Source organism: Geobacillus sp. BK01, from assembly GCF_052220245.1.
Lineage (GTDB): Bacteria > Bacillota > Bacilli > Bacillales > Anoxybacillaceae > Geobacillus.
Genome location: NZ_JBQPTH010000006.1, coordinates 171,070 through 221,967 on the forward strand (window position 1 = coordinate 171,070; position 50,898 = coordinate 221,967).

Annotated in this window: 39 protein-coding genes, 2 rRNA genes and 2 pseudogenes (1 of these 43 only partly in view); 9 read left to right on the forward strand and 34 right to left on the reverse strand. The window is 50.3% G+C overall.

Annotated features, from left to right (window positions below; all coding sequences use genetic code 11):
* Together ACTVDO_RS09040 and gltB are read right to left on the reverse strand one after the other, a co-directional pair.
* Nucleotides 1–19 carry the 5' end (the start) of a glutamate synthase subunit beta gene (locus ACTVDO_RS09040; RefSeq protein ID WP_442901363.1) on the reverse strand. Its footprint begins 1,466 nt before the window's first position, so only the first 19 of its 1,485 coding nucleotides appear in the window; it begins with the start codon at nucleotides 17–19; the stop codon falls past the left edge of the window.
* A 145-nt stretch (nucleotides 20–164) separates the two neighbouring features.
* Nucleotides 165–4,727 carry a glutamate synthase large subunit gene (gene gltB, locus ACTVDO_RS09045; RefSeq protein WP_442901364.1) on the reverse strand — a complete coding sequence of 1,521 codons (4,563 nt, stop codon included), beginning with the start codon at nucleotides 4,725–4,727 and terminating at the stop codon, nucleotides 165–167.
* 126 nt (nucleotides 4,728–4,853) lie between these two features.
* Here gltB and ACTVDO_RS09050 point away from each other — a divergent pair, with 126 nt between their 5' ends.
* Nucleotides 4,854–5,762, forward strand: a complete 909-nt coding sequence (locus ACTVDO_RS09050; protein ID WP_020959552.1) for a LysR family transcriptional regulator — start codon at nucleotides 4,854–4,856, stop codon at nucleotides 5,760–5,762.
* 233 nt (nucleotides 5,763–5,995) lie between these two features.
* Here the strand turns inward: ACTVDO_RS09050 and ACTVDO_RS09055 are convergent, their stop codons facing one another.
* Nucleotides 5,996–6,982 carry an NADPH:quinone oxidoreductase family protein gene (locus tag ACTVDO_RS09055; protein WP_020959551.1) on the reverse strand — a complete coding sequence of 329 codons (987 nt, stop codon included), beginning with the start codon at nucleotides 6,980–6,982 and terminating at the stop codon, nucleotides 5,996–5,998.
* Between the two features lie 210 nt (nucleotides 6,983–7,192).
* On the opposite strand from ACTVDO_RS09055, the gene ACTVDO_RS09060 reads away from it, so the two are divergent.
* Complete coding sequence (locus tag ACTVDO_RS09060; RefSeq protein WP_442901387.1) at nucleotides 7,193–7,762, forward strand: Uma2 family endonuclease; 570 nt, start codon at nucleotides 7,193–7,195, stop codon at nucleotides 7,760–7,762.
* 228 nt (nucleotides 7,763–7,990) lie between these two features.
* Here the strand turns inward: ACTVDO_RS09060 and ACTVDO_RS09065 are convergent, their stop codons facing one another.
* Nucleotides 7,991–9,343 carry an aspartate aminotransferase family protein gene (locus tag ACTVDO_RS09065; RefSeq protein ID WP_442901365.1) on the reverse strand — a complete coding sequence of 451 codons (1,353 nt, stop codon included), beginning with the start codon at nucleotides 9,341–9,343 and terminating at the stop codon, nucleotides 7,991–7,993.
* Nucleotides 9,344–9,539: 196 nt separating this feature from the next.
* Entirely contained in the window at nucleotides 9,540–11,168 is a 1,629-nt protein-coding gene (locus ACTVDO_RS09070; RefSeq protein ID WP_442901366.1) for a PucR family transcriptional regulator, read from the reverse strand.
* 354 nt (nucleotides 11,169–11,522) lie between these two features.
* Between ACTVDO_RS09070 and ACTVDO_RS09075 the strand changes: the two are divergent.
* Both ACTVDO_RS09075 and ACTVDO_RS09080 read left to right on the forward strand, forming a co-directional pair.
* A pseudogene (locus ACTVDO_RS09075) lies at nucleotides 11,523–11,854 on the forward strand (GABA permease); the annotation flags it as partial.
* A gap of 186 nt (nucleotides 11,855–12,040) precedes the next feature.
* Nucleotides 12,041–12,352 carry a hypothetical protein gene (locus ACTVDO_RS09080; protein WP_020959547.1) on the forward strand — a complete coding sequence of 104 codons (312 nt, stop codon included), beginning with the start codon at nucleotides 12,041–12,043 and terminating at the stop codon, nucleotides 12,350–12,352.
* A gap of 101 nt (nucleotides 12,353–12,453) precedes the next feature.
* Here ACTVDO_RS09080 and ACTVDO_RS09085 read toward each other — a convergent pair whose 3' ends face one another.
* The 6 genes from ACTVDO_RS09085 to ACTVDO_RS09110 all read right to left on the reverse strand — a co-directional run bounded on the left by ACTVDO_RS09085 (nucleotide 12,454) and on the right by ACTVDO_RS09110 (nucleotide 24,734).
* Entirely contained in the window at nucleotides 12,454–13,887 is a 1,434-nt protein-coding gene (locus tag ACTVDO_RS09085) for a site-specific DNA-methyltransferase (RefSeq protein ID WP_020959546.1), read from the reverse strand.
* A 244-nt stretch (nucleotides 13,888–14,131) separates the two neighbouring features.
* The gene (locus ACTVDO_RS09090; RefSeq protein WP_235183452.1) at nucleotides 14,132–16,711 is read right to left on the reverse strand and encodes a DEAD/DEAH box helicase; all 2,580 of its coding nucleotides are present in this window, start codon (nucleotides 16,709–16,711) and stop codon (nucleotides 14,132–14,134) included.
* Nucleotides 16,701–17,981 carry an EH signature domain-containing protein gene (locus tag ACTVDO_RS09095; protein WP_020959544.1) on the reverse strand — a complete coding sequence of 427 codons (1,281 nt, stop codon included), beginning with the start codon at nucleotides 17,979–17,981 and terminating at the stop codon, nucleotides 16,701–16,703. Before ACTVDO_RS09095 ends, ACTVDO_RS09090 begins: the two co-directional genes overlap by 11 nt.
* Nucleotides 17,981–18,652: an OmpA/MotB family protein gene (locus tag ACTVDO_RS09100; protein ID WP_020959543.1), complete on the reverse strand. Its 672-nt coding sequence runs from the start codon at nucleotides 18,650–18,652 to the stop codon at nucleotides 17,981–17,983. Before ACTVDO_RS09100 ends, ACTVDO_RS09095 begins: the two co-directional genes overlap by 1 nt.
* Complete coding sequence (locus ACTVDO_RS09105; RefSeq protein WP_442901388.1) at nucleotides 18,649–20,448, reverse strand: hypothetical protein; 1,800 nt, start codon at nucleotides 20,446–20,448, stop codon at nucleotides 18,649–18,651. Before ACTVDO_RS09105 ends, ACTVDO_RS09100 begins: the two co-directional genes overlap by 4 nt.
* A gap of 518 nt (nucleotides 20,449–20,966) precedes the next feature.
* Complete coding sequence (locus ACTVDO_RS09110; RefSeq protein ID WP_442901367.1) at nucleotides 20,967–24,734, reverse strand: AAA domain-containing protein; 3,768 nt, start codon at nucleotides 24,732–24,734, stop codon at nucleotides 20,967–20,969.
* Nucleotides 24,735–24,881: 147 nt separating this feature from the next.
* On the opposite strand from ACTVDO_RS09110, the gene ACTVDO_RS09115 reads away from it, so the two are divergent.
* Nucleotides 24,882–25,442: a hypothetical protein gene (locus ACTVDO_RS09115; protein WP_442901368.1), complete on the forward strand. Its 561-nt coding sequence runs from the start codon at nucleotides 24,882–24,884 to the stop codon at nucleotides 25,440–25,442.
* Nucleotides 25,443–25,474: 32 nt separating this feature from the next.
* On the opposite strand, the gene ACTVDO_RS09120 is transcribed toward ACTVDO_RS09115, so the two are convergent.
* The 8 genes and pseudogenes from ACTVDO_RS09120 to ACTVDO_RS09155 all read right to left on the reverse strand — a co-directional run bounded on the left by ACTVDO_RS09120 (nucleotide 25,475) and on the right by ACTVDO_RS09155 (nucleotide 34,451).
* Nucleotides 25,475–26,440, reverse strand: a complete 966-nt coding sequence (locus ACTVDO_RS09120) for a siderophore ABC transporter substrate-binding protein (protein WP_063166157.1) — start codon at nucleotides 26,438–26,440, stop codon at nucleotides 25,475–25,477.
* A gap of 385 nt (nucleotides 26,441–26,825) precedes the next feature.
* Nucleotides 26,826–27,581 (reverse strand): iron ABC transporter ATP-binding protein, encoded by a 756-nt coding sequence (locus ACTVDO_RS09125; protein WP_063166158.1) that lies wholly within the window; start codon nucleotides 27,579–27,581, stop codon nucleotides 26,826–26,828.
* Nucleotides 27,575–28,525 carry an iron chelate uptake ABC transporter family permease subunit gene (locus ACTVDO_RS09130; RefSeq protein WP_063166159.1) on the reverse strand — a complete coding sequence of 317 codons (951 nt, stop codon included), beginning with the start codon at nucleotides 28,523–28,525 and terminating at the stop codon, nucleotides 27,575–27,577. The genes ACTVDO_RS09125 and ACTVDO_RS09130 overlap by 7 nt, the downstream gene beginning before the upstream one ends.
* The gene (locus ACTVDO_RS09135; RefSeq protein ID WP_063166160.1) at nucleotides 28,518–29,465 is read right to left on the reverse strand and encodes an ABC transporter permease; all 948 of its coding nucleotides are present in this window, start codon (nucleotides 29,463–29,465) and stop codon (nucleotides 28,518–28,520) included. The genes ACTVDO_RS09130 and ACTVDO_RS09135 overlap by 8 nt, the downstream gene beginning before the upstream one ends.
* 436 nt (nucleotides 29,466–29,901) lie before the next feature.
* The gene (locus ACTVDO_RS09140) at nucleotides 29,902–30,153 is read right to left on the reverse strand and encodes an AtuA-related protein (protein ID WP_244956350.1); all 252 of its coding nucleotides are present in this window, start codon (nucleotides 30,151–30,153) and stop codon (nucleotides 29,902–29,904) included.
* 64 nt (nucleotides 30,154–30,217) lie between these two features.
* Nucleotides 30,218–30,773 (reverse strand): annotated as a pseudogene (locus ACTVDO_RS09145) (aldehyde dehydrogenase family protein); the annotation flags it as partial.
* Nucleotides 30,774–30,873: 100 nt separating this feature from the next.
* Complete coding sequence (cysI, locus tag ACTVDO_RS09150; RefSeq protein ID WP_442901369.1) at nucleotides 30,874–32,595, reverse strand: assimilatory sulfite reductase (NADPH) hemoprotein subunit; 1,722 nt, start codon at nucleotides 32,593–32,595, stop codon at nucleotides 30,874–30,876.
* A gap of 26 nt (nucleotides 32,596–32,621) precedes the next feature.
* Nucleotides 32,622–34,451, reverse strand: coding sequence for an assimilatory sulfite reductase (NADPH) flavoprotein subunit (locus ACTVDO_RS09155; protein WP_442901370.1), 1,830 nt, complete (start codon nucleotides 34,449–34,451; stop codon nucleotides 32,622–32,624).
* 240 nt (nucleotides 34,452–34,691) lie between these two features.
* Between ACTVDO_RS09155 and ACTVDO_RS09160 the strand changes: the two genes are divergently transcribed.
* Nucleotides 34,692–35,588 (forward strand): LysR family transcriptional regulator, encoded by an 897-nt coding sequence (locus tag ACTVDO_RS09160; RefSeq protein WP_442901371.1) that lies wholly within the window; start codon nucleotides 34,692–34,694, stop codon nucleotides 35,586–35,588.
* Nucleotides 35,589–35,618: 30 nt separating this feature from the next.
* Here the strand turns inward: ACTVDO_RS09160 and ACTVDO_RS09165 are convergent, their stop codons facing one another.
* The 5 genes from ACTVDO_RS09165 to ACTVDO_RS09185 form a co-directional block, all read right to left on the reverse strand.
* Entirely contained in the window at nucleotides 35,619–36,533 is a 915-nt protein-coding gene (locus ACTVDO_RS09165; protein ID WP_442901372.1) for a cation diffusion facilitator family transporter, read from the reverse strand.
* Between the two features lie 14 nt (nucleotides 36,534–36,547).
* Complete coding sequence (locus ACTVDO_RS09170) at nucleotides 36,548–36,856, reverse strand: ArsR/SmtB family transcription factor (RefSeq protein WP_413229275.1); 309 nt, start codon at nucleotides 36,854–36,856, stop codon at nucleotides 36,548–36,550.
* A gap of 185 nt (nucleotides 36,857–37,041) precedes the next feature.
* Complete coding sequence (locus ACTVDO_RS09175; RefSeq protein ID WP_442901373.1) at nucleotides 37,042–37,356, reverse strand: YbjQ family protein; 315 nt, start codon at nucleotides 37,354–37,356, stop codon at nucleotides 37,042–37,044.
* A 56-nt stretch (nucleotides 37,357–37,412) separates the two neighbouring features.
* Nucleotides 37,413–37,895: a DUF2935 domain-containing protein gene (locus ACTVDO_RS09180; protein WP_442901374.1), complete on the reverse strand. Its 483-nt coding sequence runs from the start codon at nucleotides 37,893–37,895 to the stop codon at nucleotides 37,413–37,415.
* A 114-nt stretch (nucleotides 37,896–38,009) separates the two neighbouring features.
* Entirely contained in the window at nucleotides 38,010–38,348 is a 339-nt protein-coding gene (locus tag ACTVDO_RS09185) for a YmaF family protein (protein WP_063857377.1), read from the reverse strand.
* A 444-nt stretch (nucleotides 38,349–38,792) separates the two neighbouring features.
* Between ACTVDO_RS09185 and ACTVDO_RS09190 the strand changes: the two genes are divergently transcribed.
* The 3 genes from ACTVDO_RS09190 (at nucleotide 38,793) to ACTVDO_RS09200 (ending at nucleotide 41,957) form a co-directional block, all read left to right on the forward strand.
* Nucleotides 38,793–39,632, forward strand: coding sequence for an MBL fold metallo-hydrolase (locus ACTVDO_RS09190; RefSeq protein WP_442901375.1), 840 nt, complete (start codon nucleotides 38,793–38,795; stop codon nucleotides 39,630–39,632).
* A gap of 290 nt (nucleotides 39,633–39,922) precedes the next feature.
* Nucleotides 39,923–40,717 (forward strand): adenosylmethionine decarboxylase, encoded by a 795-nt coding sequence (gene speD, locus ACTVDO_RS09195; RefSeq protein ID WP_442901376.1) that lies wholly within the window; start codon nucleotides 39,923–39,925, stop codon nucleotides 40,715–40,717.
* 115 nt (nucleotides 40,718–40,832) lie between these two features.
* Nucleotides 40,833–41,957, forward strand: coding sequence for an NAD(P)/FAD-dependent oxidoreductase (locus tag ACTVDO_RS09200; RefSeq protein ID WP_442901377.1), 1,125 nt, complete (start codon nucleotides 40,833–40,835; stop codon nucleotides 41,955–41,957).
* 104 nt (nucleotides 41,958–42,061) lie between these two features.
* Here ACTVDO_RS09200 and ACTVDO_RS09205 read toward each other — a convergent pair whose 3' ends face one another.
* The 10 genes from ACTVDO_RS09205 to ACTVDO_RS09250 all read right to left on the reverse strand — a co-directional run.
* The gene (locus ACTVDO_RS09205) at nucleotides 42,062–42,613 is read right to left on the reverse strand and encodes a YpiB family protein (protein ID WP_020959518.1); all 552 of its coding nucleotides are present in this window, start codon (nucleotides 42,611–42,613) and stop codon (nucleotides 42,062–42,064) included.
* 310 nt (nucleotides 42,614–42,923) lie between these two features.
* On the reverse strand, nucleotides 42,924–44,429 hold the full coding sequence (locus ACTVDO_RS09210; RefSeq protein WP_442901378.1) for a malate:quinone oxidoreductase: 1,506 nt from the start codon (nucleotides 44,427–44,429) through the stop codon (nucleotides 42,924–42,926).
* 318 nt (nucleotides 44,430–44,747) lie between these two features.
* Nucleotides 44,748–44,927 carry a hypothetical protein gene (locus ACTVDO_RS09215; RefSeq protein ID WP_442901379.1) on the reverse strand — a complete coding sequence of 60 codons (180 nt, stop codon included), beginning with the start codon at nucleotides 44,925–44,927 and terminating at the stop codon, nucleotides 44,748–44,750.
* Between the two features lie 354 nt (nucleotides 44,928–45,281).
* Nucleotides 45,282–46,118, reverse strand: a complete 837-nt coding sequence (locus tag ACTVDO_RS09220) for a DUF4352 domain-containing protein (RefSeq protein WP_442901380.1) — start codon at nucleotides 46,116–46,118, stop codon at nucleotides 45,282–45,284.
* A gap of 181 nt (nucleotides 46,119–46,299) precedes the next feature.
* Nucleotides 46,300–47,667, reverse strand: coding sequence for a hypothetical protein (locus ACTVDO_RS09225; protein WP_442901381.1), 1,368 nt, complete (start codon nucleotides 47,665–47,667; stop codon nucleotides 46,300–46,302).
* 19 nt (nucleotides 47,668–47,686) lie between these two features.
* The gene (locus tag ACTVDO_RS09230) at nucleotides 47,687–48,700 is read right to left on the reverse strand and encodes a hypothetical protein (RefSeq protein WP_442901382.1); all 1,014 of its coding nucleotides are present in this window, start codon (nucleotides 48,698–48,700) and stop codon (nucleotides 47,687–47,689) included.
* 80 nt (nucleotides 48,701–48,780) lie between these two features.
* Nucleotides 48,781–49,131 carry a hypothetical protein gene (locus tag ACTVDO_RS09235; RefSeq protein WP_442901383.1) on the reverse strand — a complete coding sequence of 117 codons (351 nt, stop codon included), beginning with the start codon at nucleotides 49,129–49,131 and terminating at the stop codon, nucleotides 48,781–48,783.
* Nucleotides 49,132–49,225: 94 nt separating this feature from the next.
* Nucleotides 49,226–50,200 (reverse strand): helix-turn-helix transcriptional regulator, encoded by a 975-nt coding sequence (locus ACTVDO_RS09240; protein ID WP_442901384.1) that lies wholly within the window; start codon nucleotides 50,198–50,200, stop codon nucleotides 49,226–49,228.
* A 372-nt stretch (nucleotides 50,201–50,572) separates the two neighbouring features.
* A 5S ribosomal RNA gene (gene rrf / locus ACTVDO_RS09245) occupies nucleotides 50,573–50,689 on the reverse strand.
* Between the two features lie 99 nt (nucleotides 50,690–50,788).
* Nucleotides 50,789–50,898: ribosomal RNA gene (locus ACTVDO_RS09250) — 23S ribosomal RNA — on the reverse strand; the annotation flags it as partial.

Consider the following 50,898-nt stretch of genomic DNA (forward strand, 5'->3'; position numbering starts at 1 on the left):
ACCCAGTTGTTTTTCCCACGATGATTCCCCCTCCTTCTTTCCGTACACGTCCTCTCTTCTCTCATGCGTCCTTCCCGCCTGTTTGGGCGATCAAAAAGCGAGCCCCGCGAGGCCGCGGGGCTAAAGCGGCGCCGTTGCTTGGCAGCCGCCCGCAGACTACGGCGTTACTTCGCTACCGCTTGCAGCTGATGGGCGCCGCCGACAGCCGCCGCTTTTTTCTGTTTCGCCACCGTTTCAAACGCCACCATGACGGCTTCCTCATACGAAAGTCCGGACTGTTCAAGCGTTTCAATCGTTTCGACCATCAGTCTATAGTTTCGCGGAATGACTTTGACGAACCGGCGGACGTAAGCATCCCACTCATCAAGCACCAACGCGGCCCGCGGGCTTCCTGTGTAGCGGTAATGGTTTTCGATCATCCGGCGCACTTCCAAAATCTCGGCTTCATCTGCGAGCGGCTCAAACGAAACGAGCTCGCCGTTGGCCGTTTCTTTCCAGCTGTCATCGTCCGCCAACACGTAAGCGATCCCTCCAGACATACCAGCAGCGAAGTTTTTGCCGACCGAACCGAGAATGACGACACGGCCGCCGGTCATATATTCACAGCCATGATCGCCGACGCCTTCAACAACAGCATGGACGCCGCTGTTGCGGACACAGAATCGCTCGCCGGCACGGCCGCGAATGTATGCCTCCCCGCTTGTAGCCCCGTAAAACGCCACGTTGCCGATAATGACGTTGTCTGCGGCGGCAAACGGCGCTTCATGCGGCGGACGGACGATCACTTTTCCGCCGGAAAGCCCTTTGCCGACGTAATCGTTCGCATCACCGACAAGCTCGAGCGTCATCCCTTTTGGCACAAACGCCGCAAAACTCTGCCCGGCCGACCCGGTGAAATAGAGGCGGATCGTATCTTCCGGCAGCCCTTCCTCGCCGTAGCGCTTCGAAATTTCGCTGCCCGTCATCGCTCCAACCGTACGGTGAACGTTGCGGATCGCAAGCTCGAGTTCAACGGGTTCCTGCCGCTCAAGCGCTGGTTGCACCGCAGGCAAAATTTCCGTATAGTCGAGCGTCTCTTCCATTCGATGGTTTTGTCCTTTGCTGCAAGTGCGCGGGCCATCGACTTGGTACAAGAGACGGGACAAGTCAAGATGTTTCGCTTTCCAGTGCGTTTTTGCCCGCTCGCTCACTTTCAAGACGTCAACGCGGCCGACCATCTCATCGATCGTACGGAAGCCAAGTTCCGCCATAATTTCCCGCACTTCTTGAGCAATAAAGTACATAAAGTTGACAACATACTCTGGCTTCCCAGTGAATTTTTTGCGCAGCTCCGGATTTTGCGTCGCCACACCGACCGGACACGTATCCAAATGGCAGACGCGCATCATAACGCAGCCTAAGACGACAAGCGGAGCTGTCGCAAACCCGAATTCTTCAGCGCCAAATAGAGCGGCCATTACGACATCGCGGCCGGTCAAGAGCTTGCCATCGGTCTCCAAAATAACGCGGTCACGCAAGCTGTTGAGCATTAATGTTTGATGCGTCTCCGCTAAGCCAAGTTCCCATGGCAGACCGGCATGTTTAATGCTCGTTTTCGGCGAAGCACCCGTACCGCCGTCATACCCGCTGATGACGATGACATCGGCGTTCCCTTTCGCTACGCCAGCGGCGATCGTGCCGACGCCTGCTTTGGCGACAAGCTTGACGCTAATGCGCGCGTCTTTGTTGGCGTTTTTCAAATCGTAAATCAACTGGGCCAAGTCTTCGATCGAATAAATATCGTGATGCGGCGGCGGGGAAATGAGCTCGACTCCCGGCGTCGAACCGCGCACTTTCCCGACCCACGGGTACACTTTGTTGGCCGGAAGCTGACCGCCTTCGCCCGGTTTTGCCCCTTGCGCCATTTTGATCTGCAATTCATCGGCATTAACTAAATAATGGCTTTTCACGCCAAATCGCCCGGATGCGACTTGTTTAATCGCGCTGCGGCGCCAGTCGCCGTTTTCATCTTTCACATAGCGGGCTGGATCTTCGCCGCCCTCGCCGCTATTGCTTTTTCCACCGATCCGGTTCATGGCGATGGCTAACGTCTCATGCGCCTCTTGGCTGATCGAGCCGAACGACATCGCCCCGGTTTTAAAGCGGCGAACGATCGACTCAACCGGTTCGACTTCGTCAATCGGCACCGGCTTCCGGTTCGAGTTAAAGTCAAACAAGTTGCGCAAGAACGTCAAACGCTCTTCATTCGCTAGTTTTGAATATTGTTTATACAAATTGTAGTCGTTTTTCCGGCACGCCCATTGCAGCAAATGAATCGTCTGCGGATTGAACGCATGGTGCTCGCCGTTGCGCCGCCATTGCAACTCGCTGCCGGTATCGAGCACATCGTCTTCATGCCGCGCGCCGAATGCGGCTTCATGGCGCATTTTCGCCTCTTTCGCAATCTCTTCAAGCCCGATGCCGCTAATTTGCGACGCCGTACCAGTGAAATACTGATCGATGACATCTGTTCCAATGCCGACCGCTTCAAAAATTTGGGCACCGCGGTAGCTTTGTACCGTTGAAATGCCCATTTTCGACATCACTTTCACAACGCCGTCAACAGCGGCTTTCATATACGTTTTCACCGCTTCACGATAAGACAAGGCGATCGTGCCGTTTTCTGACGCTTGGCGGATCGTCTCAAGCGCCAAATACGGGTTGATGGCGTCAGCTCCGTAGCCGATGAGCGCCGCAAAATGGTGCACTTCCCGCGCTTCGCCGCTTTCGACCAGCAGGCTGACGTTCGTGCGCGTCCCGTTGCGGACAAGATGCTGGTGAAGCCCGCTTGTCGCCAACAAAACCGGAATGGCGACATGTGTTTCATCAACGCCGCGGTCGGACAGCACAAGAAGCGCCGCGCCGTTTTCGATCGCTTCATCCGCTTTGGCAAACAGCTCATCAAGCGCCGTTTTCAAATCGTCGGTAAATAACGTCGGCAGCACCGCGCACGCAAATTCCGGGTGTGGATTCGCTTTTAACGCCGCCAGTTCTTCGTTCGTCAACAGCGGCGTCTCAAGGCGAATGCGCCGCGCCGCTTTGGCGTCCGGATGCAAAATATTCCCTTCTTTGCCGAGCAGCGTCATCGTTGAGGTGACGACGTATTCACGGATGGCATCAATCGGCGGGTTGGTGACCTGGGCAAACAACTGCTTAAAGTAGTTGAACAAGCTTTGTGGCCGCTCGGACAGCACCGCCAACGGCGCATCCATGCCCATCGCGCCCGTTGGGTCTTTCCCTTCCGTCGCCATCGGCAAAATCATTTTTTCCACATCTTCAAACGTGTAGCCGAACGCCTTTTGCAATTTTATGAGCTGCTTCGGCGCTTCGACATCCTCCGGAACGTCCAGGTTGTCAAGCGTGATCATCTGCTCATTGATCCATTGACGATACGGCTGTTCTTGGGCCATTTCCTCCTTAATTTCTTGATCGGAAATGATCCGCCCTTGCTCGAGGTCAACCAAAAGCATTTTCCCCGGGCTCAGCCGCTCTTTATATAAAATGTTGTTCGCATCGACATCAATCACGCCGACTTCGGACGAGAAAATAATGTAGTCGTCTTTCGTCACATAATAGCGAGCCGGACGCAAACCGTTCCGGTCCAAAATGGCGCCGATTTGCTTGCCGTCGGTGAACGAAATCGCCGTCGGTCCGTCCCACGGCTCCATGAGACAGCTGTGGTACTCGTAAAACGCCTTTTTCGCCCCGTCCATCTGCTCATCCCAAAACCACGGTTCCGGAATGAGCATCATCGCGACATGGGCCGGCTTCCGGCCAGCGAGAACGAAAAATTCAAACGCATTGTCCAAAATGGACGAGTCGCTGCCGTTTGTATCTAAAATCGGCGTCACTTTTTCCAAGTCATCGCCGAACGCTTCCGAAACAAACTGTTTCTCACGCGCTGCCATCCAGTTAACATTGCCGCGCAGCGTGTTGATTTCACCGTTATGGATCAAATAGCGGTTCGGATGGGCCCGCTCCCAACTCGGGAACGTGTTCGTGCTGAAGCGCGAATGCACGAGGGCAAACGCCGAACGGAACCGTTCATCTTGCAAATCCAAATAAAAGGCGTCCATTTGTTCCGGCGTCAGCAACCCTTTATAGACGATCGTCCGACTCGAGAAGCTCGCTACGTAGCACTCGTTGTTGTCCACGCATTTTTCAAACTGTTTGCGAATGACGTACAATTTCCGTTCAAATGCCAATTCATCGACAACATCATCACTAGGGGCGACAAACACTTGGCGGATGAACGGCTTGCTTTGCCGCGCCAGTTTGCCGAGTTTGTCGTTGTCAACCGGCACGGTCCGCCAGCCGAGCAGGCGCTGCCCTTCCTTGGCGATCAGTTCGTTTACCTTCTCTTCATAGTACGCCCGCTTTTCCTCATCTTCCGGCAAAAAGAACATTCCGACCCCGTAGCGACCCGTTTCCGGCAAGTTCATTTCGCCGCACACCGCTTGAAAGTATTCGTGCGGAATTTGCGTCATAATGCCCGCGCCATCGCCCGTTTCCGGATCGCTTCCTTGCCCGCCGCGATGCTCGAGCTGACAAAGCATATGGAGCGCTTTTTCGATAATATCGTGTGACGGTTTTCCTTTCAAATGCGCATAAAACCCGATCCCGCATGCATCATGTTCAAATTCCGGCCGATATAGCCCTTGTGCTTTCGGTAATCCGTAGTGTTTCATGCTGCCTTCCCCTCCCGTTCCGAATTGTCTGTAATATTTATTGTAGTTTTCAAGATTAATATAAACAATATATAATTTAGATGAAATCAATCTCATTTTTCGATAAAAGGGAAAGGGGTGGAAAAAATGGAATTAAGACAGCTGCAATACTTCGTCGAAGTAGCCAAACGCGAGCACGTCTCCGAAGCGGCCGATGCGCTCCATGTCGCCCAGTCGGCGATCAGCCGGCAAATTGCCAACCTCGAAGCCGAGCTCGGCGTCCAGCTGTTTGAACGGGAAGGGCGAAACGTCAAGCTCACCCCGATCGGCCGCCACTTTTTGCCGCACGCGGAAGCGGTGCTGAAGGCGGTCGAGGATGCGAAGCAACAAATCGAAGAATATTTGGACCCGGAGCGCGGGACGATTAAAATCGGCTTCCCGACAAGCCTCGCCAGCCATATGATGCCGATGGTCATTTCCGCCTTTAAAGCGGAGCACCCGAACGTCTCGTTCCATCTTCGCCAAGGGTCGTATCATTATTTAATCGAAGCAGTGAAAAAACGGGAGATCGACCTCGCCTTTCTCGGGCCGATTCCGGCGCGTGAAATCGGCATTAAAGGAGAGATTTTGTTTTCCGAACCGTTTGCCGCCCTTCTGCCGAGCAGCCATCCGCTCGCCCGCCGCGACCGGATCGTATTGAACGAACTGCGCCATGATCCATTTGTGACGTTTCCAAAAGGATACATTTTGCATCAAATTTTGATCGACGCCTGCCATCAGGCCGGTTTTTCCCCAAACATCTCATCGGAAGGCGAGGACCTTGACGCGATTAAGGGATTGGTCTCGGCCGGCATCGGCGTCACTCTCCTGCCGGAAAGCGCCTTGTCGGAAAGCCTTCTTCGCTACGCCGCCAAAGTGCCGATCGAAATGCCGCAAGTAAAACGCAACGTCGGCATTATCATTTCCGACCACCACGAGCTTGCCCCGTCCGTGAAAGTGTTTTACCGATTTGTGAAAGACTTTTTCGCGGAGCTGGAGCGGTATCAGCTTGGATAACCGGCTCCAAAAGCAAAAAGGGAGACAGAGGCTATGTTCGCCCCTTCTCCCTTTTCTGCTTCTCCAAACAGCTATTTCCGGTTGGTCCGTTCAGGCCGGCTGTCGCTTCACCGAATGGGGCCGTCGGTTCCGCTCGTCAGTTTCCCGCTTGTCGGCGAACGCCGGCACATGTTTGCCATACAGCAGTCTTAAGACCGTGCCATCTCGGGCAAGAGAAAATTCGTTCTTTTCGGCTAAATAAGCCGCACGACCGCCCGGCCGCACAGCTCGCCGCGCAAAATGCGTTCGAGCGCCTGCGGCAGTTCGTGAAGCGCAATTTCGTGGGCAATTCGCTCCAAATCCGGCTTTAAGTCGCCGGCCAACCGCTCCCAAATGCGGAGGCGCAGCTCCATCGGGCAATAGACGGAGTCGATGCCAAGCAAGCTGACGCCGCGCAAAATGAACGGATGAACCGTTGTCGGCACGTCCACGCCGCCAGTCAACCCGCTCACCGCCACCGCCCCGCCGTAGCGGATGCGGCTTAACACCGTCGCCAGCGTCCGGCCGCCGACCGGATCGACCGCCGCCGCCCAGCGTTGCTTATCGAGCGGGCGGATGCGCTCGGCCGTGACGTCTTCCCGCGCCAACACTTCCTTGGCGCCAAGGGCGCGCAAATAATCATGCTCCGCCGCTTTGCCTGTGCTTGCTTCCACCGTATAGCCGCGCCTAGCGAGCATCGACACGGCCAAGCTGCCGACGCCGCCCGTCGCCCCCGTGACAAGCACCGGCCCGCGCTCCGGCGTCAGCCCGTGCTCCTCAAGCCGGTGGATGGACAACGCCGCCGTGAACCCAGCCGTCCCGATCGCCATGGCTTCTTTCAACGTCAACCCTTTCGGCAGCGGCACGAGCCAATCGCCATGCAGCCGGGCGTACTCGCTGTAGCCGCCAAAATGAGTGACGCCAATTTCATAGCCGGTCGCAATCACCTCATCCCCTTCACGAAACCGCGCATCGTTTGAGGAAACGACGGTCCCGGCCAAATCAATCCCGGGCACAAACGGATACGTTTTCACAATTTTGCCGTCCGGAATCGATGCCAATCCGTCTTTGTAGTTGACGCTCGAATAACGGACGCGGACAACGACGTCCCCTTCCGGCAAATCATCCATGGAAATCGTCTGCACGCCGGCAGTAAACTCTGTTTCGGTTTTGTTGACGACAAACGCTTGAAATGCGGACATCAGTTTTCTCCCTTTCCCTATACATTCTTCACCCATGTCATTCGACAAACAAACGCCACATTCCTTTCTGAACCAAAAAGACCTTCACTTCCACTTATGAGCGTAAGCGGGCGATGAATAAACGTCTAAAGAAAGTCCTCCCTACACTTCCTTGATTTCTTTTGCTAAACTGTAAACAAGCGTACCTTTAAAATGAAAGAGGGTGGAACAATGGGCAATATCCCTGATTCGAACAAAATTTACACGTATGCTGACTGGGAAACGTGGGAAGGCCGCTGGGAACTTATAAATGGAAAAGCGTATAATATGACGCCTGCTCCATCTTCGGAACATCAATTTGCAGTCGGAGAATTGTATTTTGCTTTGCGCCATTTTTTCCAAAACAAACATTGTTATGTCTTTATGGCGCCGTTTGATGTATTCCTTAGCAAAAAGGAAACATATGAAACCCCTGATGACATTGTCCAACCTGATCTTGCCGTCATTTGCAATAAAAAACAAATTGTCAAAAAAGGGTGTTACGGAGCGCCTGCACTGGTTGTTGAAGTCTTATCACCTTCAACCGCTTTAAAAGATTACAACGAAAAATTTTACATTTACCAATACTATGGCATTGCGGAATATTGGATCGTTGATACGGCCAATAAAATGATTCATGTGTACTATTTGCACGAAGGTGCATATCAACGACATGCCACATACGGACAACAAGACACATTGCATTCCGCACAATTTCAAGACTTAGCGATTCCATTAGCGCATGTATTGGAATGGGGGTAAAACAACCCTTGTTCAGCATGACATACTCATCATCAGTCTTGCGTCAAACACACAGAAATCGATGATCGGGCAGACGCTCCTAAGAATCCCCCATCCCGAAGCACCATCGCACAGGCGAAAGAACGTTCAGCCCTCGCAATAACCACCTGCTTCGATGTGTTTCCGAATGGCCGCGCAAAAGCAAACAAAACGCCAGCCTGTCGATCCGGCTGACGTTTGTCGTTCTTCTTATTGAATGGCCGCTAGCGCCTCGGTCAAGACGCGGACCACAAACGAAAGTTCATCATCCGTGATACAAAGCGGCGGCGATAAGGTGAGCACGTTGTTGTATCCCGCGACCGTCGTTCCGTTTTTGCCGATAATGAGGCCGTTCTCCTTGCATCGATGGATCACTTGATTGACAAGCGACATATCGAGCGGCTCTTTCGTCGCTTTGTCAGCGACAAGCTCAATGCCGACAAGCAGCCCTTTGCCGCGCACATCACCGACGTATGGATGGCCGGCCAGCTTCGTTTTCAGCTCATCAAGCAGCCATTCGCCGGCCTCGCGCGAGCGGTCAAACAGCCGCTCCGTCTCCATGATCTCGATGTTTTTCAGCGCTACAGCGCACGAAGCCGGATGGCCGCCAAATGTATTGACATGGCGGAAATAGTCGTATTCCCCTGTTCCTTTGAACGCTTCATAAATCTCCTTCCGCACCGCCGTTGCCGCCAGCGGCAAATACGCACTGGTAATCCCTTTCGCCATCGTGATGATATCCGGCTTGACGCCGTAGTTTTGAAATCCGAACGCTGTTCCCGTCCGGCCGAAACCGCAAATGACTTCATCGACAATAAGCAAGGCGCCGTGCTTTTCACATACTTCTTGGACCGCTTTCATATACCCGTCCGGAGGAATGAGCACGCCGCCGCCGGTGATGATCGGCTCCATAATGACCGCCGCGACCGTTTCGCTCAATTCCCACGTCATGGCGTCGTCAATGGCTTTCACCGCCCGCAGCTGGCGCGGATTTTCGGCTGAATCGGGGTCGCGGTACACATCCGGCGGCGGCACATGGATAAAGCCCGGCGCGAGCGGTTCGTATTTGTATTTCCGCTGCGCCTGCCCGGTCGCCGAGAGCGCCCCCATCGAGTTGCCGTGGTACGCCCGGTAGCGGGAAATGATTTTGTACCGGTGATGCTCCCCGCGCTGCTGATGGTATTGGCGGGCGATTTTAAACGCCGTTTCGTTTGCTTCCGATCCGCTGTTGGAAAAGAAAATCACATACTCATCGCCCAACAGTTCGTTGAGCTTTTCCCCGAGCTCGATGGCCGGCAGGTGGCTTTGCGTCAACGGGAAATATGCCAGCGTCTTCAACTGCTCATGCGCCGCTTCGGCAAGCTCCTCGCGCCCGTAGCCGACGTTGACGCACCAAAGTCCCGCCATCGCATCCAAATATTTGTTCCCGGCCGCATCGGTCACCCAGCACCCTTTCGCCTCAGCTGCTACGAGCGTGGCGTTCGGGTTGTACGGTTTCATCGAATGCCAAATGTATCGGTCATCTTTGTCGAGCCACAGTTGGTGGGTTTGTTCCGTTTTCATCGCCGCTTGGCTCCCTTCCACTAGAAATCGTTCTATGTTACAGCCATTATCGCTCATCCCGCCGCACAGTTCATTAGACAAACTGTAAAAATCACGGTCACACCCGTTCTACAGTTTGACTATCACTGTCGAGCCAAACCGTCGTCGGCAAATTGCCGCCAAGGCTCCAGAGCGAATTTCTCACGTCCATCCGCGTTCAGCAGCCTTTACTCAGCTTCAAGAAAGGCCCTTCACCACCCATGCCCCCCCCACCACCATCCATTAAGTAGTCGTACGCCTTAAGCATCAACTCAAGAGCCAACCGCTTGTCCGCTTCCATAAAGTCGGCGCCAAGGAAGCTTTCTAGCTTTTCAATGCGATGGTACAACGTCTGCCGGACGATAAACAGCCTCTTAGCCGTTTCTTGTTTTGAGCCGTTGCACTGCAAATATACTTTGAGCGTTTCAAGCAGTTTTCCGTTATGTTTCCGGTCATGCTCGACAATCGGGCCTAAACAGCGGTCCACCATTTCACGAAGATTGCTATATTTATCGAGCACCGTGATCATTCGGTACAAGTGAAGATCATCGTAAAACAGACTGACCGGTTCCTTCTTCACCCGGCTGCGAATTTTCAGCGCCTCGAGCGCAGCCGCATAACTTTTTTTCATCGCCGAAAGGGATGGGACAAACGTTCCGACGCCGACCTGCAAGTTCGAAAGCTTTGCCTGGACAAACTCCGACGTCATAAGACACTCGATTCCTTCCTCCATCCGGCTTTTCCACGTCACCTCATCCCGCTGGTTGATCGTGATAAACGCCAAATGCCGCCCCATATCGGCTGAAAGGAGAAAAAAGCCGCGCTGCTCAAACACCGACCGGCATAACAGTTTAAAGTACGTCGAATCGAAGCTTCCTTTTTGGCCAGCCGCGTCCGCTTTGCACACCCACACGGCGCCCCCGTTGATTTGAAGAGACGGGAAGTGATCGAACAAATAAGACGAAACCTCTTCGTCCGTATACTCCCCTGCCATCCATCCCTTCACCCATTCATTTTCTTCCGTCCGCCGCCTTTCTTCCACGTAAAGATTCCGCAACAAGTGCTGCGCCAAAGCAGTGGCCGTGCGGTCCAAAATCAGCAAATCAAACTCATTGATATCTCGGCCGGCGGGAAGAAGAGCCAGTTCCGCATATTCCGCGCCAAACAAAGAAATCGGTTTCGAAACGGCACCCGGCGGCAGGCTGGCCCCAGGCTGAACACCAGTTTCGTCTCCCCTCTTCGTCCGGCCGGGAACATACTCGGCTTCCGCGCCGTTCATTTTGAACACGACATAATGGCCTAGACAATGGTGAAGAACTTTCAAAATGTCGCGATGGTGGTGGATGTTCAGCAGCTTTTTATTCAGCTCTTGGGAATAAGATTCAAGCTGGGAAATCATCTTGTACTGCTGGTTGATCAAATATGTATGAATATCGTGGGTGATCTCCACAAACGGGACTTCCTCAAGAAAGAGAATAAGCGGAAAGTGGTGCCGATCGGCCAGTTCAAGTGCCTCTTTCGGAATCGACGAGGCATATGTCCCAAGCTCGATGCACAATCCTGAGGCGTCGCACTCAATAAGCTGGCGAAGCAAAGACAAAAAGAGTGAATCGTCCTCCTGCCACCCAACACCAGTAGACAAAATCAACTCCTTGCCGCGCAACAAATTGCTAATTTTCGTCACCTCGACAACATACACCCATTTGACTATTCTTGACAGTCCGTCTTTTCCAGCGGCAACAACCGCTTTTTCAAAATGTTTTCTTCGCAAAACATCGGCAACCGTAAGAGGAAAGCTGTACGCCATCTTCTCCTCTCCCCTCTTTCCTTAGTAAGGAAAAACATTCGAAACATTGTCGTTCAATTCCTTCTATAGTGAAAAGATCTATGGACAAATTGTCCAATCGCCATCCCAGTTTTACTGGCACTTTGTCCAATGCGCATGATAGCGTTTCCATATACACTAAAACCAACATAATAGTCATACTATTCAACAAATTTCAACTCTTTTGGGAGGGGGAGTGGGGATGAATCATTCCGGTCTGCAAAAAGGATTGAAAGAGCGCCATATGGCCATGATCGCCATCGCCGGGGTGATCGGCGCCGGACTGTTTGTCGGAAGCGGGGCGGTCATTCACTCAACGGGACCAGGAGCCATTCGGACAAAGTGTTTCTCTTTCTCGTCAACTCTTCCGGAGCGATCGCCCTGCTCGTCTATTTGGCCATCGCCGTCTCGCAGCTCCGCCTGCGGAAAAAACTCGAACGCGAAAACAGCGATTCATTAAAATGTGGCTGTTTCCACACTTGACTTATTTTACGATTCTTGTATTGCTCGTGATTCTCGCCTCAATGCTGTTTATCGATTCAATGGTGTCGCAGTTGCTGTTGACTTTGCTCATCACCGCCGTCGTCATCGTTTGCTACTTCGCCTTTGCAAGGCGCCGTCTCGACCCAACCTATGAGCCGGCGGCATCCACAATAGCGAAAGATTGATCTCCATCACATGAACGGGCGTCCGTCGGCACGGGCGCCCGTTTTGTACGTTCCGCCCTTCCCGTCCAACCGGCATCGCATAGAAAAGTGACAACTTTTCAAACTTCCGTCGCCGCCTATTACCTTCGCCGCCATTTCGTTGTATACTGACATTGAGAATAATTTCACAAACTAGGAGGACTAAATATGATCGTCCATGAACTGATGGACATGGAACAGTTATTTGCCGGTCAAGTAGTGGAAGGATACTACGTCATTCACGAAACATACCAAAACGTGCTCGTTGAACCGGAAGGCCACGACGCCGTCCGGCAGGTGGACGCCGGAACAGAAGAAGTTGTCACCATCGTGTTTGACCCCGGCGACGAGTATTCGCTCATTCGCCTTGACACATACACCTTCACCGACGGCATTCCGTCCTTGGCGGAGCTCAAAGAAACGATTGCTGCCGAATACGACGTCTTTATCGACGACCGCTGGGCTGCAGCGTCGTTGTAAAAAGCGCCTGAAACGACGGACATCAAGGGTTCGGAACATAGACGCAACGCCTGCTTTATAAAACGCTTTTCATCAGCCTCATCGAGAAACAGCCCGTTCGCCTAGCGAGCGGGCTGTTTTGATTTCTTTTCGAGCCGAAATACGCGAAAGCCAATATCAAGCTTCGTGTTCCCGCTTTCACGGACGATTTTTTCCCCTGCGCGGCGAATGCGCTCGCGGCCGATGTCGCAAATCGTCCGAAATCCGGCTTCATGTGCCGCTGACGTTTCCGCAAGCGGCTCGGGAAGCTGCACCATGAGAAACGACCGCCGACCGCCGTCTTCAGCGTTTTGCTGCATTACCGCATGGGCCGTTGTCGCCGAGCCGGAAAAAAAGTCGAGGATGAGGTCGTCATCTCTCGTGGTCAGCGCCACCATGCGCTGAATGAGCTTCACCGGCTTCGGGTAATCCATCACCGCCAGCCCGCCGAACAGCTCCTTTACCTCTTTTTTCGCCTCCTGCGAATGGGACACCTCATCATGCGTCCAAATCGTAAGCGGTGTCACCGTCGGCTTCACTTCGCTTAAAAACCGCTTCAGGCGCGGCACCCCGTTGCCGTCTTTGCCAAACCAAATGCGGTTGTCTTCCATCAGTTCGGCGAAGCGTTCTTTCGTCACCCGCCAACAATACCCATGGGGCGGCGAAACAATCCGGCCGCCTGGGGTCACGATGTCATAAATTTTTTCCGGAATCGGCGGACCGACCGACAAATCGCCTGACGTCCACGGCCCGCGCGGATCGTTGTCCGGATTGGCATACCGCCCGTCCGCTTCCGGATGGCGCGGCAAGCCGTACCAAGCCAGGCGGTCGATATTTTTCGCGTAACAGAGGATGAAGTCATGGTTGCGCGAAGCGAACTTGTTCATGTTCACAGGCGAAAACGCCCGCTGCCAAATGAACGTGGCGACAAAATTCCGCTCGCCAAACAGTTCATCGCACATTTTTTTCAAATTCGCCTGTTCTGTATCATCAATGGAAATAAACATCGCCCCTGTCTCTGCCAACAGCTCCCGCGCCACCAAAAGGCGCGGATACATCATGTTTAGCCATCCGGCATGAACGCGCGCTTCGTCCGCTCCCTGCCCCCGGGCCGGGGCGTTTTTCTTTTGGCGCCAATGGTCTTTATACGTCAGCACTTTCCCGGTGTTGTACGGCGGGTCGATGTAAATCATTTGAATGGCCCCTGCATGCGACGTCCGCAGCAGCTTTAATACTTCTAAATTGTCCCCTTCAATATACCAATTGTTCGTCGTCTCCCACTGTTTGCTCGCTTCCCGGTCGGGCCGCAGCACCCCGGACGCAGGCGTTTCGGCGAGCCGCCTCGCCTCCGCCTTCCCCGGCCATATAAACTCATACGTTTCCTCTCCCCTATCGCCAAGCTCTTCCCACAGCAGCTTCCAATCGAGGCCCCCCTCTACCACCGCTTTAGGAAAAAGCTTTTTGATCGCCTCCAATCTAGCATCCGACACCGGTCTTCTCCCGCCGGCATTTGCCATGGCACGCCCCCTCTCTTCCCGCGCATTCCCAGCGCAGTGCTTCTTATCGACGAATCTTATTGCCATTATTTCGCCATGGCGCGCCGGTTTCCTTCTTTTTGCCATGAAAACACCCCCGCCCCCGTTTTTTGACCGTTTTCAGACCGTGCACGGTTGCGCGCAGCACGGAACACAAGGCGAGCCAATGAGCGGGAGAAGGCGGCATGGCGGATGGGCGATTCCAAAGACGGGAGAGAAGCTGTCCCTAGACGAGTTGACGTTGTTCCATCATTCTCTCGGCAATGGCTTGCTGGATCTCACGCATGTCAAAAGGGATGATGACATTTTCGGCCAAATGGCGTTTGCTTTCCAGCAGTTCGTGCATCAATTCTTCTACTGTTCCCTGCGGGAAATGGGAACGATCCGTAGTGATAATATGGTAAACATATACATCTTTCCGCTGACCGATGCGATACGCCCGGTCGGTCGCTTGGTTTTCAACGGCTGGATTCCACCAGCGTGTATAATGAATGACATGGTTGGCACTTGTGATCGTCAAGCCGACACCGGCCGCTTTCGGAGATAAAATCATAATGCCGAAACCTTTTGTTTCGTTAAAACGCTGTATGACCGATTGACGATTTTTCGTATCCCCATCAATTACCGGAACGGAAATTCCGTATTTTTCCATGAATGTTCGCTTCAAAAGAAAGTGCAGCTTGCGAAACTCTGTAAAGATAAGCACTTTCTCCCCCTTTTGTCGAATCGTTTCAACGATGCGCAACGTCTCCTTCAACTTCGGCACCTCTGCAGCCGGGAGATTTTCATAGTCGGTGATGACTGCTCCCGGATGGCCGTACAGCTGCCGCAGCCTTGTGATCATATTCAAAATGGCGACTTGTCCACTTTCTTTTGTGGCCAACATCGACCGGACAATCTTTTTCTGCACTGACGACGCCTCGACGTAAATCGGCGGAACAAGGTGTTTTTTAGGCAGGCGGTCATCGAGAATTTGCTGCTTCGTCCGCCGCAAATAGTATGGTTGAATGGCTTTAAGCAGCGAGTTATAATCCGATGTCTCTGCATAGCGGAACCGAAACTCTTTTAACGAACCTAACACACCGGGCTGGACGAAATCCATAATTGCCCAAAGCTCATCTAAGCTATTTTCAACCGGCGTGCCGGTCATCGCCAGACGAAAATGCCCTTGCATGGCGCGGATGGCGCGCGACCGTTGGCTGGCGTGCGATTTGATGTTTTGCGCTTCGTCGCAAATAATCGCTTGGAATTCAATCTTCCCCAACAAAAGCTGGTCAATTTTCAGTGTATCGTAACTGGTCAAAACGAGATCAAACTGTGAAATAATCTGCGACGAAGCCAGCCGCCCGCCCCCTTTATGGATATACAAACCCTCGAGCAGACTTGGAGCAAACTTTTCGATTTCCGCTACCCAGTTCTCGATAAGGGCGATTGGCAGGACGATCAACGTCGGCCTCAGCTGCCCACGAGCCTTTTGATGCAACAAAAACGCTATGACTTGAATGGTTTTGCCAAGCCCCATATCATCGGCCAGCAAGCCGCCTCTTCCTTGCTCCGCCAAGTGGCAAAGCCATTCGAACCCTTCAATTTGATGCGGAAAAAGTTCCGCCTGCAGCTCGGAAGGGAGCGGATAACGACGGAACGGCGCCGCTTGGGCGCTGTCCATTTTGTATTCAAGCTCTTCCTCATTATCTTTAATATCAAGAATATACCGCCGTTTCAACGCTTCGTCGGCATCTTTCGGCAGCTGCAGCAGCTTTCGTCGCAATAAAGGATCTAAGTAAATCCATTTGCCGTTATACTCAACGTATTGTTGGTCTGGATAATTTTCCATCAGTTCGCGCAAAAACGACTCATCGTATGGAACCACAAAACCGCTTTCCTCATCGAACCATTTCATTCCTGCCCCTTCATGAAAAACAGGGCGCACTCGTTCAATCGGGATGAGGCCGCGAACGCGTTCTGAAAACTGATCCAAATCAAGTAAGTAATCGTGCTCAGGCAAAACAGCGGCTGGATTTTCCAAAAACAGCGGTACTTCTTCCCCCATAATATGCCGCTTTTGCTGTAAATGGACAATATCGGCATGGACTCGTGCGGTGCTGATAAACCGGCTTCGGGCATGGCCTTTCTTTACACTGCTGATCTTCTCCAACTGTTGAAGGTGGCGCGTCTCCTCCTCTGTTCTTCCTTTTACAACGAGCTCGATATGGTCAGGTCGGTGCACGGCGATGTCGAGATCATATGTATCAACAATATGGTACGTCTCCGTTTGCAAAAAGTTTTCAAGCTGAATGCCCGCCTCCTTAGCCAGCTGTTGACAAATGCCGATTTTTTCATACCCCGATTCATACGGTTCCAAAAGCGCACGTTTCAGACGGTACACCTGCTCCGGAAGCAGTAGGAAACGATCGGGCAACCCATACATCGCTCCCGCCGACTTCCCAATCCGGTCTAGGTTGCGCCCGCTGGCATCGAATAGCTGCAGAACTAAATCGGCTTCATTAGGCAGCGAACGAAGCAAGAGTTTTCCGCTTACCTTCTCCTCAACAACAGGAAGCCCCAAACATTGGAGCACCTCTTTGGCGCCTTCGTCTTCCAACAATCTATAATACTCATGATACGGCAAGATCGAATCGGCAAGGACGCCGGAGTCGTACAGCTCCTCCCAAGCGACATACTGCTGAAATCCTTGCACTTTATAATATTTTTCGATATCCTCTCTGGCCATAGGCAGCTTCAGCTCAGTGACAGTTTTGCCGTCGTGCAGTTGAAACGAAAAATGAACCCCATCTTCAGTCGGCATCAAAACAGCCTTCATCATTTTCTGTTTCTTTTTGAAGAAGAACATCCCTTTTTACCTCCCAGCCGAGTTCGCGGCGAAGCCATTCGTCAAACTTCCATTGCCATCCGCCATTATGGCGCAGCCAGCCGCCTGGAATTGTCAAATTTCTATCCATCAGCTCGGTCCGCCTTACTTCCCGCGCTTTTAGCCATGCCTTGTTGGCAAACCGCTCCCGTTCGGCGAGCATCCGGTCAATTTTCGGTTGAAAATGGCGTTGAAAAACGTCGGCACGATAGATGTACACCGCCCCAGTGCCAAGCACTTCTATAATGACAACGTCACGGAAATACATAATCAGCGTCGTGCGCTCATCGGTCACGACGACATCTTCAAGCTGCGGGATAAACTTCTCCCAATATTGAAACCGTTCATGGTTTTTATTGACGCCGCCAAAAAAGTCTTTCAGCTCCAGTTTCATAATCCACTGGGCAAACCGACTTTTTTCCTCCTCCCCGACATATCTCCAGAGCATCGGCTTTCTCCGGTACGTTTGCAGCTTTTCAAAAATCAGTTTTCCAAGCGGCTTGACGCGGTTCAGCTTGCACTTTTTAATTAGAGCGTGCGCCATCTTTTGCTGTTGTTCATTTGTTGCCGAAACAAAGATGTCCTGGTATAAATTTTGTTCCTTGAGAAAAAATGATTCGTCAGCCAGCTGGAAAATTTCCATAAGCACGAGTTTAAACAACGGGAAGTTTTTTGTTAGATAAAACGTCTCTAGCTCGTCTAAAATCCCTTTTTCACTTTGATACGCCTCTGTCGCCAAATATACAATCGGATCTCGGCTTAACAAATAACGCCGCCATTTTTCACTTTTTTCTTTTTCCATCCGCTTTTCGATCTTCTCTATGTGGGCAGCATAGGCGTAACGCAAAAGCTTCCAAATTTCGTCCAAATCACACGTTTCATACATCACATCAACCAACACGCGGAACAGGCGGCGCTCATGCTGGATATGGCGCTGAATGGACTCGATCATCGCTTTTTTGATTTCGTCGGGAAGCTCCTTTTTGTACAAGTTTGGGAGAAGAAGCTTCTCGCGCCGCGACAGCTGTTGTACCCACTCTTGAAACGCCGAAACCGGCGCATTGGCTATTTGCGTGAACTGCTCGGACAACCGTTCAAGCACACCTTGATATTTCTCAGCGCTATATTCAACCGTTTGTTTCAAAAGAGGTGGGCGCGCTTCCCGCAGCCATCGTTTCAGCAACACCGGTTCGTACTCATACTTCATTATTCGTTCACCAACTTTTCGATGGCTTTAATGGCTTCATCGTCCTTAAGGCGGAATAAAAACTCGACCCGCCGCGAACGGTCAGGGTCATATTTACCTGTCGCATCTGTCAACGGGCTGCTGAAGCTTCGGCCATTTGCCGTGATGTATTTTTTCGACAACTCCCGTTCTTTAAAGTTCGGAAACTCTTTGCTATAAATATACTCTAAAACGGCATACGCCCGACGCTGCGATAAAGACATATTGTACATGTACGTTCCATTCCGGTCGGTATGCCCCTCAATAATGATGCTTGAAATCTCATTTTGAAAACGATCCTGCAATAAAATCCCCATATACTTAGGAATAAATTGCTGCAAAAACGCCTTCCCCTCCGGGGAGATTTCCGCCGAATCGGATTCAAACAAAATGCTCCCGGGAAAGCGGATGGCCCCTGTTTGCTGGTCAATTTCAATCGCCATATTCGATTGCTTAAACGCTTCGGTCAAAGCCCGGATGATCTCCGTTTTGACGCTGACAACCTCTTCGATTTGCTTTTCTTTTTCTTCGAGCAGTTCACGGTAATCCAGGATGACAAACGTCAACAACAAAGCAAACACCATCAACATGGCGCTCATTAAGTCTGCATAGGACATCCAATAATTGACTTCCGTCCGTTTCCGATATTTCATGTTGAAGCCCCTGCTTTCCATTTATCAAAATGGTCCACCAAGTCTTCCAAATTCTCAATAAAATCCGCCTGCACTTCACTGAATTGATAAACGAGCCCGCTCACTTCCTGCACCGCCTTAGTCAATGTCTCATCAAAATGTTGATACGTTTTGCTTAAACCATTGTCAATATTTTCAGCGAAATCCTTCATCGACAAGTGAAGGGCATCGGTGATTCTTGACAATTGTTCTTTTGTTGTCGCCCAGTTTTGTTGCAGTGCCTCGATTTGCTCCGTCATTTCATGCATATACCCTTTTGTCGTCTGCAGCGCTTCCTCAACCGTTTCCTTTGTTTGCGTCCGGAGCTGCACAAGTTCTGGCAGAAGCTCTTTTTGTGCCTCTTGCATATCAAGCAGCTGCTCCTTTAGCTCGCGGACGCGGTCGAACGTTTCACGCAGCTCGGGAACAAGCGGCGACAGCGCCGCCACAGCCGACTGGACATCGCCAAGCAGCTGCTGCGAATCACGCAACGATTCTTTTTGGACGCGAAGCGACTCGTCAAACCTGTTCGCCATCGTTTGAAACGAGGCGGAAAGTGAGGACGATGCATGGACAAGCTGTTCGAGCAGCTGGCTATACTGCGCTTCAACTTGTGCATTAAAGCGGGTGAACTGATCGGCCAAATCATCATACTTCTGGGCCAACAGCTGGTTGCTTCGCATCACTTCCTGTTGAACCGGAAGCTGGTCTTTCGTCAGCTGCTGCAGTTGGTGGAATGTTTCGCCTAACCCGTTCATCATGCCTGCCGTTTGCTGATAGCTGTCTTTCATTAATTCAAGTTCTGCCGCCATTTTCTCAAATTGCGCAAACATTTTTTCCGTTCGCTCGAGTGTCATCGTCTGCCGTTCTTCTGTATGGGCAAAACGGCTCGTGAACGCTTCAATTGTCTTCATCATTTCCGCTTGCAGCACTTGCGACTGTTGGACGAACTCGCTAAACCGCCCGATCGATTGTTGTGTTCCACCTGTAATCTCATCAACAAGTCGGCTCGTTACATCAGCGCTTGTATTTTTTGTCAACTCAATTTGCGACTCAAGCAACCTCGCCTGTGTTTCCATTCCTTCACGCAGTTGGGCAAACTGGTCATGAAGCTGGCCAAACGCCCGCTGCAAGCTGCCGTGTGACTGTTGAAGCGACAGGGCGATCGGCTGCATCGCCTTCTCAAGCGCATCGGTTAACAGCGTTTTCAAATGGTCGGCTTGACTGCGCGATAACTTTTCCAAACGGTTAAGAAATAGTTCCTCATCGTCCGTGCTAAGCAAAAAGTCAAGCCGCTCGGAATGCCAATCGATATTGCGCTCAAGCGTACCGCTAATCCACCGGTCAAACATCGTCCACGTCAATGAAAGCAGCACGCCCCATACAGAGGTGTAAAAAGCCACTTTCATCCCGTCTAGCAAACTACTAATCCCTGACCGCAGCGCTTCTGTATCGCCAATATGCAGCTCAGCCAATCCGACCGAAAGACCGACGAAGGTGCCAAGAACACCGAGGCTGACATGGATGCCCGCCCCCATATCCATCAACGTTCGATAACCCATATGATGATACATTACATCAACCCCAAAAAATGGTTCTACATTGATGCGCTCGTCCTCATTTTTTTGCGAAACACGATTGTAATATCGTTCCCACAACTCTTTATACTTGGACCTTTTCGTTTGGGCAAAAAGATCATTAATGGTTCGATCGATTTCGTAGGCGCTTCCATCTAAGGAGCGGTTTAACTCGAGCAGCTTCGGCTTCAGTTGGTTCATCACCGCGATTTCCCTTTGAATTCGTATCAACTGCCAGGCAGCCATCACCAAAAACAAACCAAGCTGAAAATAAAGAAATAAATCAGTAAACCCTTTATTTCCAATCTTATTGATTGAGGAAAACAGAGCCTCAAAAACTGTGTACAATGTCACTCACCTTCACTTTCTGTTATGCAAGCAGTCACCCGTTGCCAAACAAAGGTATTCCAATTTGTCCTTCCATTTCCGCCGTCCATCTAGTGCTTCACACGAATGGCAAGAAGCGCTGCTTTCTTCGTTTCTTACAAAAATCATTTTACAGGCGTTAAGACCTATCGGCAATATGTAACAAAATAACAATTATATAGATGATTTGGTCGTCCAAAAGAAACCGCCATGCACACCTCCCCCGTTTTTTGACTGTTTTCGGACCGTGCACGGTTGCGCGCAGCACGGAACACAAGGCGAGCCAATGAGCGAGAGAAGGCGGCATGGCGGATCAAGCAGCCAGTAGCATTGCCGCTATTCACTTTTCTATCTTAACGATCGCGGGAAGCCGCGTGATCGAACACATGGCCGCCGACTCGGTACATTCGCAGCGCGACACCGTCGACCGTAAACGTTTGCGTTTCCCCGTGCCGTGAAGCGTAGTGCTCGAGCCCGAGCATAAAATTCACCCCTTCACGGTATTCCTCGTTGCCGATCACCTGAAGCGGCGGCGACATCAGTTGGCGCGAGAGGAAGAGAATCGCCTTTTTCCGCGCCCGTGTGAGCGAAACGTTGAGGCGGTTCAAACTGTAGATGAACTCCCCTTCCATCACAGCCAGTTCCGGATCGGCGACGCCGTAGCTGATGATCGCCGCATCCGCTTCTTGCCCTTGCATTTTATCAACCGTATCGACGAAAAACGGTGGGCGCAATCGTTGGTGTTCAAGGGCACGGCGGATGGCGCGGATCTGCGCCCGATGCGGCGAGATGATAAACAGCCCGCGGCGCCAAAACGCTTGGTCGCCTTCTGATGAGTCATCGTACCGTTTCCCCTCGCTGTCGAGAAGCCGTTCCCGCAACACCTTCGCGATGCCCGCCACCCAGCGCGCCTCCGCCTCGTTTTCTTGGGCACCGTATACACCGTCATACGTGCAGACGACAAGCGGATAGTCAGGGTCGATCGCCGCTTCGATCCACCCATCGGCCCGGGGCGCAGGGGCGAGCGTCAACGTTTGTTCGGCAATCTGGCGGGTGAACGCGGTATACTGGGAGCTGTAAATCCGCTCGGCCGGGTAGCGGCAAAGCGCCTCGTTCATGCGGAAATTGTCCGTCAGTTGGCGGGTATACCGCTTCTCCACATCCGCGTCAAGCAGCAGGCGGAAAATCGAGTCGAACAGGTGCGGCTCCCCTTCCGCGGCCGCATACGCCCCTTGAATGATTGGCGGCAGCTGGAAATGGTCGCCGACGATAAGCAGCCTGCCTGCTTTTTTGACTTGGCGCTGCGCCAACAGTGAATCGGCCACGCGGATTTGCGACGCCTCATCCAGAATGACGACGTCAAACTCTTCTAGACAGTCTTTTTCATACGCCCTTTGAATGCCGTACAGCGTGGCGCCAAGCACCCGATGCCCGCCGTTGCCCAGCCATCGGGGAAGGTCACGGTCCGCCACCTCGGCGATTCCTTTGGCGTTTTCCGTCTGAATCTCACCAAGTTTCGCGATATGGACGCTGCGCCGCGGCATAAGCTCCTGAACTTTGCGCAGGACGTTTTCGATCGCTGCATGGGTGAAGCCGGAAATAAGAATGGAGAGCTTCCGTCCCCGCTTTTCGTAAATCGCCATAAGCAGCCGAAGAGCGGCGGCGATAAAGTGGGTTTTCCCGGTGCCAGGCGGCCCCCAGACGAGCGTCAACGTATGGCGGAGAAAGTGGAGAAACGCCTGACGCTGGCTTTTTGTCAACCCGCTTCGGCGGAGAAGCGCCTTGACTTCCTCTGCATCCCAGTTGGGACGAAACGTTTTCCGATAGCGAATCGGATCGCGAATCAAGTCCAAGATGCGATGATGTTCCTGATCCAACTGTTGCAACGCCTGCAAGACGCGCGGGGTGGTAAAATCCGCATGCCGAAGCGACAGCCAATACTCCTCTCCTTCCACAAGCGGGAACCGATCGAGCCATTTGGGCAACTCGAGCTTGAGTTCAGCTGTCTTGCCATTATCTTCGATGGCGCGAATGCGGACAAAATAGACATTGGCCCATTGGGGCGGCTTCCATTCACTGGCGTACTTATGATCAGGAAACGTCTGTTGCGCCTTTTCCCCTTCCTCATTGCACTCCGTCAAAATCCAGCTCGCCTTTAGATCGATCGTTTCAAGCGCCTGGCGGTTGTTCAATCGGAACCGATCGCCGCCAAGGTACGTGACATGAAGCGTCACTCCGTTCTCAAGCCGCTCCGAAAGCGGGAGCAGGCGCTTTTGGCGAATATCCAAGTAGTTTAATAGCGCCTCGTAGCGCGCCATAAACGCCAGCTTGGACACAAGCGGATCGCGGTAATCAGCCGAATGAGGAAACGCAAATTTTTCCGGCCAGACCATAAGTGGCGAAGGATCGACGCTCTCGGCCCACGCACGGATTCCTTGAATGATGCTGTGAGCGGCCCAAAGGCGGCGGCTCAGCTCCTTCTCGACCGCTTGCCGTGTTTCCGTGTCCCCTGTTTGCCAGGCATCATGCAGCACATCCAGTTTCATGGCGTTTGTCAAGCGGAACGAAAAGCGCTCGCTCGCCGAGTACAGAAACGGCGAATCATGGTAGGCCGCAATATACCGCGACAAGTCTTCAAGACGGTACGCAACATGCGTCGGCAAGGCGAACAGCTGACTCACAGCCGTTGTCAGCACAACGACAGGAAGCGGAACGATTTCATCTGGATGATCGTTGGCACTTGCTAGTGAGCTGCTATGAAAATACGACAGCAGCCGAACAGCTTTTTCGTTATAGTCTGGATCGAACAAAAGCGCTTGAAGCAGCTGCTGCACATTGTCCCATTCATAGTTGTCGGTGACATACGCCTGCACCGATTTTTGCGACCGCCACTCTCGATCCCGGTTGTAATCGTGCACCGTCTGAAGCAGGCGGTCCAGCGCATCGGCAAACGTTCGGCCAACCGCGTCGCATTCTTCCAGAGAACCAGCAATAACATGATGCATTTCTGATCCCGTTCCAAACACATCTGTTCCACCAACACGGTACAACGATGCCGCCGCAATCTTCCCCGTCAACGGATCGCGTTGCGCGGTGAGAATCAGACGGATGTCTTCCCATATCGGCATATGCGTCACCGCCTGGTCATACGGAACGACCTTTTCCTCCGCAATCGCCTCAAGCTGCGCTTCAAGCCGCCCAAGTTGACGCGCCAATCCAGCGTTTTGTTTTAGGACGTGTCTCGTTTCTTGACGCTCAAGAAGTTGGCGAAACTCTCCGATCGTCTCCGGAAGCTGCCGCTCGCGGATAAAGCGGGACGCATGGCTCGATAAGTACGGAACGAGGGAAATATGCGACTGTTTCCGCGCTTTGTCGAAACAGTAATCATAGAACGGGCACCATTCACAGCGATAATCCAAATGCCAAAACAGCTCATCAAGTTGCTTCCCAGCCAGCGCCGTCAATTCGCCAGCCAAAAACTGCTCAAGAAACGGAAGCAGCTGTCCGATATCTGTCAGCTGCGGCTGCTCGGTTTTGTACGTCCATATCCCGGCTTCGCGCAAATCGACGCTGCCCTTAACACCGTGCTCCTCTAACACCGAGGACAACATCAACGCGTACAGCGCCGTTTGCACGCGGTGGGAAATCTTTAACACATCTGATGATTTGATGTCGATGATGCGGAACACAAAGCCGTTTTGCCCCGGAATGCACTCAATCAAATCCGGACGGCACGCCGCAAATCGGATCACTTTCAGATCCAACCCGTACCGTTCGTAAAAGCGCGGCGGCGCGATCAATGTCGGCTGGTATAAATAGCGCTTGCTCGGCTGCTTCAGCTCGCGGATCGTCTCCTCTTCATCCAAATAGCAGTGGGAAATCGGCGTGCCAGGCTCTCGCTTCCCCATCTTCACCTGGCCGGCCAAATAGGTCGTAATCACTTCCTCTTCCCACTCAACCCCTCGGCGCAGCACACCCTCATGAACCGCGGGCCGCTCAAACAGCTCCTTGGGCACATCGAGCTCGCCGCGCCGCTCTTTCGCCAACGACTGAAAGTAAAAATTCCGCTCGCATTCATGATAAAAATAGCTTGCGATTTTGGCAGGAGAAACGTACAGCATATCCCGATTCCTTTCTTTGAGATTTGGGCCGCTTGATCTATTCATTGTATCATATGTTTGACCGCCTTCCTATATACACCATTCCTGCTTGTTCGACAAGAACATACGTGCTATAATGAAGGAAATTAAGATGAAAGAGGGGCCAACATGAGCGAAGAGATCCTCTTACAACTGTTTGACCGCCTCGGCCATATCGAAGACACGCTGCGTCTCCTCGTCGACAGCCACAAGCGCTTGGAAGCGGAACAACAAGAGATTCGGAAAGAGCAACAAGAGATCCGAAAAGAACAACAAGCAATACGGAAAGAACAGCAGGAAATCCGAAAAGAACAACAAGAAATGCGAAAAGAGCAAGAAGAATTTCGGCGGATCCAGCAAGCTCTCCTTCAAGGCCAAAAGCGGTTAGAAGAAGAACAAGCCCATATCAAAGCCGGCCAAAAAGAACTGTATGACCTAATGTCTGCTCTTCTTCACCGCCAGGATGAAACCGACGCTGCACTGGAAGCCCTCGCCATGGACGTGCATAAACTTCACGGTGAAGTCTCTTCCATCCATCAAAGGCTCGACTCCTTAGAGAAAAAGGTTGACGCCCATGTCCAATCATTCACCGACGAGCTGAACAACGCAAAGCTTGATATCGCCTTCCTCTCAAACAAAGTCATCGAACACGAACGGGACATCTATAAAATAAAACAGGTCATTTTATGAATACAGGCGGGCCGTCTAAGCCCGCCTGTTCCTCATTTCAATCCTTCTTCTACTTGTTTGATCATTTCTGATACCGATGTCAGACCGCCCCCCGACAAATACCAATAATTCGGGTCCAAGTACACAATATGGCCGTTTTGATATGCCTTCGTCTTTTTCACGAGCGCGTTTTCAATCGTTTGTTTCGCTGTCGGTTTTCCTTCGACAACGGCGTCACGGTCAATGACAAACAAGTAATCCGGATTTTGCTCGGCAATGTATTCAAACGACACGTTTTGCCCGTGCGGTGTATCCGCTTTTAAATTCGGGTCAACGGCCTGGACGCCAAGCACATCATGGATAATCCCAAAGCGTGACCCTTTTCCATATGCACTCACTTTCCCACCGGTCGTTAAAATGATCAACGCTTTTTTGTCGCCTGCTTTCGCTTTTACGGAGTCAATTTGTTTTTGGATATTCTCCAATTCTGCAGCGACTTCGTCTTTCTTATCAAAGATTTGCCCCAATAATCTCATGTTACTGGAAAAAGAATCAAGATAGTTTTTCGTATCAACAGCCATGTACACCGTCGGTGCAATTTCGCTCAACTTATCATACAGCTTGGCTTGACGTCCGGAAATAAAGATGACATCCGGCTGAATTTCACTTAATTTTTCAAAGTCCGGTTCCTGTAAACTCCCGACGTTTTCATAGCCACCGCTTTTATATTTTTCCAAATACGATGGCACGTTCATTTGCGGCAAGCCCGTCACGTTTACCCCTAAGCGATCAAGTGTATCGAGCACGCCAAAATCAAACACAACGACTTTTTCTGGATTTTTCTTCACTTTCACCTCGCCAAGTTCATGACTGACAGTGATCTCTTCGACTTGAACTGTTTTTTCCTCGTTGTTGTTATTGCTCGTATTGCCGCTTGCCTTTTCACTGTTGCCGTTTCCGCAAGCCGCTAATACAACAAGAAGCAAGGCAACAACAACCGATAACCACCGCTTTTTCATCAGCTTTTCCCCCCATTTGTATGATGATCGACATAATCAATATGTTGACAGCTTTTTCTCCTGCTTAGCCAGGGGCGCCCAATCTTGCCTAAGCAAATGCAAAAGCTGAATCAACCATAAGAATCTAGAAGGCCGGTGATGAAAGGAGCAAGTCGCTTTACTGCCTTGTTTCTCAAATGGAGAAACTTTGCGGCATCGGCTTCTCATTTCACGCGATCTAACGTCAGCTAGGAGTGATCGTTGTTTTTCACCAGCCTTGTTGAAAACCATGCACGTCATGCCGACAATGAAACGGGCGCACAGTCCGCCACGTTATGGATCACACAAGCTACATCTCGTCTGAATAAGTCTTCTAGCCATATTCGCGCCATTGCAATGACTGGTCTTAAAAATATACACAAATGCGTCTGTTCTCAATCGTTTGGATATGAACATCCATATCGTAAATGCCACGCAGTACTTGGCTGCGCATCATGGTGGATACATCGCCTTCGGAAACGACTTTTCCATCCTTTAAGGCAACGATGTAATCGGAATAACAGGAAGCGAAATTGATATCATGCATGACGATAACAATCGTCTTATCCAGCTGATCCACTAAGTTGCGCAACACTTTCATCATTTGCACCGAATGTTTCATATCTAAATTGTTTAGCGGCTCATCTAAAAAGATGTAATCCGTATCTTGCGCAAGCACCATGGCAATATACGCCCGCTGCCGCTGTCCGCCGCTCAATTCGTCGAGATAGCGGTGCTGTAGGTCATTAAGCTCCATGTAGTGAATGGCTTCGCGCACATATTCGTTATCTTGGCGCGTCAGTCGGCCGCGCGAGTACGGAAATCGGCCGAATGAAACGAGTTCCTTCACTGTCAGACGAGCGGCAATATGGTTTGACTGCTTTAAAATCGAAATCTTTTTCGCTAGTTCCTCTGTCCGATAATGGCTGATTTCTTTTCCATCGATCCATACTTCACCGCTATCTTTTGGAATGAGGCGGCTCATGATGGAAAGCAATGTGCTTTTTCCCGCTCCATTCGGACCAATCAGCGATGTCAATTGACGCCGGGGAATCGAAAGCGACACTTGATCAACGACTTTTTTTCCGCCGTATCGTTTCGATACTTCTTTTACTTCTACCATGCTTTTCGCTCCTTTAACAACAGATATAGGAAATATGCTCCACCTACCATATTGATAATGACGGACAATGTCGTCGAAAACGTGAACACCCGCTCAACTACCCATTGACCACTGACAAGAGCGATAACACCAAACAACGCCGCCCCTACGAACAAATACCGATGTTCATACGTTTGAAAAAACGCGTAAGCGACGTTCGCAACAATCAACCCGAAAAACATGACTGGTCCAACAAGCGCCGTCGATACGGAAACGAGCACGGCGATAATCATCAACATCCGCTTGACAACCGTCTCATAGGAGACGCCTAAGTTAATCGCGTGATCTTTTCCGAGTGACAATACGTCGAGCTCGGGAAGATGCCGGTATGTGTACCATATAGCAATCACAATGACAATGCCAGCCGGCCAAAGCAACTCGGTTTTCATATTGTTGAAACTAGCAAACATTCGGTCTTGGATAATCGAAAATTCATTCGGGTCAATCAAATATTGCATAAACGATGTCACACTTTGAAAAAACGTCCCCAGAATCATCCCGGCAAGCAGGATGAAATACACCGTCTGCCCTTCCCGCCGAAAGAGGAAAGAATAGAGAAGAATCGAAAAGCCAATCATGCTCCCAGCGGAAAGGAGAAAATGCACCGTATCGTTCATCATCGTCAATGTCGTCGACCCGAACAAAAACACAATCGCTGTCTGAATTAACATGTACACAGAATCAAGTCCAATAATGCTTGGCGTTAAAATCCGGTTGTTCGTTATCGTTTGAAACAAAACGGTTGAAATCGCTCCCGCCCAGCCAACGAGCACCATCGCCGTCACTTTTTCACCGCGGGAGCGTAAAATATATTCAATGTTGCCGCGCAGCTCAGTAAGCAAGAACAACGCAATAAAAGCTAAGGCCAGTACAACGAGCACTGCTGTTTTCATCCGGTTAGACATATTGCTTCGTTCTCCTTATAAGCAAATATAAAAAGATGCCGCTCCCGATCACCCCTACTGTTAAGCCGATCGGAATCTCATATGGATAAATGACAATCCGACCGAGCAAATCGCAAACAAGTACGAACAACGCCCCAGCAAGCGCAGTTACCGGTAATACTTTGCGTAAATGATCGCCATAATACATTGACACAATATTCGGAATGATCAACCCTAAAAACGGCAGAGAGCCGACCGTCAACACTTCAATCGATGAAATGATCGCAACAATGATCAGTCCTGTATACACAATCGATCGGTAACGAAGCCCTAAATTCGTGGCCATCTCTTCTCCCATGCCTGCGATGGTAAACCGATTGGCATACGCGTAAGCGACCACCATAAGCGGGACGCTAATGTATAACATCTCATAGCGTCCTTGCATCATAACCGAAAAATCGCCTTGTAGCCAAGCGGACAGCGATTGGATCAAATCATATTTATACGCCAAAAACGTTGTCACCGAGCCGACGATATTCCCAAACATGAGACCGACAAGCGGAATAAACACCGAATCTTTATATTTGACACGATCTAACACCGTCATGAACAACAGTGTTCCAACAAATGCAAACAAAACAGCAACAGCGGCCTTGACGATGGGCGCAGCCGAAGCGAACAAAATCATGGACACTAATAGCCCAAGCCGAGCCCAGTCCATCGTTCCTGCCGTCGTCGGCGACACGAACTTGTTTTGGCTAAGCTGTTGCATAATTAAGCCGCAAATGCTGACGCTCGCCCCAGCGATGATGATGCTGACGAGCCGCGGCAGCCGGCTGATCAAGAAAATTTCCCACGCATCACGATCCCTCTCCCACAGCTCACGGGGCGATAAATCATGTACCCCGACAAATAAGGAAAGAAGCGATAATCCAAAAAGCAACAACACCCATTTTTTCATCGTCCTCATCCTACCGTTTGTCTTCTTTTATCTGCGCTCATCCCATCCGTCCAACCGTTCCATAAAAACTAAATGAGGCGACAACCGAGCGCGATTTGACTATGTATCCTTTTTCTTTCTGTTGTCCAACCTCTCGCCGAAGCATTCAACCACGCTTGGCTTCTTAGCTCCCATTTTTCTACCTCTCAACTAAGCATGTAGAAACCAATACGTCGACAAATTATTTTGAAATAGATAATCATTATCACTAACACAGATTTATTCTAATTGATAAAAATTATCGTTGTCAATATATTTGATGGTTTTTTTTTCATTTTCTCATTTTTTTCTCATTTCGAATGCTCCTCACCACGAAAACAGGCAGGCCCACCTCGGCCTGCCTGATCGCTCACAGAGCATGATATAGGATTGAGATAGAGAATGACATTCCCCCTTGCTATATGCCATTGGCCAGATCGATCTGCATCGTCAGCAGAGCATAGCTTAACGTTTTGCCGTGCGGATCAAGGGCCAGCGAAGTGGTGACACCACCATCGAGTGCGTTGTGGCAAACAAACTGCAGCGCTGCAATGTTAGGAAGCTCGTAGCGAACGATCTCTCCTTTCACAATGTCGCACAAATGATCCTTCACTTTTCTGTAAAGCAAAAAACAGCTGTTCTGAAAGGCTGCTTTCTTCAAGAGAAACAAAGCATTCTCCTCCTGCCTATATAAAAAAGGGCCCCGCTGCATGGAGACCCCTTTGGCTGCTTTCTTACCCTTTGACAAAGACGGTTTTGATGGCAGTGAAAAATTCAATGGCCGCCCGTCCTTGTTCCCGCGAATGGGAGCTCGATTGCTTCATGCCGCCAAATGGCGCCTGAAGCTCGACGCCAGCGCTTTCTTCGTTAATCCGCACGAGCCCGGCTTCAATATCTTGGATAAACGTTAACATTTTTTCCAATATTTCGGGTGAAAATCGAGGCGCTGAGGTCAAACGGCGTGTCATTGGCTAAAGCTATCGCTTCTTCAAACGTGTCCACTTTGATTAAGGCGAGCACCGGCCCGAAAATTTCCTCGCGGGCGATCGTCATGTCTGGGGATACATTTTCAAACACCGTCGGCTCCACATAAAATCCGTTGGCCAACTCCCCATCGTCCAAGCGGCGGCCGCCACAAAGCAATGTCGCTCCCTCTTCGATCCCTTTTTCGATATAAGAAAGAACCGTCTCTAATTGCTTTTGGCTGGCACATGGCCCCATCCACACGTCTTCTTCCAGTCCGTTGCCGATTTTCAGCTGTTTGATCTTCGCTAACACTTGTTTTTTAAATTCAGATTCATTCAATGGCATTTACCATCTTGACAGAGAAGCGACAAAAAACCGGCCTCCCCAATACAAGGGAGACCGGTCAGGATGAATCCGCATCAGTTTAATCGTGAAAATTCGTCCCATCCGTCACTTCTTTAACGATGCCGGCGCGGATGACGAAGTCGCCGAAATGTTCGCCGTCAAGCCGCTCTTTCGCATAGCGGGACAAAAGGACGCGCAGTTCGCGCAAAATGTCTTCTTCGCCGATGTTTTCGCGGTACAGTTTGCCAAGGCGCGTGCCGTTGAACGCGGCTCCAAGGTACATGTTGTATTTGCCGACCGCTTTGCCGACGAAGGCGATTTCCGCGAGCACGTGGCGGGCGCAACCGTTCGGACAGCCCGTCATGCGGATCGTGATTTCTTCGTCGCGCAAACCGTTTTCATCGATAATTTCCTCGATTTTATCGAGCAGTTTCGGCAAGTACCGCTCCGCTTCCGCCATCGCCAAACCGCACGTCGGCAAGGCGACACAGGCGAGCGCGTTGCGGCGCAAGGCGGTGTACCGGCGGCCGTCGGTCAAGCCGTATTTGGCGATGAGCGCCTCGATTTCCGCCTTTTTCTCGCTCGTGACATTGGCGATGATCAAGTTTTGGTTTGGCGTCAACCGGAAATCGCCGGTATGGACTTTCGCGATTTCGCGCAGGCCAGTCATCAGCTTGTAATCGTCGTAGTCTTTGACGCGGCCGCCTTCGACAAAGAGCGTGAAATGCCATGTCCCATTGACGCCTTCGACCCAGCCGTAGCGGTCGCCGCTATGCTCGAAATGGTACGGGCGCGCTTCGCCGAGCCTCCAGCCGAGGCGGCGCTCAATTTCTTCTTTCACCGCTTCCAGCCCAAGCCGATCGATCGTGTATTTGAAGCGGGCGTGTTTGCGCGATGAGCGGTTGCCGTAGTCGCGCTGAACGGTCATAATTTTCTCCGCCACCTCAACGGCTTGATCCGGCTTGCAGAAGCCGATCACTTTCGCCAGTTGCGGATACGTCGTTTTGTCCCCATGGGTCATTCCCATGCCCCCGCCGATGGCGACATTAAACCCGGCAAGCTTGCCGTCTTCGACAATGGCGATGAACCCGATGTCTTGCGAGAACACATCGACGTCGTTCGACGGCGGAACGGCGATGCCGATTTTAAACTTCCGCGGCAAATACGTCGGTCCGTAAATCGGCTCTTCTTCGCCGTCAACCGCCGGCGTCCCCGCCACTTTCTCGTCGTCCAGCCAAATTTCGTAATACGCCCGCGTCCGCGGCAACAAATGGTCGCTGATCAGCTTTGCCCACTCATATACTTCCGCATGCACTTCCGACTGGTACGGATTCGGGTTGCACATGACGTTTCGGTTGACGTCGCCACACGCCGCAAGCGTCGTCATCAGCGCGTTGTTAATGGCTTGCATCGTTTTTTTCACGTTCCATTTCAGGACGCCGTGCAATTGGAACGCTTGGCGCGTCGTTAATTTTAACGTGCCGTTCGCGTACTTGCGGGCGATTTCGTCCATGACAAGCCACTGCTCCGGCGTCGCCACCCCGCCCGGTGTGCGGACGCGAATCATGAACTGGTACGCCGGCTCCAATTTTTGTTTTTGCCGCTCGGTGCGGACATCACGGTCGTCTTGCAAGTAGCTGCCGTGAAACTTCATCAGCCGGTTGTCATCATCTGGGATGCCCGCGCTGAGCGGGTCTTCCATCGTTTCGGCAAGCGTGCCGCGCAAGTAACGGCTTTCCTGTTTAATGCGCTCGACATCGCTTGGCGGTCCGTCCGGCGCTTTTAACACGACTTTCGCCATTTCCGATTCCACTCCTTCTTTAGAGATTAATAGACGTCGCGTTGGTACCGTTTTTGCTTTTGCATTTCCGTCAAATACGCTTCCGCCTGTTCGCGGCTCATGCCGCCCTCTTTTTCGATAATCTCGATCAACGTCTGATGAACGTCGCGCGCCATGTGTTGCTTGTCGCCGCAAACGTAGACGACAGCACCTTCCTCAAGCCAACCGAACAGCTCTTTGCTTCGTTCAAGCATCCGGTGCTGGACGTATACCTTTTTCTCCGTATCGCGCGAGAAGGCGACATCCATTCTTGTCAGCACACCGCTTTTCAGCCATGCTTGCCATTCGGTTTGATACAGGAAGTCAGTCACAAAATGCTGGTCGCCAAAGAAAAGCCATGATTTTCCGTTCGCTCCTGTCGCCTCGCGCTCTTGCATAAAGGCGCGGAACGGCGCCACCCCCGTGCCCGGTCCGACCATAATGATCGGCGTCGACGGATCTTTCGGCAGCTTGAAGTTCGGATTCGGTTGAATAAAGACCGGGAGCGTATCACCGATGTGAATGCGCTCGGCACAGAACGTCGAGCACACCCCTTTGCGCAGGCGGCCGTAAGACTCATAACGAACCGCACCGATCGTCAAATGCACCTCGTCCGGATACGCAGCTAAGCTGCTCGCGATCGAATACAGACGCGGCGGCATTTTTCGCAAAATGGAAATGACTTGTTGCGGCGCAGCGTCCCACGGGCCAAAATCGCGCAGGGCATCGAGCAAGTCGCGGCCTTTGGCGTATTCTTTTAATTTCGCCTCATTGCCCGGAGCAACAAGCTCTTGAAGCGCGCTGTTTTTCGATAACGGCGCCAGTTTTTGCAGCAGTGCTTTCGTCAAAACGGTGATTTCAAAATGGGACGTGAGCGCTTCTTTCAGCGACCGCACTTCTCCGTCCTTGTCAATCGTCACTGTTTCTTCCGGGTTCCATTTCATTTCTTGGATGACAAGGTCAACAAGCTCTGGATCGTTTTTCGGGAAAATGCCAAGCGCATCGCCCGGCTCATATTTCAAACCCGATCCTTCGAGCGACAATTCGAGATGGCGCGTTTCTTTATTCGATCCGCGGCCGTTTAAGTTAATGTTTTCCAACACCTCAGCTAGGAACGGGTTTTTCCGCGAATAGACGACGGCAGGCTCAGCTTTCGGCGCCGCAGCCACCGCCGACAAGAGCGGAGTTGTTCCACCGTTGGCATTGGCTTGTTTGCTCAACTCGCCAAGCACGCCATCGAGCCATTTCGCCGCTGCTTCCTCGTAATCGACATCGCAATCGACGCGTGCATAAAACCGCGTTCCGCCAAGCTCCTCCAACCGCTTATCGAAATCTTTCCCCGTCTGGCAAAAATGCTCGTACGACGTATCGCCGAGCGCGAGGACGGAGAAACGGAGATGATCCAGTTTTGGCGCCCGCTTGCTGTGAAGAAATTCGTAAAACGACACAGCGTTGTCCGGCGGATCGCCTTCCCCATGCGTGCTCACAACAATGAGCAGCGTCTCCACTTTCTTTAATTCGTTCGGCTTAAAATCAAGCATCGACGACACTTTCGCCTCAAAGCCTCGCTCCTTGAGCGCCTTGCCGGCTTTTTCAGCCAACTTTTGCGCGTTGCCGGTTTGTGAACCGTAAAGAACAGTCACTTCTTTCGAAACCGGCTTGCCACCCCCGGCAAACAGCGTCGGCGCCTCGGCATCGAGAACGCTCACCGCGGTCTCGGCTGCGGCCAAATACCCGCTCAGCCACAGCTTTTGCGACGGCGTCAACGTCGGCAACAAACGGTTCAGGAGCTCGATCTGCTCCTGACTAAACGGACTGTTAGTGACTTGCAGCTGCAACGTGTCCACCCCTCAATATAAAATAGAATGATGGCGGAATTTCTTTCTGAACTTTTATCGGTGTGGCCGCCAAACATCCATTATTCCTATAAAACAAGTAGGCTTTAAATGTTATATCATATTTACACTTTACCGCAAAACAAAACATTAGTAAAATAAATATAAATTATTAAAACTATTAATATTTCTAATCAATATCTACGCTTGGATGAAGCCATCACGGGCAGGGGGGGAATGAGTATGTATTATGACGAATTAAAAACGTTTATTACGTTGGCAGAAGTGAAAAATTTCACAAAAACAGCTGAAATCCTCCACCTCTCCCAGCCGAGTGTCAGTTTGCACATTAAAAATTTAGAAAAGGAGTTTCAAACCAAACTGTTCATCCGTTCCCCGAAACGGCTGCGCATGACGCCAACCGGTGAACTTCTGTATGACCGCGCCAAACAAATGATGGCGCTTTATGAACAGACGAAACAAGACATTTTAGAGCATCACCACTCGGTGAAAGGCGAATTAAAAATCGGCGCCAGCTTTACGATTGGGGAGTATATTTTGCCGCCGCTTTTGCCCGATTTCCAAAAGCGCTATCCAGAATTGGAGCTTGAGGTGATGATCGGCAACACAAAAGAAATTGTCGAACTCGTCAAATCGTATCAAGTCGACATCGGCTTGATCGAAGGGCAAACGAACGAAAAGGAACTGTCCGTTCACCCGTTCATGCAGGACGAACTTGTCATCGTTGCTTCAAACTGCCACGAATTGGCACAAAAAGAGGAAGTGACGATCACCGATTTGCAAAATGAAGCATGGGTAGCACGCGAAATCGGTTCCGGCACACGCGAATACTTCAACCACTTCATCCGCTCAAACGGATTAAAGGTGAAATCGCTCATGATCATCAGCAGCAACCAAGGCATTAAAGAAATGTTAATCAACGGCAACGCCTTGTCCTTGTTGTCGCGCAGCGTCGTCGCCCGCGACATCGAGCACGGCCACCTGTCCATCGTTCGCCTGAAGCACCCGCCGTTTTACCGGATGCTTTCTTATATTTATTCGCCGGTTATGGAAAACAAACAAAGCGTCCGCATTTTCCTTGAAACGTTGCAAACCAACTGGACGGGCGCCAACAAATAACAGAAGGGCGCGGTCATCGATGACCCGCCCTTACACTTCCATCTCCCCATGGCGGATGTGCGGCATTTCGATTTGAATGGTCGCATGGTGAATGTGAAAGCGGGTTTCCACTAAATCAATCGCCTGCTGCAAAATCGCCTGGGCATCGCGGCCGTCTTCAATGAGCAGATGGCAGCTTAACGAATCGAGCCCTGAAGTGATCGTCCAAATATGCAAATCGTGGACATCCAACACCCCCTCAATGCCCAAAAGCGCCGTTTTCACTTCCGTCTGGTCAATGGAAGCAGGCGCTCCTTCCATTAAGATGTGCACCGTCTGCCAAACGACAGCGAACGCGCCTCTTAAGATCAAAACAGCCACAAACATGGAAATGAGCGGATCGGCCATATACCAGCCAAACAGCCACATGATCAGCCCCGCCACGATCGCGCCGACCGAACCTAACGCATCGCCGAGTACATGCAAATACGCGCTGCGGACATTGACATTCTCCTTGACATCCCCTTTGCGCATCAGCACCCAAGCGCTCACAAGATTCGCCAACAATCCAACGGCAGCCACCGCCATCATCGGTCCGCTCGCTACGTCGGGAGGATTCACCAATCTCCCTGCCGCTTCCCAAATAATCCAAGCGGCAATCACCACCAATGTTACGCCGTTGGCAAGCGCTGCTAAAATCTCGAACCGATACAATCCGTACGTTTTCTTTGGAGAGGCAGGCTTCGCCGCCAGCCACACTGCCACTAAACTCAGCAGAAGCGAAGCGGCATCACTCAGCATATGCCCCGAATCCGAAAGAAGGGCAAGGCTGTTCGTTACAAGTCCGCCGACAAATTCTAGAACCATAATGCCCGTCGTTATGCCAAGAGCGATCGCTAACCCTTTTCGATTTCCTTCCCTGCCATGGTGATGATGGCCGCAATGGCCATGCGCATGGTGATGCATAACCCGACTTCCCTTCACCGGTGTTGTGCATGGTCAATCGCCTGTTTTAGCAATGAAATCACATGGTCATCATCGCAAGAATATACCAATGTCTTCCCTTCGCGGCGGTATTTGACGAGCCGCAACGTCCGAAGCAACGCCAGCTGGTGGGAAACGGCCGACTGCGACATGCCGAGCACTTCCGCGATATGGCCGACATGGCATTCTTCCTGCGACAACAAATGCAACATTTTAATCCGAGTGGGATCCGCTAATGCTTTAAATAGACGCGACACTTCATCGACTGTTTCCGCTTCTAAAAACAGATGATCTTCCGTTTTCACTGCCATTCCCTCGCCTTTATATTAATTAACATATGAGCATATGTTCATATATATGCATTATATGCTCATCTTGTGATCGTTGTCAATCATTGGCCATGAAAAAAAGCGGGGAGCATCGTCCACCGCTGATCATTGCGATGTTTATTTTTTTGTATGCGGCTATTGCCTCGGAATCCGCTACGCCGCTATTTCACCTTCACAGCCGTCCCAGTCGCAATGCACATCATCATGCCATCACGCAATGTTTCAAAATCAAGATCAATGCCAATGACCGCGTTTGCCCCGAGCTTCGCCGCTTTATTCACCATTTCGCGAATGGCTAATTCTCTTCCCTCAGCAAGCTTACTTTCATACGTCCCACTCCGCCCGCCGATCATATCGGTAATGCTGGCGAGAAAATCGCGAACGACATTGGCGCCTAGAATAACTTCCCCTGCCACAATGCCTAAATACGCTTCAATTTCTTTTCCTTCAATCGTATGGGTGGTCGTGACAATCACAACGATGCCCCCCTTGCCTTTCGTCATAAATAGATAAAGCGCGTGATTCTATTATACTACTTTTCGCCGTCAGGCGTCGCCTGCGAATTTGTCCGCGGCGCAGCCGGCGCCGTTTGGGTTCCGTACAACAACAGCTGGGCGATGCCGATAAAATACTCCGATTCGCGAATAATATGGTCTAACACGACTTTCGCCGTCGGATTTTGGGCGACGACCGCACTTTTCGTTTTCACTTGCCGGCACAATTCGATGAATTGAAGACTTTGTTGCAAGCAGAATGAAACGAAATGGAGCACTTGCTGATGCAGTTGTTCAGGAACATAATAACCGGCCCGGATCACCGATTCGATATAGCGGACGGCTTGCTGGTGCGTAACGGACAAGGCCTCTTCCCACTTCTTCAACGCATCCACATAGGGTGCTTCCAATCCGGACACAAGTTCGCGAATCACTACCGTGTGCTCCTCCTCTTGATGCTTCCAAAATTCAATCTCATCCAAAATGCGCAGCGGCATATGTGGGCCATAGTAAAATTGCATGCTCTCTCCCTCCTGACTTTGTCCCCCCTCCTTTCATAATCTATGGGCAAAAAGGACGGTCCATGCCATAAAAATAGCAAAGCAACCTGTCAAACGGTTGCTTCGCCTGAATGTTCACCGCGTCCCGGGCGCCGGTTTGTCAACTCCTGTGACGCGATGGCGGTGTCCAGCGTCTTCAGATGTGTAAAAATCATAATAGTGGACGTGCATTCCGTTTCCGACCGGAATGGCCGGCCCCGAATATGCACGGTAGTAATGGGTATGGCCGTCTTCGTACAATACATACCCTTCAACATAGTGAATATGGTTCCCGTCTTCCGTAACAATCGGCGGCGACGTAACATCCAAACATTGATGGACATGCCCACCTTCGATGGAGGTATAATCGACCGAACCATGGTTGTGATGTGGAACAAAACCGGAGACAAAATCGTCCTTTCCTACCCGCTTCATAACAATCCCCCGTTTAAATAAAGAGTTGCGCTAAGCCCTTTCATTTCCGCCGCAGCAGAACAACGGCCGCCCGCCGCTATCCAGCCCAAGCAGGGAAAACTCTTGAGACGAAGACGTCTGCCCTCGATCCTTCTTATTCCAGAAAGTTAGCAGATGGAGTTATCGCTCGTCTATCCTTTAGCGAAATTACAAGAGACCTGCCCCTGCAAAACATTCATATGAAGAAAGAGAAAAAGTATGATGCAATAAGCAAAAGTTGTGGAGACTTTTATCCTGCGGCCCTTCTTCTTGCACTCTACTACCTGTTGAGTGTTCTGCCTATTCTTCGGCACTACCGGCTCATTTTTATCATCCCGAATCACTTGTAATACAAAATTGAATGAACATTCATTCTTTGTGGTATAATGGTGCCAGCATCTGCACACAAAGGGAGGAACGCTCGCCATGTGGATCCATAAAATCATCAAAAAACGATTTGAAACCGAAATGGTCAACAACGTGCACATCGCCAAAGCGACCGCTTCGTTTCAAGGCGTTCGGCTTACGGTCCGTTGCTTCGTCGTTGACGGCGTCTTGATTGACACTGGCGCCAAATCGATGGAAAACGAATTCACCTCGTTTTTTCAACAGCAAGACATCGACCAAGTTGTGATCACTCATTTCCATGAAGACCATACCGGTTGTGCAGCGTTTTTGCAGCGAACGATGGGATTGCCCATCTATATGAATGAACCGATGATCGACTACTGCCGGCAAAAGGCGGACTATCCGTTGTATCGGAAAATCTTTTGGGGAAAGCGTGACCCGTTTGCCGCCAAACCCATCGGCGCCACGTTTTCTTCTCGAAACGCCACATGGGAGGTGATTCCGACACCTGGCCATGCGATCGATCATGTCGTCTTTTTGAACCGCGAAACGGGGCAGCTGTTTAGCGGCGACTTGTACTGTCAAGAGAAAACGAAAGTCATCTTGCGCGAGGAGGACATTCCGGCGATCATCGCCTCCTTGCAGCATGTATTGACGTACGACTTCGGTGACGTCTTCTGCGCCCACGCGGGCTACCTCCCAAACGGACGCGAGGCGCTTCGGCGGAAGCTTGACTATTTGCTCGAACTGCAAGATACCATTATTGACTTATACGAAAATGGAATGCCGCCAAAACAAATTCAAGCGCTCTTGTTTCCAAAAAAATACCCGATCGTCTTTTTTTCCGGCGGAGAGTGGGATTCACTGCATATCATCCGTTCGGTGATTCGAGACTATGAGGCGAAACAAGCCAGTTGAAGCGGGACGTCCCCAAACGGCCATGCCACGGCTGAACGGGCGTCCTTTTTTGATCCGTTTGTCCATCGGGCGCTTACGATGTTCACACCGTTTTCGATGACGTCCTTTTTCGATATCATTGCCGTTTGTCCGCCCTCTTGGCATCCTGATCCTAAAGGCAGAGCTTTTCCGGAACAGTCAAACCCGTCTAGCGGCGGGAAGTTGGAACTCATTTCTTTCTGCACAAAATGTTCACTACATTTGCCGCAAATCGGACAAATTAAGAAAAAACGAAAGGAATGACTGAAGCCATGAACGACACGCCGCGCGTGAAGCTGCACGGATTTAACAATTTGACCAAATCGCTCAGCTTCAATATGTACGACATTTGCTATACGAAAGCACCCGAGGAGCGGGAAGCGTACATTTCCTACATCGACGACGTATACAACGCCGAACGGCTGACCAGCATTTTGAAACACGTCGCCGAGATCATTGGCGCCCATGTGCTAAACATCGCCAAACAAGATTACGTTCCGCAAGGCGCGAGTGTGACGATGCTCGTTTCCGAGGGGCCGGTGGTGGAAGTTCCGCAAGCCGAGGCGCCGCTGCCTGAAGCGGTCGTACTTTCGCTTGATAAAAGCCATATTACCGTCCATACATACCCAGAATACCATCCAAGTGATGGAATCAGTACGTTTCGCGCTGATATTGACGTCGTCACTTGTGGAGAAATTTCGCCGTTAAAAGCGCTCGATTATTTGATTCAGTCGTTTGACGCCGACATTATGATCATCGATTACCGCGTGCGCGGGTTTACGCGCGACATTCATGGATCCAAATGGTTTATTGACCATGACATTACATCGATTCAAAATTATATTCCGGAAACCATTCGCGAGAAGTACGACATGATTGATGTGAACATTTATCAAGAGAACATTTTCCATACAAAATGCAAACTGCGGCAATTTGATTTAGACAACTATCTCTTCGGGTATACGAAAGACGCCTTACCGAAACAAGAAGTAGAAGAAACAGCTGCCAAACTGAGAAGGGAAATGGACGAAATTTTTTATGGAAAAAATATGCCAAGCAGCTTTTAAGAAGGGAGAGCTTTTCGGCACTCGTGATCACCGATCAGCCGTTCAAGCTCCCCCTGCAGCTTCTCCGTTTGCACTACATATGGTATGCTAGTAGAAAAAAGGAAAAGGTGTGAATATGGGATCGTACATTGTTGTCGGGGCTGGCATTTTAGGTGCGGCGGTGGCTTACCACTTAGCGAAAGAAGGGGCTGCCGTAACAATCATCGACCGCAAGGACAAAGGGCAGGCGACCGATGCAGCGGCGGGGATCGTTTGCCCTTGGCTGTCGCAGCGCCGCAACAAAAAATGGTATCGGCTGGCAAAAAACGGAGCGAAGTTTTACCCTTCCCTCATTGAGGAGCTGCTATCACACGGGGAAACGGAAACCGGCTATGCACGCGTCGGCGCGCTCTGCCTGCATACAGATGAACAAAAGCTTGAACAGATGGAAGAGCGTGCGCGCAAACGGCGGGAGGAAGCACCGGAAATCGGAGACATCGTGCGGCTTGGACCGAAGGAAGCAAAAGAGCTGTTTCCGCCGCTATCTGAAGGGTATCACGCCGTTTATGTGAGCGGAGCGGCCCGCGTCAACGGCCGGGCGCTGCGCACCGCCCTTCTCAACGCCGCCCAAAAGCTTGGCGCTGTCTACATGCGCGGGAACGCCCAGCTGCGTCACCGAGATTCACGCATTATCGGCGTCGAAATCGACGGGGCAAACTACGAAGCGGACGCCGTCATCGTGACCGCCGGCGCATGGGCTGGCGAACTGCTTGGGCCGCTGGGCGTGAAATTTGCCGTCACGCCGCAAAAAGGGCAAATCGTTCATCTCGAATGGTTGACAAGCGAGACTGACCGATGGTCGGTCGTCATGCCGCCGAACAATCAATATATGCTCGCCTTCCCTGGCGGCCGAATCGTGGTCGGGACGACTCACGAAGATGAGGCGGGCATGGATGTCCGCGCGACCGCAGGCGGCATCCACGAAATATTGGATAAAGCGCTCGCCGTTGCGCCGGGGCTGTCGGCGTGCACCTACGTGGAAACACGAGTCGGGTTTCGCCCGCGCACTCCTGGATTTCTCCCTGTCTTCGGGGCGCTTCCCGGTTTTGCCGGCCTTTACGCAGCCAACGGTCTCGGCTCTTCCGGACTCACCGCCGGGCCATATTTAGGCGCAGAGCTTGCCAAGCTCGTGCTCGGCCGCCCGACCGAACTCGATCCGCTCGACTACAACATCGCCGAGGCTCTCATCGCGCTTTCCTGACGGTGCCGCACGGTGAAACACCAGCAACCTGACGCCCATCCGCCGCGTTCAGCGGTCGGCGCCAACCCGGCTGCGGCTCTTGCCCCATGCAAGCCCGCAGCCGCTTAGCCGTTTTGTCCTTCATATTTTTTCAACTGTTCCGTCAGCTGTTGAAACAATGCCATATCTTTTCGGTCAAGCGCCTGGTCAATTTGCATTTTCAACACCGACAGTTCATGGCGCTTGAGCGCCTCATCCAACACTTGCTCAGCCGCCTTCGCCATTTTCTCATGGCGCTCGTGCCGCCTGACGTTTTCAAACGCCCGCTGATCAACGAGCCGAAGATAAGCAAAATGTCTCGCCTTCCCTGGAAAATGGAGCGTCAAATAAAGCGGCTCGTTCGGATGCAGCGCCAAATCACCCATAATGGTAGCCAAGCTCGTGCTTTTTTGGCCATGCCGATAAAACACGAGCCCTTCTTCCTCCGCCATCACCGCAGAAATGGCGAGCCACCGCGCCTGCTTTCGTTCATGTTCCGTAAAATGAACGTGTTCCAACAGGTGGGGATGCTGAAGCAAATAGTTCAATACAAACCGGGCGTCCGGATGCTTTAAACGGTACTGCTGCAAAAAAGACGTTAAAAAATTGCGTTTTTCCAAATATGACACCCACCGCACCGCGCCACCCCCTTCGCGTCACTGATTCATCGCCCCGGGCGGCTCCAAAGCCGCCGAGCCTGCTCTTTCTTCCACTTTAACATGATGCTAGGCGAAACATTTTGTCCGTTCCCCTTCAGTATAGTCGATTTTCCTTCACCGTGCAGCGGCGGGCGTGCCTAACAAAAAGGCCGGGAAATAGATGCGGCAAAAAGGGGCCCCCATCTAACAGCGCGGACTTACGCGGTGATGACAAAAAAGCTGCCCTCTGTTGTGGGCAGCTGCCACTCATCGTCCGTCTGAGCCGCCTAAACGGCAAAACCGCCTTGGTTTAGGCAAGCTGCAAAACCAACCCTTCTCTTAAACCGAGCGCCTCTGCCGTCGAACGTTGGATGTCGTGCAAAAGCGACTCGTTTTTCATAAGCGATGCGCCGTAGGAAGGGATCATGTCTTTCACTTTCGGCTCCCACCCTTTCATCCGCTCCGGGAAGCACTTCGCAATCACTTCGAGCATGACGTGAACCGCCGTCGACGCACCTGGTGAAGCGCCGAGCAACGCCGCAACCGAGCCGTCGGCCGCATGGACGACTTCCGTGCCAAATTGCAACGTTCCTTTTCCGCCCGCCTCCGTATCTTTGATCACTTGCACACGCTGGCCGGCAACGATAACATCCCATTCCTCGCTTTTCGCCGTCGGAACAAACTCACGCAGCTCTTCCATGCGCTGTTCTTTCGATAACATCACTTGCTGAATCAAGTAATTGGTGAGCGCCATATTTTTCGCGCCTGCCGCCAACATCGTCAAAAGGTTGTGCGGTTTGATCGATGTAAACAAATCGAGCATGGACCCATTTTTCAAAAACTTCGGCGAAAAACCGGCAAACGGCCCAAACAGCAACATTTTTTGATTGTTGATAAACCGCGTGTCCAAATGCGGAACCGACATCGGCGGCGCCCCGACTTTCGCTTTGCCGTACACTTTCGCATGGTGTTGCTCGACGACCTCGGGGTTGTTGCACACCATAAACAACCCGCTGACCGGGAATCCACCGATCCCCTTCCCTTCTGGGATGCCGGATTTTTGCAACAAGTGCAGGCTTCCCCCTCCAGCGCCGATGAAGACGAACTGAGCCGCATGACGCTCCACAGCCCCCGTGTCCAAATTCCGCACTTTCAGCTCCCACGCGCCATCGCTTGTGCGCTTCATATCTTCGACGTGGTGGCGGTAGTGGATTTCCACATTCTTCCGTTTTAAATGTGCAAACAGTTGGCGCGTTAATTCCCCAAAATTGACGTCCGTCCCCGATTCGATTCGGGTGGCCGCGATCGGCTCGTCCACAACCCGCCCTTCCATGATGAGCGGCACCCATTCAGCCAGCTTTCTCGGGTTGTCGGAGAATTCCATCCCTTTGAACAATGGGTTGTCGGCCATCGTTTCATACCGCTTTTTCAAAAACGCCACATTCGCTTCCCCTTGCACAAAGCTCATATGCGGCAACGGGCGGATGAAGTCTTTTGGATCCTTGAGCACTCCGCTGTTCACTAAATGAGCCCAAAACTGCAAGGAGACGTAAAACTGTTCATTAATTTTGATCGCCTTGCTGATATCGATCGACCCATCCGGCTTTTCCACTGTGTAGTTCAATTCACAAAGTGCCGCATGCCCAGTCCCGGCGTTGTTCCACTCATTGGAGCTCTCAGCCCCGGCCTCCCCGAGCCTTTCAAATACGGTAATGTCCCACTCCGGCGCCAACTCCTTCAAAAGCGTTCCCAACGTCGCACTCATCATGCCGGCGCCGATTAAGATGACATCCGTTTTAGTTTGTCTGTTGCCCATGTTTACCATCCCTATCCTCTAATATTTGTAAAAACGGTGAGCGACCGCTCGAAACGATTTCAACACTCCCCTTCTCCACTTGGGGGAGATGACAAGAATTATTATAACACATTTCACTTATAGTATATCACTTTTATTTGCACCGTAAAAAATATACTCATATAATAAAGTATTTTGCTCCACAATTATGGTATCAATAGTGGAAACCCACGCTCACCTACATAATTTAATTTTACAAAATAGTTGAATATTTCGCCACCATCTGTGGAGAAAAAATGAAGAAATTTTGAACTTTAGGGATGGGCATGCACCGCCTTCTCATAAGATGTCATCAAACTTGGAAGCGGATTTGGCTTTTGGCTGAACGAGCCCTTCCAATAGCGGCGACGGTTCGTGTTGATAAAATATTTTCAACTCATGCTGGGCGCGGGTGACCAGAACATAAAGGAGACGGGCATGCAAATTTTGCTGTTCTTGCTGAAACTCCCTCTGATCCATACTTTGCTCCTCCAAAATATAGTTCATTATCCACGCAATTATTCAACAGTCTGTGCTAATCTAATCATACTAGGATGAGATTCATATTTTTGTCGAACATTGTCAAAATAATGATAGATTTCTTTATTATCAACCGGCCAGTCATGTTCAAAAAATGAAGCTGAAAAATCGTCCGTCCCGTCGGCCAAGCCTACTTCCCATCCCTGCAGCCATGAGAAACCGCCGAGCATAATGAACAATCGCGCCGAAAGACGGGCAAAATCTGTAAACGAGACGGAAGGAGCGGCGCAATGTGCAGCGCCGCTCCCCTTTTTTCTCTTTATTTATTACACTAACACGTTCCAAAAGTGCATTTTAGTTCAAATTAACTTCAAATTGAAACGGTTCGATAGTAATGTCATAGTTTTCTGAACTTCCCTCAAAATAAAGTTTAATCGTCTTTTCATTCTGATCAATTGCAGGAAAAGGAATAATCGCATCAACTGTTGCTTTCGGCAAAATGTCTGAAGGAATTTCCGGGTACCCCGCCTCAAAGTTGTCTGCCTTCTCATGTTGCGTATTTCCCACTAACAGCTTCGCATTATAATCCCAAAAGTTGATTTTAGCATTGCTTTGGTTGGAAATGGTCACATAAGCCCTTGTTTCATTCTCGGCAATCTCAACCTTATTTAGTTTGACAATATAGCCGTGCTGGTTGATTTCTTTATTGACCTCAATCGCTTTCAACGGTTTGGAAAATGCCGTGACATAATCCGTTTTTTCCACCTTCTCGGCTTCGATCACGGGAGCTGTGACTTTTCCCCCTAAAGCATTTTCTCCTTCAAATGATTCTCTCACTGTCCCAACAACATGAATAATATCCTCATTTTTCACATCCGTTTTCGGATCCGCCACCACAATCACATTCTGCTCACTATTTTTTGGATCGGCGAACGCCTGAATGTAAACGCCGTCATCACTCCTTTCCGGTTCAACAAAAATTTTCGCATAGAAGTCTACTTTCGAGCCTTTGTATTGATCTGGATCGGAAATCATTTTTGCAAACTCTTCCTTCGATAGCGGTGCCTTCGTTTCTTGCTTTTGGCTTTCTTTTTTGTCACCGGAAGATGGAGACGATGATCCCGATGAACAACCTGCCGCCGCGGAGAACAACAATGCTAGTGCCAAAAAGAATGATAAGCGTTTTTTCATACTTTATCTTCTCCCCTTCCCAATAACTGATCTTTATTCGAGATTTATCGGTGGTTCTAGTTCTAATCCTCTTAGCGCACGAAAAAAGCTCATAGGCAACGTGTTGTCGCTGTCTGTATGAAAGTCAATGCACAAGGCGTTTACATTGTTATAGAAAAATCATTTGCCTACATCGTTTCACCTACAAGACTAGTGGCTCATCCCCTAGCATGAATTCGTCAAACGTATCCTTTGTACTGTATTTAATAAAAACCCCCATCTTTGTCGCTAGTTGAGTGATGGCATAAGCTGTTTGGGAATCATCATAAATCGCTTTGTTTACAAGCTGAATCAAATCTTCCACTACTTCACCTGACTGACGATAAAAAGAAACAATTAGCTTTTCTTCCTCTTGGATTTGTTTGGTTAATAATGCACTTAAATGCTCTGCCCTTTGCCGTTCCTCTTTAGTCAGACGAAGGTCTTTTTGTGCGGATAAAAACGATTGGTATAATTGCTTCATACCAACTATACCCACTGTTGCAGCGGCTGCAGCGCCAAGCGGCCCAAGCAAAAGTCCCCCTGCTGCACTTAATAAAATCCCTGAAAAAGTAGATACAGCGTTCTCGCCAATTTGTTCCAGGTAATCTTCGATCTTTATATTCCCCTTCACAAACTTATAAGTCAACTCTGTCAATGTGACGGCGGAAGAAGCTAATGCCACTGCAGCATTCCCTCGTATAAGAACAAAATTTTTACTAATAAATTTAATTCCATGGGCGACCCCGCTAGTGACAGCTGCTCGACAAGCGGATTGAATAGTTGTCTTCCCAACTCCTTTCGCCGCTGAGGCAATATCCTTTTCTCCTCGAATAACTTGAACGCTTCCGTGCAGCATACCACTACCCAGCCCGACAACAGCCCCTGCCAGTGCGCCATTGACCATAGCCGAATACATATTAGAAACAAAATGCTGAACCTTTTGTTCAAGTGCATAGCTGTTTGGATTTTTGGCAGCGCATAGCGCCTCTTCGTAACTAGTTCCTCCGCTACTAATTTGGCCATAACGCAATTCGGATGTAATGTGAGAAAAGGCCTGCTCATAGTCTTGAGCATAAATGCTTTTCGAATCAGCCCGTTTTTTCACTAATTGAGCGACACGTTCTGCCTTATCCGTATTAACAAGCCGATCCATCTCCCCATACTTTGGATTAGCCACCATACGGGCTAAGCGGCTTGCGCTATCACTCGATTTAGCTTGAATAGACTTCAAAATATGAAACGAATCTTGAATTACAATATCCTCTGCAGCGTGCGGGTCACCCAGTGAATCGGTGGTGAACGCTCTAAATATCTCCCCAGCCCTCGCAGCGTCAATGTTAAACTTTGTACTTTCGATGATTTCAAATAATCTTCCCTGCTTAATTTTTGGATCACACTGTACATACTGCTTTGCTACATCTTTTAATAAGTCCATGCCTGCAAAGCATTCACTAGTCGCATTTCCAAGGCGCTCTACACGTTCCGCAACAATCTGGCTGGAAATGGTGTCTATTGTACGTTGGTCCATGAAAAATACCCCTTTATTTCTAATTAATACTTGATAACTGACGATCTGTTTTTTCAATTACATCCCTCAATGTCGGGGACACCGCCCCATCGTCACTGATGATCGGCGTGTCCAACAAATGCTTCATAATTACAGCTAATTGATAAGCTACATAGATGGCATGCTGGTCTTCACGTTGAAACGCTGCATAATCCGTCCCACACGATAAAATGATTCCTTCCATCTTTTCTGTATATCTATCTAACAATACACGACACTGCTCTGTCAGTTGCTTCATTTTTTCCGTATACCGTTGAATCTCATCCAAAACACGGACCGCAGCGTCAAGCTTCTCGATTTCTACATTGATCTCAGCCCGTTGTTTTTTTATCTCTTCCAGCCTTTTTTCCGTTGAAGACGCAAAAATAATACTTCCAATGGCCAATGCTGGAGCTAAAGCAATTCCGCCAAGCACCGCCATTCCTCCTGCTACTCCTAACCCTCCGGCAGCCAATGATCCTCCGCCTAAAAAAGCTAGCGTTGCATTCGTTGCGGCAGCGCCGCTCAAACTCGCAATGGCCGTTCCAGTCGATGCCGCGGCAAACGTTGTTGTAGCTCCTAATGCCCCCATTGCAGCCAATCCTCCGCCTGCTATAGCCGAAACGCCGCTGGCTGCAATTTGTGACGCTTTAATTGTTTGCCTTTCTATCTCTTTCATAAAGTGATTAACGTTGGATACATCATTGATGTTCTCAATTATCGTTTTATCTGTAAAGTGGATATTCTTCAGCTTTTTAAAGTTTTCAACAAACTTTTTCATCGTTCCGTTTAAAATATTCAATTTCGTTTCTCCATATAATTCAAACAACCCATTCGTTTTATTACGTGTTTGTTCAAAACGCTCAAAAGCTCTTTTATATTTCCTCTCTGTCGCCTCGGCAATCTCCTTTGTTCGCTTCATATTCTGATAAGAGTCATACCCTTTCTTCGCCGCCACAGCAGTAGAGGCAGCAGTTGCAGCTGCTACAAGAAAAGGAATCAAAGGCAATACCATTCATCATCTACCTCCTATTTTTGCGATAACAGCTTTATAAAAACAACTGAGTTTATAAAAATCTGCCATAACCCCACAGACTATTTTAGATATAAAAATGAGATCGCTAATGCCGCCATTGATATGATCGATAGTGTTAGTTCCCTTGTTATACTTGCACCGTACTGCCTAGCCTCATTTAAATTATGTAAATGCCCAAAAAATCCAGCAATCACCAGAACAATCCCCCATGTTCCAAAGGACAGCAGCCAATACGAAAACAAGAAGCCTAGCAGGTATATTAAGATAGTCATGACCACCCCTCTATGAACAAAACTAGTTTTTTCTTCAATCTCTTTTCTTCGTTTTGCCTCATACCGATACTTAACTATACCTATCAATCCTTTAGCCACTCCTGCGGCGACAGCTTTCCCTAAAAGTTTTCCCCACATCTCTCGCACCTGCTCCGTTGCACTTATTGATACAATTTAGTTCATCGTTTGTCCCAGGCTCGATTAAAAATCCTAAAAATATCCTGATATTTGTTCACTGTTGGTAGTTCCCCAGCATCTCTTCAATCGTTCTTTTCATCTCTTCGCGAAACTCTTTTGGCTTGATCACCTTCAAATATTGCGCCTGGCTTAGCAGCCACATTTTGATGCCGCGCCCGTATACTTCAGCCTCAATGACAAAAGCATCTCCATCTTTCCCTATAACTTTCGCGGTAGGAAGACGGTCCAAAATCGCCTGCAAAGACGAACCCCAAAAGCGAAAGGTGATTTTTGTCAACTCCCCAGCATGCATAAATTGCACCCGTTTCCGAAACTCCCCCTCTTCAAAACGATTTTTGTAATCATAGTGGAAATGTTCGTCAGTTATCGTATGGCGAACAATGCGGTCAATGCGATAAATCGTTGGAAAGTCAAAATCATAATCTTCCGGAAAGGCAATCAAGTAAAAGTAATAGTCGGAAAAAATAATACCTACCGGTTTGACTTTCCGGGCAACGGGGGCATCGCTTCCTTCCTTTTTGTAGTCGATTAAAACAATACGTTTCGTATGTACAGCGCGGCTTAACTCCCAAATGATTTCAATAAGCGGTTGGTTATGCTGCAAAGGAACATAGTGAAAACGTTCATTTTGGATTACTTCCTGAATAAACCGTTGATTTTGCGGATGTGATTGAAAAATGAGCTTTTTCAATATCCGATCCATTTCTTCCTTTGGCAGCGAACGACTTTCCAGTAGTATTTTAGAGACAACCAAAATTTCTTTGTTTGTCAACCATCCTTCTTCGTCCTTCTTTAGCACATAGCCATTTTTCTTCCGATCATACTCCAGTTCCATCAAACCTTGGAACATCTCGGCAATGTACGCACGCAACTCATCGAGATCACGCTGAATGGTTTTTTCGTTGACGCTAAACCGTTCCGCCTCCCTCTTTTTTGAAATTGCCTCCCCTTTGCGAAGCCTCTCGTAAATGGATAGAACCCGCAATGACTTTGGGTGCTGATCATCCATGCTCATCCCCCCATTGTACTGTCGAAACGCCGATCAGCCCAAATTACTATAATACTCCTAAAATGGTCCCATTATGAATCCCCAACAATATATTACCATCTCCACTTGGACATTATATGTACTTCAAAAAAAATTTTGCATTCTCTGTAATGATATTCCACTGCTAACATCGTCATTCAGCGTGATGCGCAAGGAGAAGGGCGAAAAAGAAGGATTGAACGAGTGGACATTTCCAAGGGCAAATATAGGAGTTCCGAAAAAAAGTGAATCGCGCTCATCCGCCTTATTAAGAACTGGAGGCTTCCAGAAACTTGGTCAACAAAAACAAAAGCAGCCAATTATGCATTACGCACAACTGGCTGCTTGTTCTTTGCCTAGCAGCGACCTACTCTTGCAGGGGCGCTGGCCCCAACTACCATCGGCGCTGGAGGGCTTAACTTCCGTGTTCGGGATGGGAACGGGTGTTTCCCCTCCGCTATCACCACTAGGCAATAATGGACAAGTTTCATTATAAGGAAATTTGGTTTATTGTCAAGGATTTTTTCATTCCTTCAAAACTAGATAACCGTTGTGGGAAGAAGCCGCATTTTGGTTAAGCCCTCGATCGATTAGTATCCGTCAGCTGCACGTGTCGCCACGCTTCCACCTCGGACCTATCGACCTCGTCATCTTCGAGGGATCTTACTCGCTTCACGCGA

What these genes read in the sequence shown, in the direction of transcription:
- gltB (WP_442901364.1), bottom strand. Translation starts at nt 4,727, where the DNA reads ATGAAACACTACGGATTACCGAAAGCACAAGGGCTATATCGGCCGGAA.
- ACTVDO_RS09050 (WP_020959552.1), top strand. Translation starts at nt 4,854, where the DNA reads ATGGAATTAAGACAGCTGCAATACTTCGTCGAAGTAGCCAAACGCGAG.
- ACTVDO_RS09055 (WP_020959551.1), bottom strand. Translation starts at nt 6,982, where the DNA reads ATGTCCGCATTTCAAGCGTTTGTCGTCAACAAAACCGAAACAGAGTTT.
- ACTVDO_RS09060 (WP_442901387.1), top strand. Translation starts at nt 7,193, where the DNA reads ATGGGCAATATCCCTGATTCGAACAAAATTTACACGTATGCTGACTGG.
- ACTVDO_RS09065 (WP_442901365.1), bottom strand. Translation starts at nt 9,343, where the DNA reads ATGAAAACGGAACAAACCCACCAACTGTGGCTCGACAAAGATGACCGA.
- ACTVDO_RS09070 (WP_442901366.1), bottom strand. Translation starts at nt 11,168, where the DNA reads ATGGCGTACAGCTTTCCTCTTACGGTTGCCGATGTTTTGCGAAGAAAA.
- ACTVDO_RS09080 (WP_020959547.1), top strand. Translation starts at nt 12,041, where the DNA reads ATGATCGTCCATGAACTGATGGACATGGAACAGTTATTTGCCGGTCAA.
- ACTVDO_RS09085 (WP_020959546.1), bottom strand. Translation starts at nt 13,887, where the DNA reads ATGGCAAATGCCGGCGGGAGAAGACCGGTGTCGGATGCTAGATTGGAG.
- ACTVDO_RS09090 (WP_235183452.1), bottom strand. Translation starts at nt 16,711, where the DNA reads ATGCCGACTGAAGATGGGGTTCATTTTTCGTTTCAACTGCACGACGGC.
- ACTVDO_RS09095 (WP_020959544.1), bottom strand. Translation starts at nt 17,981, where the DNA reads ATGAAGTATGAGTACGAACCGGTGTTGCTGAAACGATGGCTGCGGGAA.
- ACTVDO_RS09100 (WP_020959543.1), bottom strand. Translation starts at nt 18,652, where the DNA reads ATGAAATATCGGAAACGGACGGAAGTCAATTATTGGATGTCCTATGCA.
- ACTVDO_RS09105 (WP_442901388.1), bottom strand. Translation starts at nt 20,448, where the DNA reads ATGAACCAACTGAAGCCGAAGCTGCTCGAGTTAAACCGCTCCTTAGAT.
- ACTVDO_RS09110 (WP_442901367.1), bottom strand. Translation starts at nt 24,734, where the DNA reads ATGCTGTACGTTTCTCCTGCCAAAATCGCAAGCTATTTTTATCATGAA.
- ACTVDO_RS09115 (WP_442901368.1), top strand. Translation starts at nt 24,882, where the DNA reads ATGAGCGAAGAGATCCTCTTACAACTGTTTGACCGCCTCGGCCATATC.
- ACTVDO_RS09120 (WP_063166157.1), bottom strand. Translation starts at nt 26,440, where the DNA reads ATGAAAAAGCGGTGGTTATCGGTTGTTGTTGCCTTGCTTCTTGTTGTA.
- ACTVDO_RS09125 (WP_063166158.1), bottom strand. Translation starts at nt 27,581, where the DNA reads ATGGTAGAAGTAAAAGAAGTATCGAAACGATACGGCGGAAAAAAAGTC.
- ACTVDO_RS09130 (WP_063166159.1), bottom strand. Translation starts at nt 28,525, where the DNA reads ATGTCTAACCGGATGAAAACAGCAGTGCTCGTTGTACTGGCCTTAGCT.
- ACTVDO_RS09135 (WP_063166160.1), bottom strand. Translation starts at nt 29,465, where the DNA reads ATGAAAAAATGGGTGTTGTTGCTTTTTGGATTATCGCTTCTTTCCTTA.
- cysI (WP_442901369.1), bottom strand. Translation starts at nt 32,595, where the DNA reads ATGGCGAAAGTCGTGTTAAAAGCGCCGGACGGACCGCCAAGCGATGTC.
- ACTVDO_RS09160 (WP_442901371.1), top strand. Translation starts at nt 34,692, where the DNA reads ATGTATTATGACGAATTAAAAACGTTTATTACGTTGGCAGAAGTGAAA.
- ACTVDO_RS09165 (WP_442901372.1), bottom strand. Translation starts at nt 36,533, where the DNA reads ATGCATCACCATGCGCATGGCCATTGCGGCCATCATCACCATGGCAGG.
- ACTVDO_RS09180 (WP_442901374.1), bottom strand. Translation starts at nt 37,895, where the DNA reads ATGCAATTTTACTATGGCCCACATATGCCGCTGCGCATTTTGGATGAG.
- ACTVDO_RS09185 (WP_063857377.1), bottom strand. Translation starts at nt 38,348, where the DNA reads ATGAAGCGGGTAGGAAAGGACGATTTTGTCTCCGGTTTTGTTCCACAT.
- ACTVDO_RS09190 (WP_442901375.1), top strand. Translation starts at nt 38,793, where the DNA reads ATGTGGATCCATAAAATCATCAAAAAACGATTTGAAACCGAAATGGTC.
- speD (WP_442901376.1), top strand. Translation starts at nt 39,923, where the DNA reads ATGAACGACACGCCGCGCGTGAAGCTGCACGGATTTAACAATTTGACC.
- ACTVDO_RS09200 (WP_442901377.1), top strand. Translation starts at nt 40,833, where the DNA reads ATGGGATCGTACATTGTTGTCGGGGCTGGCATTTTAGGTGCGGCGGTG.
- ACTVDO_RS09210 (WP_442901378.1), bottom strand. Translation starts at nt 44,429, where the DNA reads ATGGGCAACAGACAAACTAAAACGGATGTCATCTTAATCGGCGCCGGC.
- ACTVDO_RS09215 (WP_442901379.1), bottom strand. Translation starts at nt 44,927, where the DNA reads ATGGATCAGAGGGAGTTTCAGCAAGAACAGCAAAATTTGCATGCCCGT.
- ACTVDO_RS09220 (WP_442901380.1), bottom strand. Translation starts at nt 46,118, where the DNA reads ATGAAAAAACGCTTATCATTCTTTTTGGCACTAGCATTGTTGTTCTCC.
- ACTVDO_RS09225 (WP_442901381.1), bottom strand. Translation starts at nt 47,667, where the DNA reads ATGGACCAACGTACAATAGACACCATTTCCAGCCAGATTGTTGCGGAA.
- ACTVDO_RS09230 (WP_442901382.1), bottom strand. Translation starts at nt 48,700, where the DNA reads ATGGTATTGCCTTTGATTCCTTTTCTTGTAGCAGCTGCAACTGCTGCC.
- ACTVDO_RS09235 (WP_442901383.1), bottom strand. Translation starts at nt 49,131, where the DNA reads ATGTGGGGAAAACTTTTAGGGAAAGCTGTCGCCGCAGGAGTGGCTAAA.
- ACTVDO_RS09240 (WP_442901384.1), bottom strand. Translation starts at nt 50,200, where the DNA reads ATGGATGATCAGCACCCAAAGTCATTGCGGGTTCTATCCATTTACGAG.